Origin of the sequence: Kitasatospora sp. NPDC004614, from assembly GCF_042873675.1 — a bacterium.
In the GTDB taxonomy this organism is placed as follows: Bacteria; Actinomycetota; Actinomycetes; order Streptomycetales; family Streptomycetaceae; genus Kitasatospora.
In genome coordinates, this window is record NZ_JBIALR010000011.1 from 1 (window position 1) to 56,238 (window position 56,238).

The following is a 56,238-nucleotide window of genomic DNA, read 5'->3' on the forward strand; positions in this document are numbered from 1 at the left end:
GTGGAAGGCCTCGTACTGGGTGTACTTGGTCTTTCGCCCGGTGCGGCGAGAGTGCGTGCCAGGCGTTGTGGGGCAGGCGGGGGTTTGAAGACAGGTCCTAGGCCAGCACCTCGCGGAGGGTGCGCTCGCCGACGCCGCGCATCAGCGGGTTGTCCGCCGAGTGGGAGAGGAACACCAGCGCCAGCGCGAGCGCCCACCCGCGGGCCCGCTCCCAGGTGGCGTCCTCGGCCCGGCCGTACGCCTGTCGGAAACCGTCTCGCTCTTCCTCGGTGAACAGCATCCACGCCACCGACAGGTCGGTCGCGGGATCGCCGCCGGTGAGGTCGCCGAAGTCGATCACGGCGCTGATCCGGCCCTGGTGGACCAGGATGTTGGCCGGATGCAGGTCCCCGTGCAGCCACAGCGGCGGCCCGTCCCACACGGGCACGGCCGCGGCGGCCTCCCAGATCGCCAACGCGGCGGCGCGGTCGGCCGGTTCGAGGTGCGCCAGCGCGGCCCGGACGCCCTCGGCGCGCCCGGCCAGCGGGATCCCGCGGAACGCGTTGACTGGCGCCTCCGGCGGCGCCGGGGTGTGCAGCGCGGCGAGAAAACCGCCGAGCGCGGTCGCGGCCTCCCAAGGGGCATCGAACTCCGCCGGCGCCGCGATCCGCCCGGGCAGGAACGGCACCACGCTCCAGGACCACGGGTACTCGTCCGTCGGCCGCCCGACCCGCACCGGCGCGGGCACGGGCAGCGGCAGCCGTCCGGCCAACTCCGGCAGCCAGCGCTGCTCGTGCGCGACCAGCCCGGCCGCCGCCGCGCGCCGCGGCAGCCGAACGAGGAGGTCCTCGCCGAGCCGGCACACCAGGTTGTCCCACCCGTTGGCCAGCACCTCGACCGGCAGCCCCGCCAGCTCGGGGTGCTGCGCGTCGAGCAGCCGGCGCACCAGCTCGACGGAGACGGAGACCTCGGCGGCGGGCATGCGGTGAGCTGTCACACCGGAAACCCTACGGCGGCGGCTCGAGCTGTCAGCAGCCCGCCAGGACGTTGGTCAGGGCCGTCTTCTCGGCGGTGTCGACGGACAGGCCGTAGTAGTACTTCACCTGCACCCAGGCGCGGACATAGGTGCAGCGGTAGGAGGTGACGGGCGGCAGCCACTCGGCCGGGTCCTTGTCGCCCTTGGAGCGGTTGGTGCTGGCGCTGACGGCGACGAGCTGGGGGCGGGTGACGTCGTTGGCGAAGGCCTGGCGCTGGGCGGTGGTCCAGGCGGAGGCGCCGGAGTCCCAGGCCTCGGCGAGCGGGACGACGTGGTCGATGTCCAGGCCGGAGGCCGAGGTTATGGTGACGCCGTCGTACGGGGAGACCCAGGTGCCGGAGGTGGCGGCGCAGCTCGCGTCGGTGACCACGTTGGAGCCGTCGCGCTTGAGGACCGTCTCGCGGGTGTTGCAGGTGCCGGAGATGGTGATCCAGGTGGGGAAGAGGTCGCGGCTGTAGCCGGTGCGGTCCTCGGCCTTGACGGTGAGTTGGGCCAGGTAGCCGCGAGCGGTGGCGGCGGAGACCGGGGTGGGCAGCGCGGCTTGGGCGGTGCCGGCGTTGACCGTGAGGACACCGGTGGCGAGGGCCGCGGTGGCGGCGAGGGTGGCGAAGCGGCTGAGGAAACGATTCGTCACGGCGGGGAGCTCCTGAACTCGGCGGGGTGTGGTGCCGAGTCAGCGTGGCAGCCCGCGGTCTATGCGGGTAGATGCTCCGTCGTGAAGATTGCATTACCGTCTGATGGCCATATCAGCGGCTGATGTGAAGGTTCATCATCAACGGCCGGACGCACCCCTGCCGGGCCAACTCACCGCCCGCGCACGGCCGGACCGGTTCACCGCCCGCGCGCGGCCGGGCCAACTCACCGCCCGCGCACGGCCCGACCGCTCACCGCCCGCGCGCGGCCGGCCAGCGGTCGAGCGGGAGCGGGCCCCGGGAGCGGATGGTGCGGATCGCGAAGGTGGAACGGGCGTCCCGGATCGGACCGATCGCCAGGATCTCGTCCAGCAGCACCAGTTCGTAGGTGGCCAGGTCCGGCACGGCGATCTCCACCAGGAAGTCCGCCTCCCCGGAGACCACATGGCACGCCACCACGGCCGGAATCTCGGTCAGCGCCTGCTCGATCTGCCGCGAGGTCTCCCGCGAGTGCTGGTCGACCCGCAGCGAGACGAACACCGTCAGCCCCAACCCGACGCGCTCCCGGTCGAGTTCCGCCCGGTACCCGGCGATCACCCCGTCCGTTTCCAGCGCCTTCGTGCGGCGCAGCGCGGAGGACGGGGAGAGCCGGACGGCCTCGGCGAGATCGACGTTGGCGGTGCGGCCGTGGCGCTGGAGGTGCTCCAGGATGGCACGGTCGATGCGGTCGTACTGCTGGCTCGGCATGCCGTGCACCCTAATCGTCTTCACGCGGCAGATCCTGCCGTTTCGAGCACTCCGCACGGCGAAATTCGCCAGCGCGTGCCGCGCGATCGGGGCCACAATCGCCGCATGTCCGAGAAGACCACCGAAAGCCGTCACTCCCACCTGTCCACCGCCGCCGCGTCCGCGCTGTACATCGGGGCCCTGCTGGGCCCTAGCCTGCTGCTCCTCCCGGGGCTGGCCGCCCGCGCCGCCGGCCCCGCCTCACTACTGGTCTGGCTGGCCCTGCTGGTGCTGTCCGGGTTGATAGCCGTCGTGTTCTGCGCCCTCGGCACGCAGGTCGGTTCGACCGGCGGCGTCGCCGGGTACACCGCCGCCGGCCTCGGCGAACGAGCGGGCCGGGCGGCCGCCTGGTGCTTCCTCGCCGGCGTGGTGGCGGGCGCGCCGGTGGTCTCCCTGATCGGCGGCAGCTACGCGGCGGCGGCGCTCGGCATGGGCGAGTCGGCGGCGGTACCGGCGGCGCTCGTACTGCTCGGACTGGTGCTGACGGTCCGACTGGTCGGGGTGCGCACCGGCGCGAAGCTCCAACTGGTGCTGGTGGCCGCCCTGGTGGCCCTGGTGCTCTTCGCCATGCTCGGCTCCGCACCGCACGCCCGGGCCGCCAACTGGACGCCGTTCCTGCCGCACGGCTGGGCGGGCGTGGCCCGCGCCGCACCGCCGCTGATGTTCGCCTTCGTCGGCTGGGAGGCCGCCGCCTCGCTCACCACCCGCCTGCGCGACCCGCGCCGACAGCTCCGCCTGGTGGTACTGATCGCCTTCGTGGTGACGTCCCTGCTCTGCCTCGGCCTGGGCGCAGCCACCGTCGGGGTACTCGGCCCGGACGCGGGCGGCGCCGTCCCGCTTGCCGACCTGATGCGCGCCGCGATCGGCGACAGCGGCCGAATCCTCGCCGTCGGCGCGGCACTTGTCCTCACCCTCGCCGCCACCAACACCTACCTGACCGGCGCCGCCGAACTCACCGACGCCCTCCTCCCGCCCACCCCCACCCCCAGCCGCCGCGGCTCCTACGCCGTGGTCGCGACCACCGCCCTGACCGGCGGCCCGCTGATCGCCCTGGTCGGCTCGGGCGTCCTGTCGACCGACCAACTGGTGGCCGTACCGACCGCGCTCTTCCTCTCCGTCTACCTGACCTGCACGGCCTCCGCGATCCGAATCCTCAACGGACTCCCCCGACTTGCCGCCATGGTCTGCTGCCCCGCCGTCCTCGCCCTGGTCCTCGGCACCGGCTGGCCGGTCCTCGCCGTCGCCGCGGTCGCCCTCCTGGCAGCAACCCTCCCGGGGCGCGGTTCGATCTCCGCTACGCAGGACGCCCACCGGAACGAGCCCGAACTCACGGAAGGGAACGTGGTCCTGGCCTCGCACAACAGCCACTGAACCAACGGTGACGGCCACGCACACACCGCGCGGCCGTCCCACCCTCTCGGCGCCGCACCCACCTCCACACCTCGCCTGCCTGCTCACCCACTTACTAAGGGCTGTCCCGCTACTCCCACGGACCGGCAGCCGAGAGGTGTCGGTGGAGCCTGAGACACTCTGGTCCGTGCTGATCAAGGGATACGACTACGGGCCGCTGGTTGCGGGTGAGCGGCTGCTTGAGCGCGCCGGGTTCTGGTCCAATCACCTGCTGGCCATGTGCCGATTCACCTCGGGTGGGACCCGGCCGGAACCCGAGTGGTTCGGGGACGACGGCGCGGACACGGACGCCCTGGCCGAGGTCCTCCTGGACGACCAAGCCTGGCCGGCGTTTCGCATCCCGTTCCAAGGCGGTCACAGCGCTGTCGTCGTCTATCGGAACCTCATTGGTGACTCCGGGATCGACTACGTACTGACCCAAGCGGATTGGCCTCGGACGGAGGACCTGTCCAGCTTTGACGGCGACTGGTACGGCCCGGGCCTGTCCTGGCGCGACATCGTGAACATCGCAAAAACGCCGGACCTGACTGCACCCGGCGTCCATGACACCGCGGCCAGGCTCCTGCTTCTGCTGCCGCTGCTCGCCGACGACTATCTGCCGCCGGCAGCGCCCGCTCGGGTGAGCGCCGCTCTCACAGCCGTCGGAGCACCCGAGGACTCTGCCCAGGACACGGCTGACCATCTCCTTCGGAACAGGCGGCCTGCAGCCAGTCGCCGTGGTGGTGCCGGCTCCCCTCTGAGCGGCGGCAGCCACCGACACACTGAGCCGGACTCGGATGAGTCGGCCGTGTTGTGGACACTCAACCTGACTCGATCCCAGAGCGATGCTCTCGCCGACGCCCTGGGAAGTAGGCCTCGGCCGGGGCCAGCGTCTTGAGTGCCGCGAGCTGGCTCCAGGAGCAGTGATCACGGCTGGGATGATCTCGCCATGGCTGGTGTGATCACGGCGTCGGAACCGTCATGGATAGCCCCCTTCACGGGGCTGAGCCCGCGCGACTTCCGCAAGCTCATGGCAGTGCTCCGCCGAGAGGGCGCTGACACCGTGCGGCCGGGCCGGCCTTGGAGTCTTCCGCTGGAGGACCGGGTCCTTCTGGTCGCGGCCTACTGGCGGACCAACCTGACGCTGCGGCAGCTCGCACCACTGTTCGGCGTGTCCAAGTCGGCGGCCGACCACATCATCGACCACGTCGGCCCCCTCCTTGCGCTCAGGCCCCGGCGGCGGTTCCACAAGGACACCGTGCTGATCGTCGATGGCACCCTCGTCCCCACCCGCGACCACACCATCGCGGAGAAGTCGAAGAACTACAGCTACTCCACCAACCATCAGGTCGTCGTCGACGCCCACACCCGCCTGGTCGTCGCGGTGGGCACCCCCGTCCCGGGCAACCGCAACGACTGCAAGGCCTGGGTCGAGTCCGGCGCCAAGGCTGCTATCGGCCGGACCATCACCATCGCCGACGGCGGCTATCCCGGGACCGGTCTCGTGATCCCGCACCGCCGGCCCAAGGACGGCGAGCTCACCGAATGGCAGATCGAGCACAACCGCGACCACAAGCGGGTCCGGGCCCGCGTCGAGCACGTCTTCGCCCGGATGAAGACATGGAAGATCCTTCGCGACTGCCGTCTCAAGGGCGATGGCGTCCACTACGCCATGCTCGGCATCGCCCGCCTTCACAACCTCATCCAGGCCACGTAGACAGATCCCGCCGACGGGCGGATCACACCATCCGGACCCGTCCGAGATCAATTACGGGACGGCCCTTAGCCGTTGCTCTATCGAGCTTGGTGATCGTGCGTTCGAGTCTGCCGACTCGGTCGGGTGATCCTCTGGTCGGCAGGGCGTGAAAGTGGGGCCTCCCGCACAGCTCGTGGGTGTCGAATCCAGCCGAGCAACAGGAGGCCCCCGGTGTCGCAGTCTTCCGTGTCCGCGCCGTTGCCGTCCAACTCCGCACCTCTGTCGTGCGATTGCCTCGCTCACCGGTTCGGGAACGCCGGGGACCGGCGGCACAGGCGTCCGAGGTACCCCTAGGACATGACCGACGCGGAGTGGGCCGTCGTGCGCGACGCGATGCCCGTGCCCGCCTGGCTGGAGGGCCGGGGCGGGCAGCCGGAGGGCGACTGCCACCGGCAACTGGTCGGCGCGGTGCGCTACCTGGTCGCGGGCGGCATCGCCTGGAGGGCGGTGCCCGCGGACTTCCCCGTATGGGACCGCGTCTACGCGTTCTTCCGGCGCTGGCGGGACAAGGGCCTGGTCGCCGAGTTCCACGACCGGCGGGCCGTGATCCGGAGCCGGTCGCCGGGATCATCGACGCGCAGTCGGTGAAAGGATCACCCGGACCGCCGCGCGGCATCATCTCCGACATGTCCCTTCCCTGGCCGGTCGCGGTCAGGAACCGTCGTTGGTGGAGTGGAGAACGGCCTCAGCGATCTCGCGCACGCGATCCCGGGTGATGCCGGCCCTCTGTTCGACGGTGAGGGGATGGTCAGTCGGTTCGAGCTCGATGAGGGGACGCTGACCGATGGGCTTGGTGTGGAGGTTGGTCTTCAGGTTGACGGTGCTGGGCGCATAGATGGGAAGTACGGCTTCTCGGATTCACGCCCTGAAATGTCCCAGAGGTCTGCGGCGCGATGGCACCGTCCAAGCGCGCGGTGACGTGGCTGCGGAAGAACCGGGTACTGCTGCCGGGCGTCTCGGTACGGCAGGTGTCCGAAGCGCGTACGGCGGCCGAGCGGCGCCTGTACGAGGCGGCGGCCCGCGCGAACTGCCGGGCCGGTCCAGGCCGGGGCTGCCGAGGGCGAGCACGCCGTTCCAGCAGACCAAAGGGGCTTATCTGATCGCACATGCAGCTTCAAGCCCGCGCCGTCGGCCGCTTCGGCCTTCGTTCCGGCCATTCAGGTTGCTGCGGGGGTGACAGGTTGCCCCAAACTGCCGACAGTGGCAGGTGTCCGGAGGCCCTCGGGAGCTTGCCGGGCAGACCCAGTGTCATCAGTGATATCACCTACGACAAATGGGGCTCTTATGCGGAATTCGTTCACTCTCCGCGGTCGCGGCAAAGCACTGACTGTGCTGTGTACCGGCGCGGTGCTCGGTGGGCTGGCCATGACCCAGCCCGCTCAGGCAGCATCAGCCGAGACCTGTCGGACGCTGAGCGCGACGGTCAACAACTCGGCCGGGCAGGCCGGCGGACACGTCCAGGGGACCTTCTGCATCAACACCAGCACGTACAGCGCGTATCTGCACTCCGGCTACTACAACTACGTGGAGGACTACCAGGCGGACGGGGTGGCCGCACGCGCCTACGTTTCACATGGCGGGTTCACCAATGGCCCGCTCGGCACGGACAGCACCTCCACCTCAGGGGGCACACAGCTGGACGCCTGGGATTCGACCGGTTCGGGCTCTTCGCTGAGGCTGTATGTCTGCCTCGGCACCGCATTCCCCGGTAGTGCCGGAGCCCGATGCGCCTCCAGCAGCATGTCCGCATAACCCCGCCGCGGCGTGCGGCCCCTCCTTCCGGGATCGGCGAGGGGCCCAGGACCCCCGGGAACGGCGCGGGGCCGCCACAGACTCGGTGGCAGCCCCGTGCGCGTTGCTCACAACACCCCGGGGCCGAGACGCCCCGACGCGGGGACTCCAGCGCCATGCGGTTTGCCTCGCAAAGACGGCGAACGAGCACCTCGGCTTCATTGCGGACCAGGGCCCGTCGGCCCAGGTCAGCGAAGAAGCGGCCGCACAATGGACCCCGCTCCCGCGATGCCGTCGAAACCTTGAGCACCGCGGCTTCCCACCGGCCCGGACGGGATTCGTGTCAGAAGTCCGGTCTAGGTTTGGCCCGTGAATCACAGCACCTCCAAGGCCGGGGCGCCCCGCGAGCCTGGCTTGCCGCCCTACCAAGCAGTCCTGGCGGAGACTGATTGGGGTTCGCTCGAGACGGCTTTCGGGAACGGCGAGTGCCTTCCCGAAGTCCTGGCGCGGTTGCTGGAGCCTGATCCCAAGGTGCAGGTCACCGCGCTGTCGGAACTGAGTGAGCTGGTCGGCCATCAGAACACCATCTACGAGGCCACCGCCCCCGTCGCCATGTATGTCGCCGGCATCCTCGCCCACCCGGCGGCCATGACCCTCCGGCCGTATCGCAAGGTCCCCGTCCGCGCGACCTTGTTGAACTGGTTGGCCTCCACGGCCTACGACGCCTCCGACGAGATTGTCGACCGCATCGAGCAGTACTCCCCTGGCTTCCTCACCCCCGGCCCCACGCTGGCGGCCTTCCGGGACCTGCGCCCGATGCTCTATCGAGCCGTCGCGCCCTTCCTGCAGGACAGTCACGAGGACGTGCGCGAAGCCGCCGGCCTCGCCGCGCTCGTACTCGCCGAACACCCCGCGCTCGCCCAGCACCGCGATCACCTCGCCGTGCACGCGCGCCGCATCCTGGACACCGGCAGCAGCGCCCCTGACCGGCGCGTTGCCTGGAAGGCGCTCGAAGCATGGGGCCACGACGTCACCGACATTGAACCTCTTCGGGAGGAGCCCTGGGACTGCGGGCCACACAGCGACGGATGCGGCGATCTCGAACCTCCCTTCTGACGGACAGGCGGACGGTCCACCGGCCCAAAGATGTGCGGCCGCCGCCCAACCCCCGCGCCTCCCCGGCTGCTATAATTCCGAACGTCAACTGAGCCTTCTCGGCGCGGATTCCGATCCGCCGGGGAGGCTTTTTTCATGCCCGGAGCCGGCCCACGCCGCCCCGGCTGCCGCGTTCACCCCTTCCCAACTGCCAAGGGAGACCCCTGCCATGAACCCACGACCGACCACCGCACCCGCCATCTCCACCACCTCCAGCACCTGGCGACTCGGCGACCGAACCGTCAACCGCCTCGGTTTCGGCGCGATGCGTCTGACCGGCACCGCGCCGTTCCACCACGGCGTGCCGCGCGACCGTGAGCGGTCGATCGGTGTGCTCCGGCGGGCGGTCGAGCTGGGGGTGAATCACATCGACACCGCCGCGTTCTACTTCTCGGCGACGCGCTCCGCCAACGAGTTGATCAACCGGGCGCTGGCGCCCTACCCGGACGAGTTGGTCATCAGCACAAAGGTGTGGCCGGGCCGCGACCCGTCCGGCGCGTGGTGGTGGGCCTCCCCGGAGCAGCTGCGCGGCCAGGTCGAGGAGAACCTGCGTCAACTCGGCCGCGACCACCTGGATGTGGTGAACCTGCGGGTGCCGCCGAGCCGCCGGACCGGTTCGATCGGCGAGCATTTCGGTGCCCTGGCCGAGCTGCGCGACGCCGGGCTGGTTCGTCACCTCGGCGTCTCCCACGTCACCGCTGAGCAACTGGCCGAGGCGCGGGCCATCGCGCCGGTGGTCTGCGTGCAGAACCCGTTCGGGATCGGCGCGCCCCACGAGGACCGGGCACTGCTGCGGCTCTGCGGCCAACTCGGCATCGCCTTCGTGCCGTTCTTCACGATCGCCGGTGCGAGGCACGAGTCGGGCCCGGCCGCCGAGGAGCACGAGGAGGTACGCGCCGTCGCCCGCGCGCACGGCGTGTCCGTCGCCCAGGTCCGGCTCGCCTGGACCTTGCAGCAGGGGCCGCACGTGCTGGCGATCCCCGGAACCGGCGACCCGGACCACCTCACGGAGAACATGGCGTCCGGCGCCCTGCAACTCTCGGCCGACCAACTCGAACTCCTCAACTCCATTAATCCAGAGTCGAACTGACGGACCGTCATCGCTCGGGCATTCCGCCCGGAACGGGGAGTGGTTCACCGCCCCGTGGGGTTTGGGCGGGGTCGGGCAGTGCCAGGGTCTCGACAGCCGGAGGATCTGGCCATGGACCCTGCCCCGGGCACGTTCCCGCCGCCCGCCCCGCCGCTCCCCTACCTGCCGTGGCCACCACCACACCCATATCCGCACCCGCCCCCCTGGCACTGCCCGACCCCGAGCCCAAGCCCCACGCCCAGCCCCACACCCTCACCGACACCAACGCCAACACCACCTCCCACCCCCACGGAGACGACGGCCGCCCCGGCACCGCACGCGCCGACGCCCCGTCAGTCCCCGCACGCCAAACCGAAGCCGGCCTCGCACGCACCGACCCCGGCCCCGGCCGCTGTCGACGCTCCCCCGCCGGCCGCCGTCCAGCCGCGTCCGACCCTCACGCCGTCGACCGCGGTCGCCGCGCCACCGCCGGCGGCCGCGCCGGCCGCCCCGGCGGCGATCGAGCCGTCGGTGTGGGCGACCGTGCTGATGCTCACCGTCCTGCTGCCGGCGGCGCTCGCCGCGTTGGCCGGGCAGCATCTCGCGTTCTCCAGGAGGAACCGTTGAATCCCTCTCCGCTGCTCGGCGCGCTGGCCGCGATGACGCTGGCCGTCGGCTCCCTCGTGATCGCGCACCGGCTCCGCCCGCGGACGCCGGAGGGCGAGACGCCTCCGGACCCGCACCCGGCGCTGGGCGCGATCGGCTCCGGACTGCTCTCCGGGTTCACCCTGCTGACGGGGTTCCTGATCGCCACCGGGTGGGCTGCCCACAGCACCGGCATCGTCCCGCCGGACGGTCTGTACCTGGCGGACCTGGCGGCGGGCGGCGCGGTGCTGCTGTACCCGTCGCTGGCGGGTCTGCCGTTCACGCCCCGGTACGTGACGGCGGTGTGCCTGTTCGGCCTGCTGGTCGGCTACGTGATGGTGACGGCCGTCCAACTCCGGCCCTGAGCAGGGGAATCCCGCCCCGCCGGGCCCAGGGGGCGGGAGGGCCGGCGGGGCGGAACGGGCTCACGCGGTGGTGCAGGCGGCGCCGTTCAGGGTGAAGGCGCTCGGAGCGGTGTTGCCGCTGCCGTAGGTGGCCTGGAGCCCGAAGGCGGTGGACGCGCCGGCCGCCAGGGTGCCGTTGTAGCCCAGGTCGGTGGCGGTCACGGCGGCCCCGCTCTGGGTGACGGTGGCGTTCCAGGCGCTGGTGACCTTCTGGTCGCCCGGGAACGTCCAACCGAGCGTCCAGCCGGAGATGGTGGCGGTGCCGGTGTTCTTCACGGTGATGTCGGCGGTGAAGCCCCCGCTCCACGAGTTGGCCCGGTACGCGACCGAGCACGACGCCCCACCACTCGGCGGCTGCGACGTCGGCGGCTGCGACGTAGGCGGCTGGGAGCTGGGCGACGGACCGCTCGGGTCGGCCGCGTTCACCGCCAACTGGTAGGCGATGTCGGGCACGAAGGTACCGGCGGCGGCCGCGCAGCCGTCCGCCTCGCCCGGGGGCTTGACCCACAGGAAGGCGTCGACCGCGCCGTCCCCCGTGCTGGCCGTCGGGTAGTTGCCGATGGCGCGGCCGGACGGATCGCACCAGGTGCTGCCGGCCGGGCCGTTGCCGTTGCGGCTGGTGTCGATGACGGCGTGCAGGTTGCCGGGGTTGCCGAGCGCGGCGAGCACGTTGTGGGCGAAGGTGCTCTCCCCGGCCGTGGTGTTGAAGTTCGAGACGTTGGTGAAGAACCCGTCGGCGTTGAGCACGCCCGCGCCGCGCAGCCGGTTGGCCTGTTCGGCGGCGGAGTTCCAGGTGGAGTGCCCGCCGTCCAGGTACACCTTGGCGGCGGGGCTGGCGGCGTGGATGGTGGAGACGGCGCGCGCCAGCGAAGCGAAGCGGTCGTTCTGCTGCTGGGCGGTGAGGCAGGTGGTGAGCGCGATCGAGTCCGGTTCGAGGATCACCACGGAGCGCGAACTGCCCAGGCCCGCCGCGAACTTGCCGACCCAGGCGTCGTACGAGGCGAGGTCGGGCGCGCCGCCGGCGGACGCGCCGCCGCAGTCCCGGTTGGGGATGGCGTAGGCGACCAGTACGGGGGTCTGGCCGGCCTGCTCGGCGGCGGCGGTGACGGCGCGGACATCGGAAGTGACAGTCGTGGGGCGGTAGTTGCTGAACCAGATGCCCTGCGGCTGGCTGGCGACCCGCTTGGAGATCACCGGCGTACGGGAGTCGCCGGGGTTGGTGGCCACCCACTTGACGGCCTGGGACGCCGGGTCCCGGTAGAACTGGGTACCGGCGGGCAGACTGCCCTGCGCGGCAGCGTCGGCGCCGCTCTGCACGCCGGCCACCAGCCCGAACGCGGTGGCCGTGGCGGCCAGCGCGAGCGCGGCGGCACGGCGGGTGGGACGAGGGACGGTGCGGCGGGTGGGGCGAGGGACGGTGCGGTCGGGGATGTGCACGATGTCCTCCGGGGTGCTTGCCGGGGCAGGAGCGTGGGAGCGCTCCCGCAACGCGTCCGGCCGATGGTAGCCCCTCCAGGCGGGCCCGGCACCTCCCGAACTCCTTTTCCAGAAGCGCCTGTTGGCGCCTCCGCACCTGCTCCCACCTGCACCCGCGCCGGCCGTTCGGGGCCGCCGTGGAGAGCCCCGTCCGCGTGTAAGTTTCCCGGCCCGGACGTCGCGTACCGTTGGTCCGCGACGTACGAAGACCTGGGGAGGGCGACGATGCCCATGGTGGGGCGGGCGGTCTGGAACTCGGCGCTGGCGGCGCTGATCGCACCCGCAAACGCCGCTCCCCCGCCCGCGGTTGACACTCCCGACAGCCCGATGCCACTTGCGGTGGGGACTTGATCGGCCCTGGCCCCGGGGATCCTCGGCAGCCAGGCGGCCCATGTGCCGTTGGCCTTCGACAGCGAGCCGGTGCCCCCGGTGGGTGAATACGTGTACGCCGTGGACTATGGCACCTCGGGCTCGCTGAGGAGCGCCCACTCACCCACCGGCTTGCCGCCAGGGGAACGGAGCGAGGTCCGGCTCGACCCAGCCGGTCCTGGCCGGGTCGCTTGCCAGCGTCGAGGACCGGTAGAAGCGGGTGAGCAGCTTCTTGTCGAGCAGCGCGGGGTACTGGCCGGCGAAGGCGTCGAAGTCGGCCGTGTCCGCCTGCCCGGCGTGGTGGCCCACCAGTTCCACCCAGGCCCGACTGACGGTGGCGTTGTACTTCTGCGGGGCCCCCGCGTAACGGGCGGCGCGCCGGATGCCGTCGCTGACCAGGTCGACCGCCGTACTGGTGCCGTGGCGTCGGACGGCCAGCCAGGTCAGTTGGACGTGCTGGCGGTGCCCGAACCGCTCGGCGGTCGCCATCACCTCCCCCATCAGCTCGGCGAACGGCGAGGACTCCTTCTCTGTGCCGTTCGCGCCGGGGCCGGAGTGCGGACCGTGGTGGTGCGTGGTCATGAGCCCTCCTTGGCCAGCGCGTCCAGGACGGCGTGGAAGCCGGCGACTGCTTCGGCGGGCAGGCCGTCCAGCGCGCGATTCTCGATGCCGGTCAGGGTCCGGGTGATGACGACGGCCGCCGCGCGCCCGGAGTCGGTCAGCTCGATGAGCACCGAGCGGCGGTCGCCGGCGCGCGTGCCTCGGGTGATGTGGCCGCGGCGTTCCAGCCGATCCAGCACACCGGTGAGCGTCGTGGGGCGGGTGCCGACCGCGGCCCCCAACTGGGAGACGGTACGGCCCTGGCCGTCGGCGAGGTTGGCCAGTGCGTTGATCTCGGAGGCGGTCAGGTCGAGGTCGACGAGTTCGGTGGCGATCAGGTGCAAGGTGGCATGGGTCGCACGCTGCAAGGCCAGCAGCGCGGACCGACCCGGTGATACGGATTCGGACTTCACGGTTTCGGATAGTACGATATCGGAATACTTGACGGCAAGACGCTCCGATGCGATCTGCACGCCTTCGTCGCGGCATCCGCCGCCAGGGTGGCGGCCTCCGGCGCGGTGATCTCCCCGGTGGAGGTGTCGACCTGCCCGGCGGCCTCCTCCAGCACCACCTGCAGCGCAGCCGCGCGCTTCGGGCCGGCCCGCTCCACCTTCGGCGGGGTCTTCAACCTCGCCTTCGCACTCTCCCGCTCCAGCCGCGCCTGCCGCCCTTCGGCCGCGGCGCGGACCGCCTCAGCTCATCGGGCGGAGCATGTCGGAGAGCCTGGACAGATGCGCGCGATCCCGCTCCGTGTCCCAGCCGAATTCCGCCGCTCTTGCACCCCGCAGCTCGTCCACGACGGCCAGGAGCCACCCGGCGACCTCCGCGCGCTTCGGCTGGTCGAGGGTGGAGAAATCGACGCCGATCGAGCTCGCATACCGCTGGTACTCGTCGCGAACCGCAGGTGCGAGGCGCTCCATGGCCAGCTCACAAATGGTGTGCCAGCCGTACGAATTGGTGAACCAGTCCTCGCCGTCTTCCGACGTCACGATCGCGGACATCGCCGCCCTCCCCGGACGATCGCTCCATTCAGCACCCCGGCGGTCAGGAGTCGGCGCCTTTCCGGAACCGCTTCGCGAGCACCGGGTCCGACTCCCACCACAGGCCGTTCCCGTCACTCGCCTCCGCACCGGCCGCGGCCTCGCGCAGGGGGCGGAGTTCGGGCTCGCCCTCGGCGCGCACCCGGAACATCAGGCCGGGGACCAGGAAGAACACCGCGCCGAGCACGAGGAGGGACGCCGCCGCGAAGACCGGGGGAACGGCGGTTCCGGCCAGGACGGGCAGGAGGAGTGCGACGCGGAGTCCGGTCCCTCGGGCGGTGACCAGGAAGTCCCGGTCTTCCGCCACCTCCACGGTCACCGTGTTGGAGCTGGTGCGGTCCTTCCCCGTGACCTGCACCTGGTGGGTGCCGACCGTCGCCGGGAACCGCGCGCTCTCCCCCTGCCGGACCTGGCCGACCTTGGCCCCGTCGACGACGACGATGAAGTTTCCCGCCCGGCCGATCCCCGGCTGCTCCGCGCGCACCACGATGGTCCCGGTCATCAGCCAGCCCCCCCCCCTCGTTCTGATGATCATGTGTGAAACCGCGCCAGAGGATAGCGCCCGGCCGGCACGGGCAACAACTGCCCGGCCGGCCAGGGACGTTCACACCCGCGTCCCTACACTGCACGCCATGACCGACGCATCCACCACCGCGGGCCTCGGCCCCATTCTCGACCGGATCGCCGCCGGCCTGGGGCTGTCGCTGCCCGAGCCGGAGAGGTTCAGCCACCTCTACGCCAACTTCCACGACGCGGAGACCGGCGACCGGGCGTCGATCCGCGACTGGACGCCGGGCGCGGGGCCGACCGTCTCGCTGGCCCGCGCGAACATCATGCTCGCCAACGGACACGCCCCGGACCTCGCGGCGGCGGTGCCTGCGGTCGTGGCCTGGCTGGCGGGCGCCGAGCTGGCGGCGGTGCGGGAGATCGCACCGTTCCTGGTCGTCCACGACTGGGCGTTCGCGCACGAGCGCGAGCCGCTGGACGCGACGGAGCTGGCCTGGCAGCAGCGGATGGGCCGGTTCGACACCCAGCCTCCCCACTACCAACCGCCGGGCTACCGGGCGATGTTCGAGGCGGCGTTCGCCGAGCCGCGACTGCGCCGGCTGACACCGGTGACCAGTCATTTCACGCTGTGGTTCTCCGTCACGGAGTACCCGCATCAGCGGGTCGGGCAGACGGCCATCGAGCCCCTGCGCGACGGTACCTTCCTGGTCCGCGACGCGGGCCCGGCCGCCACCGCCGAGGAGGCCGTCGCGCTCGCGGTGGCGACCCTGCCGCCGGGGTACTGACGAAAGATCAGAGCAGGCCGTCCCACAGCTGCTCGACGATGACGGCCCACCAGTTCTCGGGGTCGCCGAACACCGTGCCGTCGAGCGCGGCCAGTTCACGCTGGAAGGCGTCCACGGCGAGGCCGGCGGCCTGCGGGTCGAGGCCGCGCAGGGCGGGGTGGCGGGTGGCGAGCAGGGACAGGCAGCGCAGGTACGCGGCGAGGTCGGTGTTGAGGTAGCGGCCGGTGCCGGTGTCGGGGTCAACGGCCCAGATCCGGCCGATGCCCGCTCCGGTGCCGGTGCCGCCGTCGCCGCACTGGACGGCGATCAGTGCGTGGCCGTCGTCGCCGAGGACCAGGTAGTCGGCGAGCAGGGAACGGGTCCGCTCGGGGACGCGGGCGCCCCGGCCGGTCGCGGCGAGGTGGTCGGCGACGGAGGGCAGCCCGGGCAGGTGGCGGAAGAACGACGGGACCTCGGTGGGCAGTCCGGCCTCGGCCAACGTGGCCGCGGTGGCAGCGGGGGCGGGGCCGGCGACGCGGTGGATCCGCTCGGCGCCGAACTGCGCGTCCAGCCGGGCGCCGAGTTCGCGGTCGCTCTCAACAGCCGCCGCGGGCACGGCGCGGGGGAAGGGGATCCGGTTGGGACGCGGCGGCGCGGGGCGCCCGGCCCGGCGGAAGGTGTCCTCGGTGGCGTCGGTGAGCTCGCGGACGCCGGCGGCCCGGCGGTCGTAGCGCGGACCGTAGGCGTGGCCGAAGTCGAAGGTGGCGTTGGGGAGTTCGGCGAGCAGCACGGGGGCGCAGTAGCCGCCGGGCAGTTCGCAGGGCCGCAGGTCGGTGTAGACGGACAGCACGTCCTCGGGGCGGACGCCCTGCTGCTGGAGGGTGCGCCAGGCGCGGACCTCGGGGTGGCCGGCGCCGGGGGTGGAGAGCTGGAACAGGCTCTGCTCCTCGCCGGCGGCGTCCCGGTAGGTGAGGACGACGGAGGTGCCGGGGCCGACCACCGGCGGGCGGGACGGGTCGTAGCTGCCCGCGCCGAGCTTGTCGCGGTAGAGCTGGACAACCTCGTCGACGGGCACCGACGGCCAGTGGGTGAGTTCGCCGGTCTCCCGGTCGACGACGGCGCAGGCGGTGCCGATCTCGGCGGGGGCGCGGCGTTCGCCGACGGGCCGGTCGGGTTCGGCGTCGGGGATCGGCCAGAGCACCCAGCCGAGGTCGAACTCGTGCACGCCGATCCGGTGCCACTGGTCCTCGGGCCGGGCACCGTTGATCCACTGGTGGGCCGCCTCGATGGCCTGCTCACGGGTCGTCACGCGGTCGTTCTCCTTCGGAGCCGGTTGGTCGGTGTTCACAGTAGTGGACGAGTGCCGGTCACCGACCGGCCGGTCGCAGGGCGGCGATGCCGTGCGCGTCGGCGATCAGCAGCAGGCCGTCGGGGGTGAGGTCGGCGCCGGCCAGTGGTGCGGCGGACAGGAACGCGGCGATCGGCCCGATGGCGCTGCCGTCGGCGGGGTCGCGCTGCCAGAGCCGGACGTAGTCGCCCCCGATGCTGAGCGCGAGGGTGCCGGCGGCGCGCTGGTCGTCGTCGGGGCGGGCGAGTTGCCCGGGGTCGGTGTGGTCGATCTCGCCGGTACGGGCGTCGTAGGCCGTCAACTCGGGCTGATGGCCGGGTCGGTGGGCGACCAGCAGGTGGTTGCCGTCGGGGCGGACGGCGGCGGTGACGGCGCCGACGCCGGTGAGCGGCCGGGCCCACAGGGTGTGCCAGGGCACGTCCAGGCCGGTGGTGTCGACGCCGGGGAGGCCGTCCTGGCGGGCGGCGTGGTCGAGCAGTGCGGCGCGCAGTTCGACGTCGAGTTCCTGGCGGGTGAACAGCGGGGCGAGGCGCAGCCAGGTGCGGCCGAGCGGTGGCAGCGCGGCAGCGTCGAGGCGGTCGACGGCGGCGCGCAGCCGGTGCTGTTCGGCGTGCAGCAGGAAGCCGGGGTCGGTGAGGAGTTGGTCGAGCAGGCCGCCGTGCAGGGCGTGTCCGGCGAGTTGTTCGCGGACGTAGCGGGGGGCGTCGGCCCAGCGCTGCGGCCGGTCGCCGTCGAGGGTGGCGAGCAGGGCGGTGGCGATCCGGCGGTGGACTTCGCGGGCGGTGCGGCCGAGGCGTTCGCGGATTTCGTCGGCGACGGCGGGGTGGACGATGCGGGCGCCGGGTCTGCCGTTGTCGGTGGTGGCGAGGTCGAAGAACGGGAGCAGCAGGTCTCGGCCGGCGGCGAGGGCGGGGCCGAGGTCCTTGCCGGCGACGGCGGACGCGACGGGCGCCCACAGCTCGAACGGCAGGGGTTCGCCGGGTCCGGCGAGGGCGAGCGGGGCGAGCAGGCGGCGCAGGGTCAGTTCGTCGGCGCCGCAGCGTTCGGCGTGCAGGTCGAGGGCGTCGCCGGCGCTGCGGGGCAGGGGCAGCGGGCCGGTGGGGTGGGCCTGGACGGACCAGCCGGCCAGCCGGACCACCAGCGGGCTGTCGGCGACGGCGGCCAGCTGGCGGGCCACGACGGGGTCGGGGACGGCGAGTTCGGCCTGCCGGAGCAGGGCGTCGGGGTCGCGCCACGGGTCCTGGTCGAGGTCGAGGATCCGCACCTGGCCGTCGGGGACGTCCTCGGCGAGCCGGGCGGCCTCGGTGCGGGGCAGGTCGGCGAGCAGGCGGACGCCGGGGTTGAGGGCGAGCGGCAGCAGCACCTCGCTGGTGACCTTGGCGGGCTCGTCGGTGCCGGTCAGCGTGCCGGCCCGGTCGATGTCGGCGAGGACCACGGTCTGCGGCTGCTGGGGGGTGCCGATTCCGGCGAGCACGGCGGGCAGCTGGTCCGCTCGGTCGGTGCCGGGGGCGAACCGGTCGGCGAGCAGCCAGCGCAGTTGGACGGCCTTCAGGCCGGTGGCGTCGAGGACGGGGGGTGCGGGCTGGTCGGCGGGCGGGACGGTGGACGGGTCGAGGGCGTCGGTGTCGATGAGGGCGCGGTGTGCGGGGTCGCAGAGCATCAGGAAGGCGGTGAGCAGCCGGGTGCGGCCGCTGCCGCTGTCGCCGGTGATCAGCACCGTGCGCGGCGCGTCGGCCGTGCCGGACCGCCAGGCCGCCAGGGTGCGCAGCGCTGCCGCCCGGCCGCCGAGGTGCGGGTGGGGCTGGTGGGCGACGGTGGTGTCGGTCACGTCGGTCTCTCCGGTCGGGGGAGTGGGCGGCGGGGAGTCAGGCCCAGGTGTCGGGTTCGAGGACGTACTGCCAGCTGTCGGTGGCGGCGGCGTCGGGGTCGATTCCGGCGAGGCGGGTGCGGAGTTCGGAGAGCAGGTCGTAGCTGTCGGCCTCGGTGGGCCAGTAGGCCGTCAGGTACTGGGTCTGGACGGCGACCATGGTGAGGAAGTGCTCCAGGGTGGTGCCGATCAGCGGCTCGCTGGGGCTGGTCGTGTCGGGCCAGTGCGCGGGCATCGTGCGGAGCACCCGGCCGTTGCTGCCGTCGAGCACCAGGTCGGCAGCGATCCAGCCGCCGAGCAGGTAGCACGGTCCGCCGCCGTCCGGGCGGTTGCGGGCGGGCAGCCCGTCGCCGGGGGTGAGCCAGTAGCCGGTGGGGCTGTCGACGGCGGGCAGGCCGACGGTGGCAAGCAGTTCGCGGGTCGGCCGGTGGGTGATGCCGTCCGGGACGGGGTCGATCCGGTGCAACTGCCCGGCGCCGAAGGCCTGTTCCAGCAGCTGCCGCAGGTCGGGCGTGTCGGCGGGGTCGTAGGGGCGGGGCAGCTGGCGGCCGAACGAGCCGACCGGCGCCACCAGTCGGTGCTCGGGCGCGTCGCGCAGCAGCGTGACGTCCGGCCGGACGGCGTAGGCGCCGCGCACCCCGGCCAGCACCAGCAGGTCGCCGACGGAGCCGACGGCATCCGCGTCGGGGTGGTGGAACAGTCCGAGCGGCGCACCGTCCGGACCGTCCAGGATCTCGGCGTAGCCGACCTTCTGACGTACCGTCAACTGGGCCTCGCCCGGCTCGAGTTCGTCGCCGTCGTCCGGGACCGACTCCCCCGTGGACGCGTCCCGGAGGAAGCGGTTCTCCTCCTCGTCCTCGATGACGGCGATGGGCCTGCCGCCCAGTTCGGCGGCCTGCACCAGGTCGATCTCCTCGGTGTGCCAGGGCTCGGTGCGGGGGGTGAACGCGCCGATCGGGCTCCACCGGGACCACACGGTGCGGAAGGTCAGCGGTTCGGGGCAGGCCGCGGCGAGCGCCTCGGCCCGGTCGAACTGCCCGCGGGTGTGGGCGTCGTGGGCGAGCCGGGCGATCCACTCGCCGTGCGGCGCGCCGGCCAGGCCGTAACCGACGAGGTAGCGCAGGGCGGCGGCGGGGGTGCCGTAGCGGAACGCGCCGTCGGCGTACGCGGTGCGCAGGGCCTCGGTCAGCGCGTCCTGCGGGACGTGCGCGAGGGCGCGGGCGTCGTCGAGCAGTTCGTCGAAGCGTCCGGCGGCGGCGGCGTGGCCGGGCAGCGAACGCGCCGCCCACGGCTCGGTCAGGTCGGCGGCCGACAGCTGCTCCGTCATCCGGGAGTGGAACGCGGCGGCCTCGACCGGGGCGTAACGCAGTTCCTCGACCAGGGCGGGACGGTCGAACCCGACCGTGCCGTCCGCCTCCCGCACCAGCGGCTCGGCGGCGAGCGTCAGCAGGTCGGCCTCGGTCACCAGGACGTCGGCGGCCCGGCACAGCTCGGCCCAGCCGGCCACCGGCACGCGGCGCAGCTGGGCGTTGGCCAGCGCCCGCAACGCGGACAGGGTCTGCGGCGGGACGGCGGCGGTCAGCGCCGCCAGTTCCTCCGGGCCCGTGCCGCCGGGAAGTCGGAGCACGTCCAGCCAGTACCCGGTGGGCTCGGTGGCGGGCGGTTCGGGGGGCTGCGACTGTTCGACGACCAGTTGCAGCCGACCCTCCTGCGCGGGGATGGCGAGCTCGGCGACCACCGCCCGGGCCTGGTCGGCCGCGCCGCCGGCCGCCGAGCCCGCCAGCTGGGTGTTGGCGAGCAGCACGGTGCGGGGCGTCCAGTCGCGGCGCAGCGCCCGCTTCAGTTCGTCCAGGCTGCCGAAGGTGCGCTCCAACACGCCGGTGCGGTCGATCAGTTCCTGCACCACGGAGTCGGCGCTGCGCCCGGCGAAGTCGATCAGGAGCGCCGCCGGGAACGCCTCGGCGATCCCGGCGAGCACCGCGCTCTTCCCGCTGCCGGCCGGGCCGGTCACGTGGAGCCGGCCCCGGCTGCCGTCCTGCAGTCGCTCGGTGGCGGCGGTGATCGCCGCCGTCACCGCCGTCTCGTCGCGCCCGGTCATCCGGCCACTCCCTTGCTCACTCGCTCATGTTCGTTCAGTGCTGCGGCCCGGCCGGAGCTGGGGGCTGACGGTGCTGCTCCATCCCCATCCAGGCCCGGCCCACCTTTGCCACGTGGTCGCCGAAGTCCCGGTCCATCTGCTGCTTGGCCGGGCCGGCCACGTCGGCACCCGCGTCCTTCTGATGCCGGTACCCGGTCGCATAGTAGACCGGCACGCCCGTCTGATCACGCGACAGATAGCCCGAGCAGTCCGCGTGACCTGGGCCGATGCCGCACGGCTCGCGCTCGGTGTAGAGGCTGAGCACCTCCGGTTGGTCCTTCTGGTCACGGGTGGCCTTCAGGTGGTCCATCCAGCCGCCGAGGTGCGTCTCGGAGTGCAGCGGCGTGATCCCGGCCCGCGGCTTGCTGGGCGGAACCGAGCTGTCCACCACGAAACTGACCTGCCGCGTCTTGGGGTCGTACACCTCGATCACCGCGTAGTTGCGCCCGGTGAGGTCCGGCCGGTGCACGGCCTGGTTGACCGCGGCCTGGATGCTGCGCGTCCCGAACGCCTGCTTGATGTCCGCACGGAGCTGCTGGTAGTCCGGCGACTGCTTCAGCCCCGCCTCGCCCTTGGACGTGCTGTGGTCGACGCCGCCGCGGCTCGCGGTGTCCGCCTCGCCCGGGCGGGAGCCGGCCACCCGCGGGTCGGCGTTGTACGGGTGGGCCATCGACTCGGGGCTGGCGCCCACACCGTGGTTCTGGTGGAACGCGTCGCTCATACGGCCCATGGCGGCGACCGCCGCGCCCTGCTCGCCCGGGTTCATGTCCTTGAACCCGGGCAGCTTGGCCTCCAGATCGGCCCGGGTGAACGTCTTCGGGCCGGCCTGCGCGTCGCCCTTGCTCTCGTCCAGCACCTTGGCGAGATCGCCGCTGGCCGCCCACTCGTTCAGCTTGTTGTAGACGCCGTTCCGGTCGATCTGGCGGACGTCGTTGGTCTCCCGCAGCCGAACCTGGGCGTCGTCCGGCGGGAGGTTGCTGTGCGTCTGGTTCTTGTCCTGCTTCGGGCCGAGATTCTCGTCGGAGCGGGCCGCTTCGTGGATCGGGTGGTCGGGGTCGTTCGCCCGCCGCTCGTCGATGACCTGCTTGTCGGTCTTGGGCGTGTCGTTGTGGTGCGACGGTCCGGCCTCGGCGTTCCCGTCCCCGCTGTGCTTCGGCTTCTTGGTGGGCGCGCCGCCCTCGGGGTCGTCCTCCGCCTTGTTCTTCTTGCCCGCCGGGTCTTCCGGACGCCGGTCGGGGGTGCCTTGGTCCTTGGCGCTGTGGTCCTTGGCGTTGTGGTCCTGGGTGCTGTGGTCTCCGGTCGGGTGGCGGTCGGGGTCGAGGGTGATCGCGAACACGCCGTGGTCACCGTTGTAAAGCGGCTTGTCACTGCGCTGGCCGGTCTGGTTGTCCAGGTAGGTGATCTTCCCGTCGTGGTTGACGACGTTCCACGCGTGGGCCCGCCCGTTGGCGTCCTGCGTGATGATCACCGCCTGCGAGCCGTGCCCGTCCCCGCGCAACTGGTCCTCGACCCGACGGAACGCCGCGTCCCCGTTGCCCATGTCCCGGAACGGCGCCCCGAGTTGACCCTCAGCCCGGTCCCGGCCGCCCCGCTCCCCCTCCGGCCCACCGTCGCGCCGCGGCGCGGCCGCCGTCGGATTCCCGCTGTACGTGTCGGCCGTCGACAGCGCCACATCGAGGCAGTTGTTGTCCCGCCCCGGCGCCCGGTGCCCGTCCCCGTTGACCGCCCCCGGCCAGTCCCCGTTCGGATCCGGATGCCGCTGCGGCGTCCCGTCCGGATTCCGCGGCACCCGGCTCTCCAGATCCACCTGATGCTGCGGATCCGGCCGGTCCAGCCCACCCGGCGTGTCGTACGGCCGACTGTCCGCGAGCGCCTCCGGCCGGTGCGCATGGCCGTCCGCGACCGGACCGTCGTGGTGCGAGGCGTCGGCGGAGTGCGAGGGGTCGGCGGTGGACGCGTCCGAGTGCGAACTCCCCGCCTCGGGGTGGTCAGCGCTCGGACGGTCGGTGTCGGGGCGGGCCGCGTCCTGGTGATCGGCGTCGTGACGATCGGCGTCGGGGTGCGTCGAGTCCGGGCGCGCGGAATCGGGGCGAGCACCGTCTGGACGCGCCGTGTCGGGGTGGCCCGCGTCGGGACGCGCCGTGTCGGGGTGGCCCGCGTCGGGACGCGCCGTGTCGGGGTGGCCCGCGTCGGGACGCGCCGTGTCAGGGCGCGAACCGTCCGGACGACCGGCGTCAGGACGACCGGCATCCGGGCGAGTTGAGTCGGGACGGCCCGCGTCAGGACGCGCGGAATCCGGGCGACCCGCGTCCGGCCGCGCACCGTCGGGGCGCGAAGCGTCCGGACGGCCGGTGTCAGGACGGCTCGCGTCAGGGCGGGTTGAGTCCGGACGGTCCGTGTCAGGACGTCCACCTTCGGGACGCGCCGCATCCGGGCGCCCGGCATCCGGCCGCGCACCGTCGGGGCGCGAAGCGTCCGGACGGCCGGTGTCAGGACGGCTCGCGTCAGGGCGGGTTGAGTCCGGGCGGCCGGTGTTCGGACGCCCGCTATCGGGACGCGTCGCGTCGGGACGCGCCGCATCCGGCCGCGTGGTGTCCGGGCGACCTGCATCGGGGCGCCCGCCTTCGGGGCTCACCGGGCCGAACCGGCCCGCGTCCGGGCGCCCACCCTCGGGGCTCACCGGGCCCAGCCGGCCCACGTCCGGGCGTCCGCCGCCGGAGCGAGCCGTGTCGGCCGCCGGGCGCGGCGTGAATGTGGAGTTGCCGTTGTGCTGTTGCCCCTGGTGGGCCGAGCCCTGACTCGGCACCGTCGGCGCGGAACCGGGTCCGGACGTCGCTCGGCCCGCACCCGCACCGGACGGAGCGCCGCCACCCGGCATCGCGCCACCGCCCATCGGCATGCCGCCACCCGGCACACCGGCCCCACCCGCAGGGCCGACACTCGTGCCGTCCGGGCCGGTCGTCGGAATACCGCCAACACCCGGCCGCTGGTCGGGACCGGCGTGGGGCGGCGTCGCCGTGGCGGTGGCACCGAGACCGGCCACGTCCAGACGCGGCGGCACCTGACCGGTGTGCGCGCCGGAGTCGGAGTCACCGTTCCGCTGGTCGCCGCCCCGGAACGGCGGCGCACCCCCGGCCGAAACGGGGCCCCCGACTGGCGGGCGCGAGTCGGCTCCGTGCGACGGACCCGACGACGAGTCACCCCCACGCGCCGGCTCGTGCCCGAAGCTGTCGCCCACCCCCGGCTGCGGGTGCACCGTGAAGCCCGGCTTGTGACTGGCGTCGCCGAAGTCAGTGGCGGCGCCGCCGTGGTACTGGACGCTCATCTGGTCCTGGACGATCTTGACCCCGTTGGAGTCCTTGACGACGTCGCCGTTCAACGAATGCTCGTCGAAGTCCAGCTTGTACTTGTGGTCGGGCCCGGGAGTCGGACCGTCATGCCCGCCCGGACGCCCACCATCGGTACCGGTCTGCGACGCACCAGCGTGCGACGGCCCGTGATGCTCAGGCCCACGCCCCGCGCCATCGTGCCCAGCCGGCCGACCCGCATCAACATCCGGCCGATGCGACGAACCATCATGCCCCTCCGGACGACCCACATCCGGCCCAGCCCCACGCGACGAACCGTCATGCCCCACCGGACGCCCAGCATCCGACTCCGACCGATGCGGCACACCATCCGTACCCGTCGGCGACGCACCAGCGTGCGACGGCCCGTGATGCTCAGACCCACGCCCCGCACCGTCATGCCCAGCCGGCCGACCCGCATCAACATCCGGCCGATGCCCCGAACCATCATGCCCCGCCGGACGACCCACATCCGGCCCAGCCCCACGCGACGAACCATCGTGCCCCACCGGACGCCCAGCATCCGACTCCGACCGATGCGGCACACCGTCATGCCCAGCCGGACGCCCACCGTCAGCCCCGGTCCTCGGCCCCCCGCCGTCCGCACCGGTCCGCGTGGAGCCGTCGTGTGACGACGGGCCGGACGGGCCGGACGGGCCGGACGCGCCGGACGGGCCGGACGCGCCGGACGCGCCGGCGGCGGCCTCGTGGCTGGGGGGCTGGTGGTCGGTGCCGAGGCGGGTGCCGAAGGGGTCGAGCGCCGGGCCGTGGTCGGCGCGTGGCGGACGGGGCGGCGCGGGCTGGTTCCCGCTGTTCGGCGCGTGGTGGTCCGACCCGCTGCCCGCCGAATCGGCGGAGCCGGACGAACTAGGCGTCGGACCGTTGCCGTTCCCACCGTGCTGCGAAGGCCCGCCGCTGGACGAACTCCCGCCCCCGGAGGACGAGTTCACGTGCGGACCACCCGACGGCACCGGCCCGGCCCCGTGCCCGGGAGACGACGCCCCGGCGCCCGAACCCGAATCCCCTCCCGAACGGTCACTCCCGGAGCGGTCGCCCCCACCCGAAGAGGAGTCCCCCGAGCCGTGCCCGCCCGAAAACGAATCCCCATGCCCGGCCGCATGGTCGATGCCGCTGCGGACGTGGCCGCCGGCCCGCGAACCGACGCCGTCGCGGAGGGCCTCGGTGAAGGTCTGGCCGGAGTTCTTGACGGAGTCGACGAAGTCCTCGGCGCCGCGCTTGGCCGTCCGCCCCAGGTCGTACCCGTTCTGCGCACCGAAGTTCTGGTTCACGGTCTGCGCGATCAGGTCGCTGATCATGCCCTGGATCGCCGAGACCGCCGGCTCCTTCAGCGTCTCCATGATCGCTTCCATCAGCGCCTGCCGAAGCTCCTTCAGCAACCGCCGCACAATCATCTTCGTCGCCGTCGTCGCCCCGACCGCGCCCAGCTCCGACAGACCCAGCGTGAACGGCGCAGCCGCCTGAGCGGCGATCAACTCCACGGCCAGCGCCACCAGTTGAGCGATCACGGCCACCTTGCACGTGACCACGATCACCGCCGCCGCGTCGAACGCCACAGCGATCAGCCGCGCCGCCGACGCCGCGTCCGCGAGATACCCGTCCGAACCGCCGCCGGAGAACTTCTCCCAGGTCTTGCCGAACGCGTCGATGCTGTCACCCGAGTTGCTCGACAGCACACCGTTCGCCGCGCTCGCACCCCGGTAGTGGAGCTCCTCCACCTGGTCCGCGAAGTCCCGCCAGACCTGCGCCGACTCCCGGAGCTTGTCCTCGTCCGCGGTCGGCCAGTCGAAGCCGAGCATCTCCAGGACCCACTCGACACTGCTCGGCAACATCAGCGACACTTCGCCAAACCCCCTGGACCTCACACGAACGAACGGACGGACCAACAGACGGACGGGCCGTCAACCGGCGCGAGGGCGCCGGAACGGACGCGGCGCCGGGCATCGGGCCCGCCGCGTCGAGAGCGGCCGGGTCAGTAGACCCTCGGCCGGTACAGCGCCCGGATCTGGCCGCCGACTTCGCCCTCGCGGGCTTCCAGGGTGTGGATGTTGCTCTCGTTCTGGCTCTCGGTGGCCTCGTGGCTGTCGGCCATGCTCTGCAGCTTGCCGCCGATCTCGCCGATCCGGGTGCCGAGGGAGTCCATCGACTCCTTCATGCCGTCGCGCAGGCCCTCGTAGACGATGCCGAACTTTTCGCCGAGGTCGTCGTCGCCCCAGGGGGGCGTGTCGCCCTGTTCGAGCGATTCGAGCCGGCCGGAGAGGGTCTGGAGGGCGGCGAGGAAGTCCTGACCGACGGCGGACATGTTCCTGCCCTCGATCCGGAGACTTGCCGAATCGACCACGATCTGCTGAGACATGCCCGCCCCCGACTTGCACCGCCGGGGTCGCTCGTCATGCTGGCCCCGTGAGTTCGGGACCCTCGGGCCGGCTTCCGGCGGCCGGGGGTCCGCTTTGGTGCCTGCAATCATAGGACCCAAATCATTTGCCAAGCCATGCCGCCTGCCGACTGTGCAAAAGCTTGTCACCACTCCTCCACCGCCCGACCGGTGGCCCGCGCTCCCCCGATCACCCCGCGGGGGCCCACCGGCCTTGACCGGCCCGGGAGTTCCGCCGACGGAGTTTCCGACCGTCCCTCATGACAGAGGCCCACAAAGGCCCCGCCACCAACCAACAATTCCCCCACAACTTCGTCACATGACGCCGACTCAGGCCGCGGCCCCGCCCGCACTCCCGTCGCGGCCCGCGTCGATGGGGAGGTCGGCGAGCCGCCACTCCAGCATCCCGTCGTCCAGCCGGATCGCCCGCCGCCCGCGCGCGGTGAGCAGCCGGACGGCGTCGTAGGCGAGGGCGCAGTACGCGCCGCGGCAGTAGACGACGACCTCGGCGTCCTCGGGGAGTTCGCCGATCCGCGCGACGAGTTCCTCGACGGGGATGGAGAGCGCGCCGGGGATGTGCCCGGCGGTGTACTCCTCGACGGGGCGGACGTCGAGGGCGACGGCCCGGCCGTCGGCGATCCGGGTCAGCAGGTCCTCGCGGGAGACGGCGTCCGGCTCGCCCGGGTCTTCGGGGCCGAGGTACGCGGTGCGGGCGGGGGCGACGGCGGCCTGGTGGCGTTCGGCCACCCGGCGCAGCAGGTCGAGGAGTTGGGCGACGTCCCCGCCGGCCAGGCGGTAGTGGATGCGGACGCCGTCGCGGCGGGTGGCGACCAGGCCGGTCTGCTTGAGCGTCTGGAGGTGCGCGGAGGCGGTGGTGAGGTTGAGGCCGGCGGCTTTGGCCAGTGCGTCGACGGTGCGTTCGCCCTGGGCCAGCAGGTCGAGCAGTTCGAGCCGTTTGCCGCTGGAGAGGGCTTTCCCGGTGGCGGCGAACGCCTCGTAGAGCTCGGTTTTCGCGGCCCGGTCCGCCATGGCTGCGGCCCCTTTCTCGGTAATTCTATGGAATAAGGGTACTCCCCACACTCCCCACCCCGCTCGATCCGCCGAGCCCGGGCCGACGCGCAGTGGACACGGGCAGGGCGCCGCACGGCCCCGGGAGTACGGTCCTGCACCAGTCCCAGACCCGGAGCACGCTCCCGGGTGCGGTTTCGTCCTCTGCGCGGACGGATTGACGACTCGTCAGATGGTCCTCTTGAAGGGCGCCGCGAAGAGCTCCGGCGCCTACCCAGGGGGCTTTCCCATGAACACACACGCACCGCAGCACCACCGTCCGAACCGCCGTCCGAACCGCCTCCGCGGCCGCCGGCACGGGGTGGCGGCGACCGTGACCGCCGTGGCCGCCGCCGTGGTGGCCGGCGTCCTGGCACCGTCCGCGGCCACCGCCGCACCGCGCCCGGACTCCGTGCAGCAGCGCCTCGACGCGCTGGTGAAGGACGACGGGATGCCCGCCGCCCTCGCCACCGTCAAGGGCCGCGACGGCCGCACCCGCACCTACACCGCCGGTGTCGGCGACCTGGCCACCAAGGCCAAGGTCCCGGTGGACGGGCAGGTCCGGATCGCCAGCAACACCAAGATGTTCACCGCCGTCGTCGTCCTGCAGCTCGTCGCCGAGGGCAAGATCGGCCTGGACGCGAGCGTGGACACCTACCTGCCGGGCCTGGTGCGCGGCGACGGCTTCGACGGCCGGAACATCACCGTCCGCCAGCTGCTCCAGCACACCAGCGGCCTGCCCGAGTACATGAACACCGGGGGCATAATCAGCGACCCCAAGCGGTACGTCGAACCGCGCGAACTCCTCGACGCCGCGCTGGCCCAGAAGGCCCACTTCGCGCCCGGCACCCAGTGGGAGTACAACAACACCAACTACCTGCTGGCGGGCCTGATCGTCCAGAAGGTCACCGGACGCCCGATCGGCGAGGAGATCACCAAGCGCGTCGTCGAGCGGATCGGCCTGCGTCACACCTACTTCCCGCTCGCCGGGGACATGACGATCCACGAGGCGCACCCCAAGGGCTACCTGCGCGGCGAGGACGGGTCGCTGACCGACTACACGGAGCTGGACCCGTCCTGGGGCTGGGCGGCCGGCGCGATGGTCTCGACCAACACCGATCTCACCCGGTTCTACGAGGCACTGCTCGGCGGCCGTCTGCTGCCCGCGGCCCAGCTCGCCCAGATGCGCACCACCGTCCCCGCCGAGCTGCTCGGCGCCGGAGTCCGCTACGGCCTCGGCCTGATCAGCCGCCCGCTCTCCTGCGGCGGGGTCTCCTGGGGGCACGGCGGGGCGATCCCGGGCTACGAGACCTTCGGCGGCATCACCGACGACGGCCGCGCCGCGAGCATCGCCGTGACCGCGTTCCCGGGCAACGGCGACGCCGGTGCGCACGCCGAGCAGGCGGTGGACGAGGCGCTCTGCCGCTGACCTTCCCCGGGCGGCCCGCGCCGGTTCTCGGCGCGGGCCGCCCCTCCGCCCTTCCTCTTCCCACCCGTGGAGTCCCGATGAACGAACACACCCCGCAGCGCACCGCGCGCCGCACCCGCATGGTGCGGTACGCCACGACGGCCACGGCCGCCGCCGGGCTCGCGCTGACCGCTCTCGCCCCGACCGCGGCCACCGCCGCACCGCGCCCGGACGTCGTGCAGCAGCGCCTCGACGCGCTGGTGAAGGACCACGGGATGCCCGCCGCCCTCGCCACCGTCAAGGGGCGCGACGGCCGCAGCCGCACCTACACCGCCGGTGTCGGCGACCTGGTCACCGGGTCCAAGGTCCCGGTCGACGGGCAGATCCGGGCCGGCAGCAACACCAAGGCGTTCACCGCCGTCGTCGTCCTGCAACTGGTCGCCGAGGGCAAGGTCGGCCTCGACACGGACGTCGACACCTACCTGCCGCGTCTCCTGCGCGGCGACGGCATCGACGGCCGGAACATCACGGTCCGCCAGCTGCTCCAGCACACCAGCGGCCTGCCCGACTACCTGGACGCCCCCGCGCTGGCCGACTTCGTCCCCATCCAGTACCGCTACTTCGAGCCGCGCGAACTCCTCGACGGGGCACTGGCCCAGAAGGCGCTGTTCGCCCCCGGGACCGACTGGATGTACAGCAACACCAACTACCTGGTGGCCGGCCTGCTGATCCAGAAGGTCACCGGCCGCCCCTACGGCGAGGAGGTCACCAAGCGCGTCATCGACCGGATCGGCCTGCGCCACACCTACGTCCCGGCCACCGGCGAGACCGCCCTCCGCGAGCCCCACCCGCACGCCTACCTGGCCGCCGAACCGGGCGCGCCGCGGTTCGACTACACCGAGATGGACTCGTCGATGGCCTGGTCCGCGGGGGCGGTCGTGTCCACCGACACCGACCTCAACACCTTCTACAGCGCACTCCTGACGGGCCGCCTGCTGCCCGCCGACCAGCTCGCCCAGATGCGCACCACGGTCCCCGCCGAGCTCTTGGGCCCCGGCGTCCGCTACGGCCTCGGGATCCAGAGCAGGCCACTGACCTGCGGCGGCCTCGCCTGGGGCCATGGCGGCACCTCCGCGGCCCACAAGAACCGGGGCGGCGTCACGGAGGACGGCCGCGCCGTCAGCATCACCGTCACCACCGTCCCGGACGCACCCACCGCCAAGCACATGACGGACGCGGTCGACGCGGCCCTCTGCCGCTGACTCCCGCAGGCCCTGTTCGCCCTCGATGCGACGGCTTCCTCACGACTCGGCGCCGCGGCACCGCCGTTCACCCGCTTGAGGACCCGGTACGGCGGCTGCGTGACGTCGACCCCGGCCAAGGCATCACGCAGGTGCCGGGTGAGGGCCGCGTGGGCCAGGCCGGACCTGCTCCGATCATGTCCCGCCCCGCCGAGGCGAGTTGACTGCACCGCCCGCCCGCCCACGTCGCGAACGTGCCGAAGACGTCCGTCGGTTGATCCGGCGGTCCTCCCACACACCGCAGGGCCGGAAGGCTGTCCTCGCAGCCTCCCGGCCCTGCCGTCCGCCCGCTACAGCTGGCCCACCGTGCCGAGCCGGGTCTGGGTCGGGAGTTTGGCCGCTCTGCCCTTTGCCCAGTGGAACAGGGCGATCGCCACCGTCAGGGCGATCGCCACGGACTGGGGCAGGGAGCCCGCCGAGCCGCTGCGCAGGGCTGCCGAGAACGGGACGGCCAGCATGGGGACCGCGACGGCGGGGCCGGCGGCGTGCCAGGCGGCGAAGAAGGCGAGGCCGCTGCTTCCGCCGCCCGAGGCCGCGGAGCGGTAGAGCAGGTCCTGGCGGGCGGCGCCGCGGCAGGCGTTGACCAGGCCGGCGGCGACCAGGGGCGGGACGGCGACGAGGGTCAGCCAGGCGGTCGGGCCGCCGCCGAGGGCGAGCACGGTCGCGCAGCCGGCTGCGGCGAGGGCGAGGCCGAGGGCGGTGGGCACCACGGCGTGGCGCAGCATGAGGCCGGCGAAGGGGTACGGGGACCAGGAGGCGCGGCGGACGTCGTCGGTCTCGATCCGGGCGGGCTCGAGGAGTTGGGCGACGGCCAGGTAGTCGAAGGCGAGGGCGACGGCGGTCACGGCCCAGGACAGGACGCCCCGGGTGTCGTGGGCGAGGACGGCGCAGAACACGGCGGGGACGGTGAGCAGGACGGCGCGTCCGAGCCGGGCGGGTGCGCGGAGCAGGGAGAGGGTGTCGCGCCAGTACAGGATCAGCCAGGGCTGCCGGGGTGCGGGCAGTCGGACCCGGAGCTGTCGTCCGCTGCCGGACGCGTTGGTGACGGCGAGCCGCGCGGCGCGGAGTTCGACCGTCTGCAGCGCGGCCAGCACCCCGGCCGCGGTGCGGGCGCGTTCGCGCAGCAGGGGCAGCGGGAGGGTGGCGGCGGCCCGGTCGGCGAGCACCAGGCAGGCGACGGTCGGCAGGACCAGCAGGGCGGCGGCGATCGCGCCTCCGGGGACGGCGGCGGGTGTCGGGGCCAGCGCGGCGAGCGCGGCCCAGCCCCACGGGCCGGACCACAGTTCCACGCGTTCGAGCCAGTGGACGGGGTGGCCGGCGACCGCCAGCGCGCTCTGTGCCGCGAGTGCCAGGATCAGCACGGTCACCACGGGGGTCAGCCGGCGTACCCAGGTGGCGGCCCGGGGGCTGCTCTGCACCAGCAGGCCGGCGCAGACGCCGAGCAGCGGCAGGCAGGCCCCGCCGGCCAGGCACCAGCCGAGGGCGGCGGGCAGGCCGACGCGCACGGTCAGGCCGAGTGCCACCATGCCGCCGACGGCGATCACCAGCCCGGGGAAGAGGGCGAGCCCGCAGGAGAGCCAGAACCAGGGCCGCAGCACCGGCCGGGGTCGGACGGGGTGGGCGAGCAGCCAGTCGGTGGTGGCGCGCGGGGGTACGACCGGCCCGCGCCAGAGTCCGTCGCGGACGGCGATCAGCAGGGTCGCGAGCCCGGCGGCGGCGATTCCGCTGGGCATGGCGGCGAGCAGGTCGGGTCCGTGCGCGGTGTAGTCGGCGCCCAGCGAGGCGTGGAGGAAGAGGCCGAAGCTGGGGATGCCGCCCCAGATCACCAGGATGAGTACGGTGCAGTAGAGCGCGAAGGCGGCTTGCTTGGCCCGGTTGCGCCGGTGCGGTGCGCGCAGGGCGCGCAGCAGTGCGAGTGCTTCCTCGGTCCAGTCGTCGTCCGCCGTCCACTCACTGACGGAGTCGGCCTCGGCGCCGCTCACCGGGCGTCCGCCGATGCGGCGAGGACGGTCTCGGGTGCGCCCTGCCGGACGATCCGCCCGTCCTCCAGCATCACCACCCGGTCGGCGACCTCGAGTGCGAGGTCGGTGTGGTGGGTGACCAGCAACACCGCTACGCCGTCGGCGAGTTCGGCCTTCAGGAGTTCGGCGAGCCGCCGTCGTGCCTCGGGGTCGAGGCGCTGTTCGGGTTCGTCGAGCAGCAGCAGGTCGCGGGGGCGGACGAGTGCGCAGGCCAGCAGCAGGGCCTGCATCTGGCCGGAGGAGAGGGCGGAGGGCAGCGCGTCGGCCCGTTCGGTGAGCGACCGGTTCTCGAGGACCTGCGCGACCCAGTCGGCGGCGTCGGCGACGCCGTGGGCGACGGCGACCAGCAGGAGGTGTTCGCGCACCGTGAGGTCGGGGTAGCAGGCGACGGTGTCGCCGACGACGGCGACCCGGGCGCGTATCCGGGGGTCGTTCTCGTTCATCGCCAGGCCGTCGAACCGGACGGTTCCCGCGGTGGGCAGGTCACGGCCGGCGGCCACCCGCAGCAGCGTCGACTTTCCGGACCCGTTGTGGCCGACCAGTGCGACGCACTCTCCGGCCGCGAGGTCGAGGTCGACGGGGTGGAGCACTTCCCGGTCGCCGTACGACCGGCTCACCCCGGTCAGCTGCAGCAGCGCCTTTCGCGCGGTGGCGCGCGGTGCGGCGGACTTCTTGGCCATGTGGACGACGCCTCTCGACAAGTGGATCGCCCACAGTATGGCCCGCTTCCGCCGCACCGCGTTCCGGTCGCCCCGCGCGGGGCCCGTCAGGCGGTCAGTGCTTCGCGCAGGGTCGAGGCCTTGAGGCCGAAGGTGTCGCGGATGTCACTGTCGTCCACCTGGAACGGACGGTCGGACATGTAGCTCATCTCGATGAACTCCCGCCACAGCGGCTCGCCGAGCGACAGCAGGGTCATCTCCCGTTCGGTGAGCGACTCCAGGCGCGGTTCGGGTGCTCCGTGCAGTTCGGCGAGGGCGCCGGCGGCCCGGCGCAGGGTGGTGGTGATGACGGGCGCGTTCCAGGCCCGGCCCCAGGCCCGCTCGTCGCGGGCGACCGCGACCAGTGCCGTGGCGACGTCCTCGGTGTAGGAGAACGAGTGCACCGCGTCGGGGTTGCCGTGGACAAGGGCCAGCTCGCCCGCCCGGACGCGGGGGGCGACGAGCAGCGTGAACGCCGAGACGGCGCCGGGGCCGAGGTACTGGCCGGCCCGGACTTCGGTGGCGCGCAGCCGCCCTTCCCGGTGGGCCTGTTCGGCCTGCCGCCACAGTTCGGCCCGTACCCGGCCCTTGCGGGTGTGCGGGGCCAGCGGGGTGCGTTCGGTGATCGGGGCGGTGGTCTGCTGGTAGCCGTAGAGGTTGCCGAGCATCACGTAGTCGGCGCCGGCCCGTTCGGTCGCGGCGAGGATCGACGTGAACAGTGGCGGCATGGTCTCCGGCCAGGTGTGGTAGGCGGTCATGGCGGCGTTGAAGACGGTGCCCGCGCCGGTCAGGGCCTCGGCGAGTTCGCCGGTGCGGCCCGCGTCGAGGGCGATCCGCTCGATGCCGGGGTGGTCGGGGCCGCCGCCGCTGCGGGTGATCAGGCGGACGTGCTGCCCGCTGTCGGCGAGCTGCCTGGCGGTCGCGATCCCGGTCGCGCCTGCTCCGATGACGACAGATTCGGTCATGATTCCGGCTCCGATCTTCTTCAAGAACCAACGGTGGAACGCCCTTTGAGGGGGGCGTGGTGCGCGGGGGCCCGGCCGCGGGCTCTACTCTGCCGCGGGTCGGGGGCGTAGGGTCAGTGGCCTGATAGCCACGACCTCCAAGGATTCAGCCATGCACCGTGTCGCCGTCCTGGCCGTCCCGCCGGTCAAGCCCTTCGACCTGTCGATGCCGTCGGTGCTGCTCGGGGCCGCCGAGTCCGGCGGACGGCCCGGCTACGAGGTGACGGTGTGCACGGCCACGCCCGGGATCCTCCCCGCCTCGGGTGGCATCGACGTGGTGGTCGGGCGCGGGCTGGAGGTGGTGGCGGCGGCGGACACGGTGATCGTGCCGTCGACCGCGAGTCGGTACGACGCGGAGCCGGCCGCGCTGGACGCCCTGCGCGAGGCGGCGGCCGCGGGCAAGCGCATCGCCTCGATCTGCAGCGGCGCCTTCGTCCTCGCCCAGGCGGGGCTGCTGGACGGCCGCAGCGCCACCACCCACTGGGCACTGGCCGAGGAACTGCAACGTGCCTTCCCCGCGGTGCGGGTGGACGCGAACCGGCTGTTCGCCGAGGACGGGCGGATCGTCACGGGCGCGGGCTCGGCCGCCGGGCTGGACCTGTGCCTGCACCTGATCGGCTCCGACTACGGCGCCGGCGCGGCCAACGCGGCGGCCCGGGCCGCCGTCGTCACGCCGGTGCGCCACGGCGGGCAGGCGCAGTTCGTGCAGACCCCGCTGCCGGCCGCGACCGGCTCGCCGCTGGACGCGGCCCGCAGCTGGGCGCTGCAACACCTGGACCGGCCGATTTCGCTGCCCGAGCTCGCCGACCGGGCCCGGGTCAGCGTACGGACGCTGACCCGCCGCTTCACCGCCGAGACGGGTGTCACGCCGTTCCAATGGCTGCTCCAGCAGCGGCTGTTGCGGGCGCGCGAGCTGCTGGAGACCACCGAGCTCACCGTCGACCAGGTGGCCGGCCGCAGTGGCCTCGGCTCCGGCGAGTCCCTCCGCCAGCACCTGAACCGGCAGCTCGGCATGACCCCGGCCGCCTATCGCAGCGCCTTCGCCCACCGCCCGGCGGCGAACGCGAGTTGATCCGGCAGCGAGCGTGGGTTGGGACTCAGACGGCCCGGTCGAGGACCAGCTCGTGCTCGACCGACGACTCGTCACCGGGGACGGGAACGGACTGCCCGCTGCGGGTGAAGCCGATCTTCCGGTAGAAGGCCTCGGCACGCTCGTTGTCCTGGTGCACGTACAGCCGGACGCGGGAGACCTTGGGATCGTCGAGCCCGTCGGCGTAGGCGATCGCTGCGTCGAACAGGGCGCGGGCCAGGCCGCTGCCGCGCTGTTCCGGGCGGACGAACACGCCGACCAGGTGGGCCTGGTCGGCCTCGATCTGCCCGCCGAGGACATCCTGCCGGCCGGCGCGTTCGACCAGTACCGTGACCGCCCCGTCCAGCCCGCCGTCCGCCCGCTCGGCGACGAACTGGCGGGCGAGCAGCTCGCCGCCGCCCGCCGCGCGGTCCTGCCAGAACTCGTCCGGCCTGGCAGCGGCGGCTTCGTACGTATCCAGGAAGGCGATGTTCGCGACCGGGTCGCGCAGCGCGTCCAGCCGGAGGTGTTTGACGCTCCGCCAGTCCTCGGCGGTGGTGGCTCGTATCACGTGGTTCATGCACGAGATCTTCGGCGAGCCGCGGGAACGCGGGCAACCGCATTACCGCCCCGACGGGGGCTCACCCGGGCTCCGGCAGGTCCATCGTGGCGACGTCCTGGCCGAGTCGGAGCATCCGGTCGAGGATCCAGCCGCGGCCCAGCAGGGCGTTGCGCACCCGCAGTCCGGCGGCGGTGCGCGGGGCGAGGAAGGGGCCGGTGCGGTCGCCGCCGCGCTGGCAGCGCTCGGCGTAGGGGCGCACCGCCCGCTCGTAGCGGGTGAACGCGGTGCGGAAGTCGCCGTCGGCGCGGGCGAGTTCGGTGGCGAGGACGTACGCGGCGACCAGCGCCGTGCCGGTGCCCATGCCGCCGATGGTGGCGCCGCAGGCGGCGTCGCCGAGCAGCGCGATCCGGCCGTTGGACCAACGGGGCACGTCGGCGCGGCTGATCGAGTCGAAGTACAGGTCCTCGGCCTCGCGCAGGGTGTCCAGCAGGTGCGGGACGGGGCGGCCGAGGTCGGCGAAACGTTGCTGCAGAAGGGACTTCAGGGCGCCCGTGTCGTGCCGGTCGTGGTCGAGCCGCGGCGAGGCGAACAGCAGGAAGGCACCGGCCCGCGCCGGGTCGCGGGGGTCGGCTCCGGCGGCGGCGAGCCGGCCGGGGGTGTTGATGCCGGTGCTGCCGGCGGGCAGGCCGAGGGTGTTGGGAAACCCCCAGGTGGCGGCGTAGTAGCCGAGGTGGCGGACGTAGTCCTGTTCGGGTCCGAAGGCGAGGGCACGGATCCGGGAGTGCAGCCCGTCGGCGCCGATCACCAGGTCGAAGCGGCGCTCGGGGCCGTACCGGAAGGCGACCCGGACGCCGCCGTCGTCCTGCTGGAGTGCGGTGACGGTGTCGCCGAACAGGTACTCGGTGGTGGATTCGCTGTGCCGGTACAGGAGTTGGGCGAGTTCGCCGCGCGGGATCTCGATCTCGCCGCCGGCGAAGTCGGCGGGCAGCCGGAGCCGGACGCGGCCGTGCCGGTCGGTGAAGGTCATCGGGCTGCCGCCGGTGTCGAGCTTGCGGAGCTCGTCCAGCACGCCCATCCGCCGCAGCACCGCCAGGTGGGTGGGTCCGCGGAAGTCGACGGCCTGGCCACCGGGCCGCAACGCGGGGGCGAGTTCGACCACCGTGGGCCGGTGGCCGTACCGGCCGAGCCAGTGGGCGAGCGCCGGCCCGCCGATGCCGGCGCCGGAGATCAGGATCTGCATGGTGTTTCCCCCTCGGAAGGCAGGTCCGACGGGCCCTCCCCGGGCCCGGAGCAAAAAGTGTGTCTCGCGGACACTGTTTGCTGCTGTGTACGGTAGACGCAATTTCTGGCCGGACGCAAGGCCGGCCCGGCACCGGGGAGGGCCCGTGAACGACCAGGCGGAGCAGGACGCGGCGGTACGGCTGCTGTGGGGCCCGCCGGCCCGGCCGACCCGGGGGCCCAAGCCGGCCCTCAGCCTGGAGTCGATCGCCCGGGCCGGGATCGAGATCGCGGACGCCGAGGGCCTGGCGGCGGTGTCCATGCAGCGGGTGGCGGGGCTGCTGGCGTACACCAAGATGTCGCTGTACCGGTACGTGCCGGGCAAGGCCGAACTGATCGCCCTGATGGTCGAGTACACGGTCGGCGAGCCCCCGCCGCCGAGCGCGGCCCCCTGGCGGGACCAGCTCACCGACTGGGCGCACCGGATGGCGGCCCTGTTCGCCGCCCACCCGTGGGTGCTGGACGCGCTGTCCGCCGGCCCCCGGCTCACCGGCCCACGCGAACTGGCCTGGCTGGAACGGGTGGTGGCGGCGCTGGACGGCCACGGGCTGAGCGGCGCGGAGCGGATGGACGCGGCCGTGCTGCTGGTCGGCCACGTACGGGCGATCGCCGCCCAGCATCGGCAGTCCCGGGAGGGTTCGCCGGAGGCGGAGCTGCTGCGCGCGCTCGGCGGGCTGGTCGCGGCCCACGCGGACCGCTACCCGGCCCTCGCGTCCGCCATGGCCGAGCCGGGCGAGGGCCGCGACAACGCCTTCGACTTCGGCATCGAGCGGATCCTGGACGGCCTGGCCGCCCTCATCGACCGCCGGGCCCAGCACCCCTGACGGGCCCAGCACCCCTGACGGGCCTTGTCACCTCGAGGGCGGCCAACCGGAGCATCAGATCCGACGATCACACCAGCGCTGGTGATGCGGGGTCAGGGATGCGGACGGCGCGGCCCGGCGCGGTGCCGACCGCGCCGGGCGGGGGCCCTGGTGGCGCTGACGGCGCCGGCCAGGACGAGGGGGGTGAGCAGCAGAACCATGGTCAGGTGCATACAGTGCCTCCGGGTGGTCCGGTTACTGCTGGTTGCCGTTCCCGTGCCGGGCCCGGACATATGGGCCGCCGGCGCGGGATCACCCGCCCGGACCGCGTCGCGATCCGGATCTCCCCCGGTCGGTCGTCGCCCAGGAGTGGATCTTCCCGGGCCGACGATCCGTCAATCTGCTTCGCGGGGGCGCTCGGGCAGCACGATGGGCGCGCCCCCGCGCGGGTGCGCCAGCACCTCGACGGGGTGCCGGTAGACCCGGCTGAGCAGTGCGGCGTCCAGGATCTCGCCGGTCGGGCCGACGGCGACGGCGCGTCCGGCGTCCAGCAGGGCGATCCGGTCGGCGTGCGCGGCGGCCAGCGTGAGGTCGTGCAGCACCACGATCACGCCCCGGCCCGCTTCCGCGCGCTCCCGGGCGATCCGCAGGACCAGTTCCTGATGGCGGAGGTCGAGCGCGGCGGTGGGTTCGTCGAGCAGCAGCAGCGGGGTGTCCTGGGCGAGGATCCGGGCCAGCGCGACCCTGGCCCGCTCGCCGCCGGAGAGCGCGGTGAAGGGGCGGGCGGCCAGGTGGGCGCAGTCGGTGGCGGCCATCGCCTCGGCCACCACCTGCTCGTCCTCGCCCGCGGCGGGCGTGCCCACCCAGGGCGCGCGGCCCATCCGGACCACCTCCCCGGCCGCGAACGGGAACGACACCTCGTGGTGCTGCGGCAACAGAGCACGGCGGCGGGCGAGTTCGGCCGGCCGGTACCCGGCGAGCGGACGGCCGTCCAGCCGCACCTCGCCGCTGCTCGGCCCGCGGTCCCCGGCCAGCACCGACAGCAGGGTGGACTTCCCGGCGCCGTTCGGGCCGAGCAGCGCGAGGATCTCGCCCCGGCGCACCGTCAGCCGCACGTCCGTCAGCAGCGGACGGCCGCCGACCTCGCAGCCGATTCCCTCTGCGTGCAGAAGCTCCGTCATGCCCAGCCTCCCTGGCGGCGTCGGGTGCGGCGCAGCAGCCAGAAGAAGAACGGGCTCCCGATGAGTGCGGTGAGGACGCCGAGCGGGAGTTCGGCGGGCGCGGCCAGGGTGCGGGCGGCCAGGTCACCAACGACCAGCACGAGGGCGCCGCCCACGGCGGAGGCCGGCAGCAGGAAGCGGTGGCCCGGCCCGGCGAGCATCCGCAGCAGGTGCGGGACGACCAGGCCGACGAACCCGATGATGCCGCTGACGGCGACGGCGGCAGCGGTGAGCAGCGCGACCACGGTGATCAGCACGATCCGCATCCGCTCGACGTCCACGCCGAGGTGGCGGGCGGGCCGTTCGCCGAGGGCGAGCAGGTCGAGGCGGCGGGCGTAGCGCGGGGCGACGGCGAGTCCGAGGGCGGCGAACGGCAGAACGGCGAGCACCTTGCTCCAGCTCGCCTGGGAGAGCGAGCCGAGCTGCCAGAACGTCACCTGGCTGATCGCGGCGGCGTCGGCGGTGAACAGCAGCAGGCCGATCAGCGCGCCGCAGAACGCGTTGACGGCGACGCCGGTGAGCAGCAGGGTGACCACCTCGGTGCGGCCGCCGCTGCGGGACATCGCGTAGACGGCGCCGACGGTGAGCAGTCCGGCGGCGAACGCGGCGGCGGTGACGGTCCAGCTGCCGAGGGCGTCCAGGCCGAGCACGATGCAGGCGACGGCGCCGACCGCGCCGCCGGAGGAGACGCCGATCACGGCTGGTTCGGCGAGCGGGTTGCCGAACACGCCCTGCATCAGCGCGCCCGCGCAGCCGAGCGCGGCGCCGACCAGCAGGGCGAGCACCACCCGGGGCAGCCGGACGTTCCACAGCACCGATTCGGGGACCCGCTCCAGCGGGTGGCCGCCGAGGTGGGCGCGGTGGGCGAGCGAGGCGAGGATGTCGCCGAGCGGGATCCGGTACGCGCCGGTGCCGGCGGCGAGCAGCGCGCAGGCCAGCAGGGCGACGCCGAGGGCGGCCAGCAGCAGCGGCTTCCTGTCGCGAGCTGCCTTTCCTGTCAGCGCAGTTGAAGGACTTTCCAGCGTCGCGGTCACTTGCCCTCCCGGTGCAGCTGGGCGGCGATCTCCCGCAGCACCTGCGGGGTGCGCGGCCCGTAGGACAGCAGGCGCCCGTCGTCCACGGCGACGATCCGGTGGTCGAGTCCGGCGGGGGTCTGGGCGACGCCGGGGAGTTTCAGCAGCCCCTCTGCGCCTCCCACCGATTCGAGCCCTTTGCTCATCACCAGGATCGCGTCGGGTGCGGCCTTGACCAGGGCTTCGCTGGTGAGCGGGGTGAAGTCGCCGGTGAGGTGGGCGGCGGTGCCGGCGTCCTCGCCGCCGGCGGCCTCGATCAGGGAGGGCGCGCCAGAGTCGGGGCCGCCCAGCAGGAACACCGAGGCGCTGCCGCGCAGGTACAGGAACGCCACCTTGGGCCGGGCCCCGCCGGTCGCCGGGATCTGTGCCTGCACCTCGGAAATCTGCTGTGCGGTACGGGACTTGAGCTCCGCTCCGGCCTCGGGGACGCCGAGCGCGGCGGCGACCCGGTCGATCCGGGAGCCGATGTCGTCGAGCTTCTTCGCGTCGTCCAACACGATCACCGGGACGCCGGCGGCGCGGATCTGTTCGACGGCCTCGGCGGGGCCGGTGCTTCGGTCAGCGAGCACCACGGTGGGGCGCAGCGAGAGCACGCCTTCGGCGGAGACCTCGTGCGCCTGGGTGATCACCGGCAGCCGGGCGGCCTGTTCGAAGGTGGTGGACACGTCCCGGGCCACCGTGTTCGGGCCGAGTCCGAGGCTGAAGACCAGTTCGGCGAGGCTCCCGTTCAGCGGGATGATCCGCTCGGCGCTGCCGACCGTCACCTGGCGGCCGTCGGCGCACGGCACGGTGACGGGCAGTCGGGGCGTCGGCGTGCCGGGCAGCGCCTCGATCCGGTCAGGGTTCGCGGCGCCGGCCGTCTTCGGTGCGGTACCGGCCGCCTTCGGCGCGGCGGCGGGTTCGCCGGTGGCGCAGGCGCTCGCGCCGAGCAGCAGGGCGAGGACGCCGAGGGCGGCTCCCGCACGGGCGCGCAGGCTTCGTGGACTTCGGGTGGTGCTCAACCTCGGGCCTTTCCAGGTGCGTTGACGTCCCGACGGAGCCGACCGAGGGGTCGAGGGCGGAACACTTGACCCATATATTAGGTTAGCCTTACCTCACTTCAACACCCCCCTCCCCTAGGAGTGATCCGCCATGCCCGTCTCCGGACGGCCCCCCGCTCCCCGCAGCCGCCCGCGCGCCGCCCTCACCCTGCCGCTGGCCCTGCTGCTGACGCTCCTCTGCCTCCCCGGGCGGGCCGCCGCGGCCGACGCGACCGTCTCCGGCGGACGACTGGACTGGGGGATCAAGGCGAGCTTCCTCACCTACGTCACCGGCCCGGTGGCGAACGGCAAATGGGCCCTGACCGGCGGCGCGTCCACCGTCGGCGGCTCGGCGTTCCGCTTCCACTCCGCGACCGGCAGCTACGACCCGGGAACGGGCCGGCTGGCCGCCGCCTTCCAGGGCGGCGTCCGCTTCACCGGCCACCAGGAGAACGGCGGCAACGCGCTCGACCTGAGCATCTCCCGGCTCACCGTCAGATCCACCGAGGACGGCAGCGCCGCACTGTACGCCGACGTCAGCTCCAAGTCCCGCCAGACCGGCCGGACTTCGTCCACCGAACAGGCCCGGCTCGCCGACCTCTCACTGTCCGGGGTCTCGCTCAAGGGCGCGTCCGGCACCGTCACGCTCAGCCAGGTGCCCGCCACCCTCACCTCGGCCGGCGCCAACGCCTTCGGCGGCTTCTACCCGGCAGGCACGGCACTCGACCCGCTCACCCTCTCCGTCACCCTCAAGTCCGCCGCGCCGTCCACACCCCCCGCCGCACCGTCCTCCTCCGCTCCTTCCGGCTCCGCTCCTTCCGGCTCCGCCCCGCCCGCCGCCACCTCCTTCAGCAACGGCGCACTCGACTGGGGGGTCCGCCGGACCTTCCGCGACTACGTCACCGGCTCGATCGCCCAAGGGAGTTGGCAGCTCACCGACGGCGCGGCGGACGGCGGAGCGTTCTTCCGCTGGACGCCCGGCCACGGCGCCTGGGACGCCGCCACCAACACCCTGGACGCGTCCTTCACCGGCGCCGTCCACTTCACCGGCCTGCGCCAGGGCGACACCCTCGGCCTCGACCTGACCTTCGCCAACCCCCGCCTGACCGTGACGGACGGTCAGGGCCGGCTGCTCGCCGACGTCAACGGCCGCACCCCCGACGGCTCCACCCGCACCTCCCCCGCCACCGAACTCGCCACCTTCCCCGCGGCCGAACTCAAGGCCGAGAACGGCCTGCTCACCGCCACCGACCTCCCCCTCACCCTGACCACCCCCGGCGCCCAGGCCTTCGGCTCGCTCTACCCGGCGGGCACCGAACTCGACCCGCTGACCTTCGCCGTCGCCCTCGACCCGGCGGCCGCCCTTCCCCCGCTCCCCGACCTCGGCAGCCCCGCCCCGAGCCCCAGCGCCAGCCCCAACTTGGTTGCCGCCCACACCGACAACGGCTTGTCCACCACCACGCTCGCCCTCCTCGGCACCCTCCTCGGCACCCTGCTCGCCGCCGCCGCGGCCACCGCGCTCGTCGTCCACCGACGCCGCCCCTGACCACCTCTCCCCCCTTCTGCCCCTTCCTCCTGGAGTCCTTCACCCATGTCCCGGACCGCCACGTCCCACCGCAACCGCACCCGCCTGGCCGCCCTCGCCGCCGTCACCACCGGCCTCGGCCTGACCGCCTTCGGCCTGCCCGGCCTCGCGTTCGGCGCCGGCGCCCCCACCGCCGTCACCTACGACACCGGCTCGCTCGACTGGGGCGTCAAGGCCAGCTTCCGCAACTACGTCACCGGCCCGGCGGGCGGCGGCAGCGTCGAACTGACCGGCGGCGCAACCGTCAACACGGACGGCTCGTACCACTTCAACCTCGCCTCCGCCGGCTACGACACGACAACCCACTCGCTGAACGCGGCCTTCGACGGCGGGGTCCGCTTCCTCGCCCACGGCGGCGCGCTCGACGTCGCCATCAGCGACCTGCGAATCACCACCAGCGGCAGCACCGGCACCCTCACCGCCGACACCGCCTCCAAGGAGACCGTCGGCGCCCCCACCCCGACGCTCCGCCAGGACGTCCCGCTGGCCACCTTCACCGTCGCCCGCGACACCACCAACGGCACCGCCACCCCCGCCAAGCTCACGGCGGAGGGCGCCAAGGCCTTCGCCGGCTTCTACCAGGCCGGTACCGAACTGGACCCGCTGTCCATCGTCCTGAAGCAGTCCACCACTTCGCCGTCCCCGACCCCGACCCCGACCCCGACCACCGAGCCGTCCACTCAGCCCACCCCCCAGCCCTCGACCGAACCGACCACCGAGCCGACCACCGAGCCGTCGGCCCAGCCCAGCACCTCCCCCTCTCCCTCCACCTCCGCCAGCCCCTCCCCCTCGACCTCCGCCTCCCCCTCGACCTCCGCCTCCACCCCGGCGAGCAACGAACTGGCAGTCGTCGACGGCCGTTTGGAGTGGGGCGTCAAGGAAGGCTTCCGCAGCTACGTGACGGGGCCGATCGCCGGCGGCAAGGTGCAGTTCGACGACGGCGCGAACGACTACCGCTTCGGGTCGGCCACCGGCAGTTACCGCACCGACAACCACGCGCTGACGGCCGACTTCGCGGGCTCGGTCCGCTTCCTCGGCCACCAGGCGGCCGACGGCCACTACGAGTTGGACACCCGGCTCTCCAAGCTGGGCCTCCGGGTGGACGCCGACGGCGCGTACCTGGTCGCCGACGTCTCCGCCGCCACTCGCGGGGGCGGCTCGCCGGTCTCCCTCCGCGCGGTGCGCCTCGCCCAACTCGACCTCTCCAAGGCCGACTTCAAGCCCGTCAACGGCGTGGTGACGCTCCGTCAGGTCCCGGCCAAGCTCACCGCCGACGGCGTCCCGGCGTTCGGCACCTACCGCGCGGGCGAGGCCCTTGACGCGCTGACCGTCACCCTCTCCTTCGACCGCAACGCCACCCTCCCGACCCCGGGCACCGCCCCGACCACCGACACCACCGGCACCACCGGCACCGGCGCGACCCTCACCAGCACCGACAGCCCCAGCGGCGAACTCGCCTTCACCGGCGGCGGCACCGGCTCCATGCCGCTGCTCGCCACCGCCGCCGGCCTGGTCCTGCTGGGCGGCGCCACCACCGTCCTGGTCCGCCGCCGCACCACCGGCTGACCGATCCCGGCACCGGGCCCGGACGGGAGTCGAGGCTCCCGCCCGGGCCCGACCCGTTGCGGTGACACCGGCGAACGCTCGAAACGTCACCGTTCGACCCGGACTCGCCCAGAGGCCGAAGCCACTTGAACCCCGAATTCGAACAGCACCATCATCGGACGTGGTCCACCTCCGCAAGCAGCCAACTCGGCCCACAGGAGTGCCACTTGACCGACCACACCGCAGCCCACCTGCCCGGGCCCCGCGCTACGACGGCTACCAGAAGCCACGAACCACATCGCGCTCTTCGGCTCGTGTAGTCAGGGCCGGTCGCGGTTCGTGATACGGGTCCGTCTCACCGCTTTCACCGAAACCTCGGCGGTCGCGGTTCAGGACCCGGGCGAGGCGGTGGCGGTTCCGCTCGAACCCAGGTGGGATTCCCGGTCGCACCGTCGGCGGGCGGCGCGACCGGGCCGCGGCTCAGCTAACCGGGCCGAAGATCTCGGTGCGGTCGAAATCGGCGTCCATGCCGTCCAGCACCGCTCCCAGTTACTTCTCCTCGTACTTGAAGTGCGTCTCCATGACCGCCTCGATCCCGTCCAGGTGGCGGTGTGCCACCTCCGGGTCGGTCGAGTCGGCCACCGCCTTCTGCAATCCACCGATGAGGTGCTCGATCATGTTGTGGTCCTGAGTCAGCTTCGCGACCACTGGCGCCAGGTCGGGTCGCGCCCGTACCAGTTCCGGGAACAGCGAACCGTCCTCGGCGCGATGGTGGCCGGACAGGGCAGCGCAGAACCCGTGGCAGAACAACAGCAGGTCGGTGGCGGCGTCGGCGGGGTCGCCGCCGTCCAGTCCCGCCCGCGCCAGCGCCAACGCATTGCGCAGCTTGCCGTGCACCCGCTGCAGTTCCCCGCCCCAGGCGGTGATGCGGTCAGTCGGCAAGAACGCCCTCCCGTCGCAGCCAGGCCGCGCAGGCGGTCGTCCAGGACGCGGTGTGCGGCTCGCGCGCAATGAACTTATGCGGCTCGCCGCCGTATTCCGCGCCATCAGCCAGACCGATGCCGTGGCTGCCGCCCGGGTAGACGTGCAACTCCACCGGTACCGCGGCCGCCGCCAGCGCCCGGGTCCACTCCAGGGCGTTGGGCAGGCCCGGCGGGTCCTGAGCGGTGGCCCATACGAAGGTCGGACACACCGACGCGTCCGCATGCTTGGCCGGGGACAGCTCGTCCTTGATGGGCAGCAGGTCGCCGAGCAGGTTCTCGACCACTGACGGCGGCAGCAGGTCGAGGTCGGCCAGCGCATAGGCCAGGATCGCGAAGTCCGGTCGGGGCGGGTCGGCGACGCCCTCCTCGATGGACAGGACCCGGCCGGTCATGAGCAGGCCGGCGAGTTGGCCGCCCGCGCTTGATCCGATGACGCCGACCCGGCCGACGTCGAGGCCGTGGTCGCCGTTGCGGATGTGGTCCAACCCGGCCCGGGCGTCTTCGAGCGGGGCCGGAAAACGGTCCGGCAGCAGCCGGTAGGACAGGACGAAGGCATGGATGCCGAGGTCGGACAGCCAGCGCGCGTAGCCTTCGCCCTCGTGCGGTGGAAGTTCCCGGAAGCCGCCGCCGGGCAGGACGAGGACGGCGGGCCGGGGGCCGAAGAACCGGTCCTCGGCGGGGTAAAGCGTGATCTTCTGTGAAATTGGGGCGGGAATGGCCGGAGCCACCTTTCGGTACAACGCCTCCATGCCTGACGATCCATCCGCCACCGGCACGCGACGCTGCCTGAAACTATAACCTTCAAGGCCAGAAGGGCAGTTGCGTCGCGCTGCCGCAATGGCGTCAGGATGAGCACGCAGTCTCCGAGGACCGCGAGTCGGCGTCATCGCCTCACACTGCGTTCTCGGCAACGTCAAGCGCGCCTTGTGCATGCCGCCTTCTCAGGCAGCCGCGCGGCGGCCCCTCCGGCTGGGATGCTGGTTACTCGTAACCGGAGACTCGCCGAGACCAACGACGGCCTCGTCGCCGCCCGAGCGAGCCTCCGACGCATGATCCGAATCGAGAACTCGTAGCAGCTGTCCGGTCCTGGACCTGCCGCGTGACCAGCGTCCTGACCTGGCTGATCAGCCCACCACCAGCACGTGATCGCACCTGCTCCGCGGGGACGCGCATCAGGTGCGGGAGATGTGAGACTTGACTCTCACACTATGTGAGAGGAAGCTCTCACGTCATGGATTCTGGTAATCGTCTGGGCGATATCGAGATCACTGATCCGCAGGCGATGCGGGCGCTGGCGCACCCAGTGCGGCTGGCGATCCTCGAACGCCTGCAGCGGCACGGGCCAGCGACGGCGACGCAACTCGCGCCCGATGTGGGAGCAACCCCGTCAGTGACCAGCTGGCATCTGCGGCATCTGGCGAGCTTCGGGCTGGTCCGCGATGCCGAGCCCGGCCCGGACCGTCGCCAGAGGCGGTGGGAGGCGGTAGCTCGGGGCTTCCGGTTCGAGGCGCCGGAGGATCCGGACGATGAGGAGGGCTGGTCGGCTGCGCGGGTCCTGTCCCGGGAGATGTTCCTCCGCTCGGGCGGCCTGCCGAACCGGTGGGCTGCCGAGGTCGAACCCAAGCTCGAACCGGTGTGGCGGCGGCTTGCAGGCCTGGCCAACACCCGTGTCGTCGTCTCCACCGACGAACTCGCCGCGATTGAGGACGCGATCGAGCGCATTCTCGCCCCCTACGTGATGCGCGACGAGGCCGCGCGGCCGGCCGACGCCCGTGGCGTCAGGCTGCTGCGTTACGCCCTGCCCGAGGGCGCCGAGGATCAGACCGGCGGGACGCCATGAGCGCGGCGGTCCAGTCCTTACCCGTATCGCTGTGGCGTGATCGACGGTTCCGTCGTTTCTGGGCAGGTCAGTCGATCTCGCAGTTCGGCGACCGGATCACCGAACTGGCCCTGCCACTGATCGCGGTGGGGGCGCTGCACGCTTCGGCCAATCAGGTGGCGTTGCTGACCGCGCTCATCTGGACCCCGAACCTGCTCGCGATCGTCCTCGGCGCCTGGGTCGACCACCGCGTCCACAAGCGGCGCCTGATGGTTCTCGCCGACCTGGTGCGGGCGGCGGTGCTGCTCTCTCTCCCCGCCGCCTGTCTCATCGGGGCAGTGACGCTCGGCCAGTTGTATGTCGTGGCCTTGCTGACGGGCGCGGCTGGGGTGCTGTTCAACACTGCCTATCCACCGTTCTTCGCCCACTTGGTGCCACGCTCCTCCTACGTCGACGCGAACAGCAAGCTCAGCGCCAGCCGTTCAGCGTCGTACGTCGCCGGACCGGCTATCGGTGGTGCTCTGATCCAGGCGTTGACCGCTCCTGTCGCCGTCGTCGTCGACGCCCTGACGTTTCTGGCGTCTGCGGTTCTGGTCGGTCGGGTTTCGATCGACGAACCGCCAGCCCCCCATGACCAAGCGGCATCCTCGCTGCTGCGGCGTGCCAGGGAGGGACTGGTCTTCGTCGTCCGTCACCCGGTGCTGCGGGCGAGCCTCGGGTGCGCGGCGACTGTCAACTTCTTCACCTTCGTCGCGGGCAGCGGGCTGATCGTGCTGTTTGCCAGCCGAAACCTAGGACTGACCGCGGGAGCGATCGGCATGGCGTTCGGGATCGGCGCCACCGGCTCGCTCCTTGGCGCGGTAATCGCCCCGAAGATCTCTCGAAGACTCGGCGTTGGCCGCAGCATTGTTGTGGGCGCCGTGCTGTTCCCGGCACCGATCGCCATCGCCGCTGCTGCGAGCGGCCCCCTATGGGCTCGCGCCGGAACCTTGGCGGTGGCCGAATTCCTCTCCGGAGTCGGCGTCATGCTGTTCGACGTCAACCTCAACTCCCTCCAGGCGGACGTGATTCCCGACGGCATGCGCAGTCGAGTCGCCGGTGCGTACAGCACGATCAATTACGGCTTACGCCCTGTGGGCGCCGTCGTCGGCGGTCTCCTCGCTACCCTCGTCGACCTCCGGGTGACCCTGCTCATCGGGGCCGTGGGCGGAGCGCTGTCCCTGCTATGGCTGCTGCCCTCGCCGATACCACGCATCCACTCCCTGACTCCCGACAATCCGGTAGCTCCAGACAGCGACACGGACGCGCGACCATTGCCTTGCTGATCACCGCAGAACCACCCGGGTTCATGCCAACGCTTCCCAGACCCGACTGCCCGAAAATCGCTGTCACCATCACCGTCCTGGTCTCCCACCGCCTCGGCCCCGCCACCGCCTGCGACCGGGTGTTCGTGTTCGACGAGGGCCGGATCGTCGAAGGCGGCAGCCACCGGGAGCTGATGGAACTCGGCGGCGCCTACGCGAAGATGTTCGACATCCAGGCCGCCGCCTACCGCACCCCTGCGCCCCCCGCAGCCGCAAGCTCCGGGCGGTGAGACCGGGCCCGACTCGCCTGCCCGGTCGTCAGGCCTGGTGCGGATGCCCCTCGGCGGGTGCTTTGGTCCTACGAGGCCCCGTCCGGGGCCTGGCGTTCCGCGGCGAGGACGGCGAGTTCGCGCAGGTGGACGAAGTACTCGCGGGCCTCGGCGTCCTCGCCGAGCGCGGGGAGGATGCGGTGGACGGCGGCGATGCCGTTCCGAAGGGCCTCGCGGCGACGGTGGTCGAGCGGGCCGGTCAGGGCGGAGGACACGCAGCCGGCCAGGTGACTGTCGAGCAGGACCAGGTCTTCGCCGTCGGGGGCCTGCCGGTAGCAGCTGCGCGGGAACGGCAGGGCGAGGAAGTCCTGCCACAACTGGTTCAGCCGGTCGGGGTGCGTGTCGCTCATGGCGTCGATGATGCCCGAACGAACGGCGCCGGTGTCACCCCGTCCCGGCCTGCGGAAGAACGCCCATCGAACAGCGAGCTTTTGACGACCCGTCAGGCCACCGGCGCGTGCCGCCGGCCGAGCTCCGCGAATATCTCGCCGTTGAGCGTGAACGCGCGCTTGCACTCCTCGGCGACCCGCCCGCGCTCCGCCTCGTCCATCAGCTCGCCCGCGGCGTCCAGCTTGGCGCGGTAGTCGCGCTTGAACGCGGCGGGGTTGTCGATCTCCTCGAAGACGTAGAACCGGACGCCGTCGCCCTTGCGCGCGAAGCCCCAGGTGCGTTCGGCGACGCCGCGGATGATCTGACCGCCCGACAGGTCGCCGAGGTAGCGGGTGTAGTGGTGGGCGAGGTAGCCGGCCGGCCAGTCGGCCGCGAGGGTGTGGATCCGCTCGGCGCAGGCGGTGGTGGCGAGCAGCGGGGCGAGGGTGTCGCGCCAGTCGGGGCCGGCCAGGTGGTCGAGGTCGCGTTCGATGGCGGCGGTGCGCAGCAGGGCCCGGTCGAGGAGCGGCCCGGCCACGGGGTGGTCGGCGAGATCGGCCAGGTGCGCCTCCAACGCACGGTAGACGTAAAGGAGTTGGCCGGTGAGGTCGGTGTAGGCCTCGATGCCGAGCCGTCCGCCGAGCAGGTCGCTCATGAAGGAGGACTGTTCGGCCGCCTCGTGCTCCTCCGCGCTGGCGGTGCGGAGCTCGGTGGAGAACGGGACGGGCAGCAGGGTGGGGCTGGGCATGGGGCAGGGCCTCCAGAGATCGAATTCCCCCGACGACATAGGTGAGCCTAACCTAAGTTGCGCCGTTGCCGACACCCTGTCGGCAAACCTTCCCGAAGCATCAAACCGCTCGCCCCCGACGCGTTTCAGCACGACCCGCTCCCCGGCCCGCCGTCGACCAGTTACGCGATGCAAGGCCCCGGCAGCGACGTGCCCCGCCTGCTGGAGCAGGCCCGCACTGGCGACGAACGGAACTCGCACCTGGCGCTCGTCGCGCCCTGGCACAGCCTGCTGCACCACGACACCGGTTGCGCGGCCGGCGCCCTGGCCGTTCCCTTCCTGATCCGCATCGCCGTCGGGCACCCTTTCCACCGTGCCGCGTTTCTGGCGCTCGTCGCGGGCCTGGCCCGCCGCCAGCACCTCGGCGACGGCGGCCGCACCGGCCTGCTGCGTGCTGCCCGCGCCGACGACCAGCCGATCTTCGAACCGTCCGGCTACCTGGCGAACCGGTCGGTCCAGGCTGCTCGCGAAGCCCTGGCGGCAGACGCCGAACTGCTGGTGCCGCTGCTCGGCGATCCCGACCCGGAGGTCCGGCAGCACGCCGCCTACGCCCTGGCTGCGGCCCTGGGCAGGTCCGAGCCGGTCATGCCTCCACTTCACCAGCCGCCTGGACTGAACAGCCCCTCGGGCCGAACTCCCGACGCCGGCGGTCGGGGCGGCGATCGAGACCCGCGGCCGGGGCGGCGATCGAGACCCGCGGCCGGGGCGGCGATCGAGACCCGGCGGCGGGAGCGGCCGCGCACCCGGACGACGGACGTTCGGCCACGGCGTCCCCGGGTGCAGCGCCCCCGACCGGCAACTAACCGACGACCTGGACCCTGTCGGCCTGGAGCCCCTTCTGCCCCTGGACCGCCTCGAAGGTGACCTTCTGCCCCTCCGCCAGAGACTTGAAGCCCTGACTCTCGATTGCCCTGAAGTGCACGAACAGGTCCGCCGATCCGTCCTCGGGCGAGATGAACCCGTAGCCCTTCTCGTCGTTGAACCACTTGACGGTGCCGTTCTGGCGCTCGGCCATGTCTCCTCCTGTAATGGTGCGGCTACTGTCTGCAGCTATGGCGTGATCATTCCACAGGGCGCTGCCGAACGAGAGTTGATCGACGGAGGCCGGTTCACCCGAGCCGCCGGACCTTCCGGCGGACCTGGTGGACACAGCGCGAAAACCTCTACCGGCAGCCGGGAGGGGCAGGGTTGAATGCATGCCATGGACGCTTCATTCGATGCCCTCCTCGACGAGGCGGCTGGCGCCCCGGTCGACGGCTGGGACTTCTCCTGGCTGGACGGCCGGGCGACCGAGCAGCGCCCCTCCTGGGGCTACCAGCGACTGCTGGGCGAGCGGCTCTCCGCCGCCACCGCCGCGCTCGACCTGCAGACCGGCGGCGGCGAGGTGCTGGCGGGTGCCGGGCCGAAGAACTTCCCGCCCACCCTGGCCGCCACCGAGGGCTGGCCGCCGAACGCGGCCCGGGCCACCCGCCTGCTGCACCCGCTCGGCGCCGCCCTGGTGACCCACCAGCAGGGCACCCAACTGCCGTTCTGCGACGGCGCGTTCGACCTGGTGACGAGTCGCCACCCGATCACGGTGCAGTGGCCGGAGATCGCCCGCGTCCTCACCCCCGGCGGCAGCTACTTCGCGCAGCACGTCGGCGGCCGCTCCAACGTGGAGCTGACCGCGTACTTCCTCGGCCCGTTCGAGGTGGGCGACTCGCGCGAGCCGGAGGTGGAGTCGGCGCAGGCCCGGGCGGCGGGGCTGGAGATCGTGCAGTGCCGCAACGAGCGGCTGCGGCTGGAGTTCTTCGACGTCGGCGCCGTGGTCTGGTTCCTGCGCAAGGTGGTCTGGGCGGTGCCGGACTTCACCGTCGAGCGCTACCGCGAGCGCCTGCGCGAGCTGCACGACCACATCGCGCGTGAGGGCGCGTTCGTCTCCACCACCTCCCGCACCCTGATCGAGGCCCGCAAACCCGCCACCTGACGCCCACCGCCTCAGCGTGCGAGCCACCGCACAGGGTGCCCGGCCGGTCCCCTGGTCAGCCAGCTGCCGTCGCCGAGCGGCTGCAGGTCGTAGGCATGCTCACCGTGGGTGGTCAACTCGCCGAGGACCCGGCCGTCGTGGGCATCGACGCGGTAGGTCCGGAACCACTCCTGCTCGTCCTCGGTCTCGCCGGCCAGGACGAGCAGGAGGGTGTCCGCGTCGAGGTACCCGCCGCTCCACTCGACGACGGCCTCCGGCTCGGCGTCGTCGCCGAAGTCGCCCAGGGCGAGGGTGAGTTGCACCTCGCCGCCGGGGAGCGCGAGCACGGTGGCGTCCTCCTGCCCGTGATCGACCGTCAGCAGGTGGCGGCCGTCGGGCGACATGCCGATCGGGCAACGGTCGTCCCACGGCAGGTGCTCGACCCGGAGGCCGGCCTCGGTCAGTGTGCCCCGGTACACGGTGGTGCCGTCCTGGCCCTCGCCGACGTCGAGCAGCATCGCCCCGCTCGCCCGGTCCGCCCACTGCTCGCCGCCCTGACCGACCGTCTCCAACTCGGCCCGCCCGAGCAGCGCGCCGGTCGCGGCGTCCAGCACCGTCCAGAGGTCGGCCTCGCCACGCCCGGCCATCACGTCCGGCTGGTAGACCCAGACGCTCCGCCCGTCCGGCGCCAGTGCGCAGTTCGGCGCGTGACTCCACGACCTGCCCTGCTCCGGCGCGAACCCGAAGCGCCACACCTGCTGTCCGTCCGCCGCCACGCACACCACGCCGTCCGCCGTGACGTAGTACGCCTGGGCGAGGTCGGCCGGCACCGCCGGGCTCACCACCTCGTCCCCGGCCACCGGCCGGAAGACGGCGACGGGCGCCAGTTCGCCCACCGCGCTGCTGGAGGGCCGGTAGGCGCATATCCGGCCGTCCACCAGGCGCGTGACGACGGGGTGGTGGTGCGGGGAGTCGTTCATGCCGGGGACGTTAGCGGGCGCCCGTGACACACCCCGCGCTCCCCGTCGTTCGACGGGGTCACGGCGCACGCCCTTCCGTCCGGAGAATGATCTTCCATTCCGGTCTCTCCTCCCGGCGAGTGATGCCGTGGGGTCGCCGGAGCCGTGAGGCTGTCGGGCGACGAACCCCCCTTCTGATCTGAGCGTCTGTCGAAGGAGACTCGTGTGAAGAATTACCGATCCGCGCTGCGGCTGGCCGCGTCCTTGCTGGCGGGTGCGTCGGTGTTCGCCCTGGCGCCCACGGCCGGGGCAGCCACCGCGGGCCGCCCGGTCCCGCCGCGGGCCGCGCTCCAGCAGGGGCTGGACGCGCTGACCGTGCGGGCGGGTGCGACCGGCGCGGTCGCCGAGGTGCGCGACCACGGGCGGGCGGTGTGGCGCGGAACGTCGGGCGTCGCCGACCTGACCACGCAGCAACCCGCGCCGGTGGACGGGGAGTTCCGGGCGGGCAGCGTCACCAAGACGTTCGTCGCCACCGTCGTGCTCCAGCTCTCGGCGGAGCGCCGGGTGGGCCTGGACGACCCGATCGAGCGCTACCTGCCGGGCATGATCCCGAACGGCGCGAACATCACCGTCCGCCAGGTGCTGAACCACACCGCGGGCCTGTTCGACTTCCTGGAGGACCCGAAGTTCGCGTACGAGTCGGACGACGCGCTGCGTCAACTCCTCGCCGTGGACCGGTGGAAGACCCTCGCCCCCCGCGACCTGATCGCGATCGGCGTCTCGCACCCGCCGTACTTCCCGCCCGGCCAGGGCTGGCACTACTCCAACACCGACTACCTGGTGCTGGGCGAACTGGTGCGGCAGGTCACCGGCAACGACTGGCGGACGGAGGTCAACCACCGGGTGCTCCAGCCGCTGGGCCTGCGCCACACCTTCCTGCCGGGCACCTCGACCACCGTCCCGGGGCCGCACAGCCACGGCTACCTGGCGCTGCCCGACGGGCCGGCCGACATCACCGAGCTGAACCCGTCGATGGCGGGCGCGGCCGGCGAGATCATCTCCACCACGGACGACCTGGCCCGCTTCAACGCGGCGCTGCTCGGCGGCCGGCTGCTGGCCCCCGCGCAGCTCGCCGAGATGACCACCACGGTGGCGGCGGACGAGCAGCCCCCGACCCGTTACGGCCTGGGCCTGATGCAGCTGCGGACCTCCTGCGGCGAGGTCTGGGGCCACCCGGGCGGCATCCACGGCTACGTCACCTACGTGTTCGGCGACCGCTCCGGCACCCGCCAGATCGCCATCTCGGCGAACCCCTACGACCCGCAGAAGGGCGCCGAACTGACCCCGGCCGTCCTGAGCCTGATCGACCTCACCTTCTGCGGCCCGAAGTCCTGACCCGCCCGACCGCCCCACTCCCCACCCGAGCGGGGCGGTCCCCCGGCCCGCCACGATGCCCCTGGCTCAGTAGAGGCCCTCGGGGGACGAACTGGCGATCTGGAGGGGGCGGATGTTGGCGACGCCGTCGGTGGGCCAGTGGTCGGTCGGGTGACGGAGGGCCTGGTCGCGTTCCAGGATGTTGGGGAGGAAGAGGTCCTCGTGGAGGACGGTGAGCCGTACCTGGCCGACCGTGCCGGGGGCGACCGTGGTCATGGGGTCGGCCTTGTCGACCACCGCCATGGTGACCTGCGGGTAGTTCGGGACGTAGCTGATCAGTTCGCCGTCCCGCTCGATGTCCAGCAAGGCCGCGTTGCCGAAGGTGTTGCCGTAGGTCAGCCCGCAGATCCCGCCCTGCAGGGCGGCGGTGAAGGTCCGGTACATGTCGGCGCTGATCTGGGTGCCGCTCAGGCGGACGCCGTCGAGGGCGGCGACCAGTTCGGGCCGGTGCTGGCGGAGGGCCTGGAAGAGGGCCGGGGTGGTGTTGACGTAGTGGACCCGGCCCGGCGCGAGGACGTCGGCGATCTGCTCCAGCAGGTGGGTGGTGTAGTCGCCGACCTCGGCCATGCGTCCCGCCCGGATCAGGCGCTTCACCCATCGGGGGTCCATGTCCACGGCGTACACCTGGCCGGCGTGGAGTTCGGAGACCTCGTGGACGCCGTTGCCGATCAGGTGCGGTCCGGTGGGGGTGGCCTGCAGCCAGGTGCGGCCTGGCTGGAAGCCCTCCCGGACGAAGGACCAGCGGCGCCAGAGCGCCCGGTGCCGCAGCATGTCGGGGGTGTAGAACGCCCGGCAGGGGGTGCCGGTGGTGCCGCCGGTGTCCCAGACCCGGCCGACGAGCGGCCTGGGCACCGACAGCGGGACGAGGTCCGCGGGGTCCTGCGTGCGCAGCCGGTCGAGCGGGAACGGGCCGAAGGCCACGAGCTGGTCGTAGCGGGTGATGTCGCGTGGGTCGAAGTCCAGCTCGGGGGCCTGCCCGAGCCAGTAGGGGCTTCCGGTCACCGGGTCGAAGTGCCGCCGGACCACGGTGCGGGTCCACTCGTCGAGGTCGGTGTCCAGCCATCGCGCGATCTGGGTGTCCGGGTCGGCGCCGGTGAGGGCGGTCACGACAGGGCCGGGGCGCCGGAGAGGTCGATGCCGAGCTCGTAGGCGGTGGTCAGGGCCTGCTCGACGTGCTCGGGCCGCTCGATGTGCACCACCGGGAAGGGGAACGCGAGGATGCCCTCGGGAATCGAGGGTCCCATCACCAGCCCGAGCTGTACGCCCTGCTCCTTCATCCCGGTGTAGACGTCGACCAGGCTGATCGGGTCGGTGGAGTTGCGCTGGAAGAGGTCCCTGACGTCGGCGCCGGTGCGCAGGACCTTGGGCTCCAGGCAGGACAGCAGCGGGATCTCGGGGGCGCTGAAGGGGATCGCGTCGATCCGCGGGGCCATGAAGTCGCGGTAGGGCCGGCGCAGCGGGGTGTGGACGGCGATGGTGCGGCCGGGGAGCGGGACGACCGTTCCCGGCGGGACCTCGGCGGCGAGCGCGCCGAGTGCTTCGGCGTGGCCGGCGAGCATCATGATGCGCTTGGTGCCGTCGGCCGTGGGGCCGAAGTCGCCCGCCAGGTAGACGCCGGGGACGTTCTCGCCGGGGTGGGAGGGGGCGCCGTCGTCGAGGGAGCCGAAGGCGATGGCTATGCCCTGCCGCGGGTCCTCGGCGGGCGGTTCGGGGGTGTCGCGGGATCCGGCCAGCATCTCGAACAGTTCCCGTCGCCCCAGCGATCCGGCGAGGCAGCTGGCGGTCATCGCGCCGAGGCTGAGGCCGCCGATGGCCGCGGGGCGCAGGTTGAACGAGGCGAGCACGTCGTGCACGCCGATCGCGAGGGCGGCTTCGCGGACCGTGCCGACGCTCTGGCGCTCCTCCTGGGCGGTCGGGAGGTCCTCCTCCAGGATCTGTCCGACCGTCAGTCCGGTCCACGCGGAGACTTGCTCGTACCAGTCCCGCACGACCTCGTAGGTCCGGTAGAGCTCCAGGCCGTGCGGCTCGGTCCCGACGCCGCCGCCGAACAGGTACCCCAGACTCATGACAGCTCCTGTGAATGGTGTGAAAGGAGGGAACGGTGGTGCGGATCGGGCGTGGTGTGACAGAAGTGAACCCGACCGCACAATGCCGCAGAATCCGGCGTCCGACCGGACGCTCGGTAACCGGTCTCGCGACGCGATATCGAGACGATATCCGAATCTGGGAAAATCTCCGGCAGCACAG

At 72.7% G+C, this 56,238-nt stretch carries 53 protein-coding genes; 20 read left to right on the top strand and 33 right to left on the bottom strand.

Annotation, left to right across the window (positions count from 1 at the left end):
• Positions 1-97: 97 nt before the first annotated feature.
• The 3 genes from ACFYST_RS22340 to ACFYST_RS22350 form a co-directional block, all read right to left on the bottom strand.
• The gene (locus ACFYST_RS22340) at positions 98-976 is read right to left on the bottom strand and encodes an aminoglycoside phosphotransferase family protein (RefSeq protein WP_387864809.1); all 879 of its coding nucleotides are present in this window, start codon (positions 974-976) and stop codon (positions 98-100) included.
• A gap of 31 nt (positions 977-1,007) precedes the next feature.
• Positions 1,008-1,649, bottom strand: coding sequence for an HNH endonuclease family protein (locus ACFYST_RS22345; protein WP_387864811.1), 642 nt, complete (start codon positions 1,647-1,649; stop codon positions 1,008-1,010).
• Between the two features lie 250 nt (positions 1,650-1,899).
• Positions 1,900-2,394, bottom strand: coding sequence for an Lrp/AsnC family transcriptional regulator (locus tag ACFYST_RS22350; protein ID WP_387864814.1), 495 nt, complete (start codon positions 2,392-2,394; stop codon positions 1,900-1,902).
• A 105-nt stretch (positions 2,395-2,499) separates the two neighbouring features.
• Between ACFYST_RS22350 and ACFYST_RS22355 the strand changes: the two genes are divergently transcribed.
• From ACFYST_RS22355 to ACFYST_RS22370, 4 genes are all read left to right on the top strand, one after another.
• Entirely contained in the window at positions 2,500-3,804 is a 1,305-nt protein-coding gene (locus tag ACFYST_RS22355; protein WP_387864816.1) for an APC family permease, read from the top strand.
• 166 nt (positions 3,805-3,970) lie between these two features.
• A complete protein-coding gene (locus ACFYST_RS22360) occupies positions 3,971-4,720 on the top strand; it encodes a hypothetical protein (RefSeq protein WP_387864819.1) in 750 nt (249 codons plus the stop codon).
• Between the two features lie 51 nt (positions 4,721-4,771).
• Positions 4,772-5,539 (top strand): transposase, encoded by a 768-nt coding sequence (locus ACFYST_RS22365; protein WP_387864821.1) that lies wholly within the window; start codon positions 4,772-4,774, stop codon positions 5,537-5,539.
• A 336-nt stretch (positions 5,540-5,875) separates the two neighbouring features.
• Positions 5,876-6,166 carry a transposase gene (locus ACFYST_RS22370; protein ID WP_387641728.1) on the top strand — a complete coding sequence of 97 codons (291 nt, stop codon included), beginning with the start codon at positions 5,876-5,878 and terminating at the stop codon, positions 6,164-6,166.
• Between the two features lie 63 nt (positions 6,167-6,229).
• Here ACFYST_RS22370 and ACFYST_RS22375 read toward each other — a convergent pair whose 3' ends face one another.
• Positions 6,230-6,436 (bottom strand): DUF2199 domain-containing protein, encoded by a 207-nt coding sequence (locus tag ACFYST_RS22375; protein ID WP_387865119.1) that lies wholly within the window; start codon positions 6,434-6,436, stop codon positions 6,230-6,232.
• Positions 6,437-6,862: 426 nt separating this feature from the next.
• Between ACFYST_RS22375 and ACFYST_RS22380 the strand changes: the two genes are divergently transcribed.
• The 3 genes from ACFYST_RS22380 to ACFYST_RS22390 all read left to right on the top strand — a co-directional run bounded on the left by ACFYST_RS22380 (position 6,863) and on the right by ACFYST_RS22390 (position 9,554).
• Positions 6,863-7,330 carry a hypothetical protein gene (locus ACFYST_RS22380; RefSeq protein ID WP_387641726.1) on the top strand — a complete coding sequence of 156 codons (468 nt, stop codon included), beginning with the start codon at positions 6,863-6,865 and terminating at the stop codon, positions 7,328-7,330.
• 348 nt (positions 7,331-7,678) lie between these two features.
• Complete coding sequence (locus tag ACFYST_RS22385; RefSeq protein WP_387641723.1) at positions 7,679-8,425, top strand: hypothetical protein; 747 nt, start codon at positions 7,679-7,681, stop codon at positions 8,423-8,425.
• 208 nt (positions 8,426-8,633) lie between these two features.
• A complete protein-coding gene (locus ACFYST_RS22390) occupies positions 8,634-9,554 on the top strand; it encodes an aldo/keto reductase (protein ID WP_387864823.1) in 921 nt (306 codons plus the stop codon).
• Positions 9,555-9,886: 332 nt separating this feature from the next.
• On the opposite strand, the gene ACFYST_RS22395 is transcribed toward ACFYST_RS22390, so the two are convergent.
• Positions 9,887-10,090: a hypothetical protein gene (locus ACFYST_RS22395; protein WP_387864824.1), complete on the bottom strand. Its 204-nt coding sequence runs from the start codon at positions 10,088-10,090 to the stop codon at positions 9,887-9,889.
• 66 nt (positions 10,091-10,156) lie between these two features.
• Between ACFYST_RS22395 and ACFYST_RS22400 the strand changes: the two genes are divergently transcribed.
• On the top strand, positions 10,157-10,543 hold the full coding sequence (locus ACFYST_RS22400; protein WP_387641715.1) for a hypothetical protein: 387 nt from the start codon (positions 10,157-10,159) through the stop codon (positions 10,541-10,543).
• Between the two features lie 60 nt (positions 10,544-10,603).
• On the opposite strand, the gene ACFYST_RS22405 is transcribed toward ACFYST_RS22400, so the two are convergent.
• From ACFYST_RS22405 to ACFYST_RS22430, 6 genes are all read right to left on the bottom strand, one after another.
• Positions 10,604-12,019, bottom strand: coding sequence for a glycoside hydrolase family 6 protein (locus ACFYST_RS22405; RefSeq protein ID WP_387864826.1), 1,416 nt, complete (start codon positions 12,017-12,019; stop codon positions 10,604-10,606).
• Positions 12,020-12,547: 528 nt separating this feature from the next.
• On the bottom strand, positions 12,548-13,009 hold the full coding sequence (locus ACFYST_RS22410) for a hypothetical protein (protein ID WP_387864829.1): 462 nt from the start codon (positions 13,007-13,009) through the stop codon (positions 12,548-12,550).
• Entirely contained in the window at positions 13,006-13,395 is a 390-nt protein-coding gene (locus tag ACFYST_RS22415) for a MarR family winged helix-turn-helix transcriptional regulator (protein WP_387641704.1), read from the bottom strand. The genes ACFYST_RS22410 and ACFYST_RS22415 overlap by 4 nt, the downstream gene beginning before the upstream one ends.
• Before the next feature lie 41 nt (positions 13,396-13,436).
• A complete protein-coding gene (locus ACFYST_RS22420; protein ID WP_387864832.1) occupies positions 13,437-13,655 on the bottom strand; it encodes a hypothetical protein in 219 nt (72 codons plus the stop codon).
• Between the two features lie 64 nt (positions 13,656-13,719).
• A complete protein-coding gene (locus ACFYST_RS22425; RefSeq protein WP_387864834.1) occupies positions 13,720-14,028 on the bottom strand; it encodes a hypothetical protein in 309 nt (102 codons plus the stop codon).
• 43 nt (positions 14,029-14,071) lie between these two features.
• A complete protein-coding gene (locus tag ACFYST_RS22430; protein ID WP_387864837.1) occupies positions 14,072-14,569 on the bottom strand; it encodes a hypothetical protein in 498 nt (165 codons plus the stop codon).
• 130 nt (positions 14,570-14,699) lie between these two features.
• Between ACFYST_RS22430 and ACFYST_RS22435 the strand changes: the two genes are divergently transcribed.
• Complete coding sequence (locus ACFYST_RS22435) at positions 14,700-15,359, top strand: DUF6193 family natural product biosynthesis protein (protein WP_387641696.1); 660 nt, start codon at positions 14,700-14,702, stop codon at positions 15,357-15,359.
• 7 nt (positions 15,360-15,366) lie between these two features.
• Here the strand turns inward: ACFYST_RS22435 and ACFYST_RS22440 are convergent, their stop codons facing one another.
• The 6 genes from ACFYST_RS22440 to ACFYST_RS22465 all read right to left on the bottom strand — a co-directional run bounded on the left by ACFYST_RS22440 (position 15,367) and on the right by ACFYST_RS22465 (position 27,458).
• A complete protein-coding gene (locus ACFYST_RS22440) occupies positions 15,367-16,647 on the bottom strand; it encodes an SUKH-4 family immunity protein (protein ID WP_387641693.1) in 1,281 nt (426 codons plus the stop codon).
• A gap of 58 nt (positions 16,648-16,705) precedes the next feature.
• Complete coding sequence (locus tag ACFYST_RS22445; RefSeq protein WP_387641691.1) at positions 16,706-18,514, bottom strand: ATP-binding protein; 1,809 nt, start codon at positions 18,512-18,514, stop codon at positions 16,706-16,708.
• A gap of 37 nt (positions 18,515-18,551) precedes the next feature.
• Positions 18,552-20,651 (bottom strand): SUKH-4 family immunity protein, encoded by a 2,100-nt coding sequence (locus ACFYST_RS22450; protein ID WP_387641689.1) that lies wholly within the window; start codon positions 20,649-20,651, stop codon positions 18,552-18,554.
• A gap of 34 nt (positions 20,652-20,685) precedes the next feature.
• A complete protein-coding gene (locus ACFYST_RS22455; protein ID WP_387865121.1) occupies positions 20,686-25,887 on the bottom strand; it encodes a toxin glutamine deamidase domain-containing protein in 5,202 nt (1,733 codons plus the stop codon).
• A 140-nt stretch (positions 25,888-26,027) separates the two neighbouring features.
• On the bottom strand, positions 26,028-26,411 hold the full coding sequence (locus ACFYST_RS22460) for a WXG100 family type VII secretion target (protein WP_387641686.1): 384 nt from the start codon (positions 26,409-26,411) through the stop codon (positions 26,028-26,030).
• Between the two features lie 348 nt (positions 26,412-26,759).
• Positions 26,760-27,458, bottom strand: a complete 699-nt coding sequence (locus ACFYST_RS22465) for an ArsR/SmtB family transcription factor (protein WP_387641684.1) — start codon at positions 27,456-27,458, stop codon at positions 26,760-26,762.
• 268 nt (positions 27,459-27,726) lie between these two features.
• On the opposite strand from ACFYST_RS22465, the gene ACFYST_RS22470 reads away from it, so the two are divergent.
• Both ACFYST_RS22470 and ACFYST_RS22475 read left to right on the top strand, forming a co-directional pair.
• Positions 27,727-28,905 carry a serine hydrolase domain-containing protein gene (locus tag ACFYST_RS22470; protein ID WP_387864839.1) on the top strand — a complete coding sequence of 393 codons (1,179 nt, stop codon included), beginning with the start codon at positions 27,727-27,729 and terminating at the stop codon, positions 28,903-28,905.
• 77 nt (positions 28,906-28,982) lie between these two features.
• On the top strand, positions 28,983-30,146 hold the full coding sequence (locus ACFYST_RS22475) for a serine hydrolase domain-containing protein (RefSeq protein WP_387864841.1): 1,164 nt from the start codon (positions 28,983-28,985) through the stop codon (positions 30,144-30,146).
• A 329-nt stretch (positions 30,147-30,475) separates the two neighbouring features.
• Here the strand turns inward: ACFYST_RS22475 and ACFYST_RS22480 are convergent, their stop codons facing one another.
• The 3 genes from ACFYST_RS22480 to ACFYST_RS22490 form a co-directional block, all read right to left on the bottom strand.
• A complete protein-coding gene (locus ACFYST_RS22480) occupies positions 30,476-32,167 on the bottom strand; it encodes a hypothetical protein (RefSeq protein WP_387864843.1) in 1,692 nt (563 codons plus the stop codon).
• Complete coding sequence (locus ACFYST_RS22485; protein ID WP_387641674.1) at positions 32,164-32,886, bottom strand: ABC transporter ATP-binding protein; 723 nt, start codon at positions 32,884-32,886, stop codon at positions 32,164-32,166. The genes ACFYST_RS22480 and ACFYST_RS22485 overlap by 4 nt, the downstream gene beginning before the upstream one ends.
• Positions 32,887-32,972: 86 nt before the next feature.
• Positions 32,973-33,869 carry an NAD-dependent epimerase/dehydratase family protein gene (locus tag ACFYST_RS22490; protein ID WP_387864845.1) on the bottom strand — a complete coding sequence of 299 codons (897 nt, stop codon included), beginning with the start codon at positions 33,867-33,869 and terminating at the stop codon, positions 32,973-32,975.
• A 151-nt stretch (positions 33,870-34,020) separates the two neighbouring features.
• On the opposite strand from ACFYST_RS22490, the gene ACFYST_RS22495 reads away from it, so the two are divergent.
• Positions 34,021-34,980, top strand: a complete 960-nt coding sequence (locus tag ACFYST_RS22495) for a GlxA family transcriptional regulator (RefSeq protein ID WP_387864847.1) — start codon at positions 34,021-34,023, stop codon at positions 34,978-34,980.
• A gap of 25 nt (positions 34,981-35,005) precedes the next feature.
• On the opposite strand, the gene ACFYST_RS22500 is transcribed toward ACFYST_RS22495, so the two are convergent.
• A complete protein-coding gene (locus ACFYST_RS22500; protein ID WP_387864849.1) occupies positions 35,006-35,557 on the bottom strand; it encodes a GNAT family N-acetyltransferase in 552 nt (183 codons plus the stop codon).
• Between the two features lie 61 nt (positions 35,558-35,618).
• Positions 35,619-36,779: an FAD-dependent monooxygenase gene (locus tag ACFYST_RS22505; RefSeq protein ID WP_387864852.1), complete on the bottom strand. Its 1,161-nt coding sequence runs from the start codon at positions 36,777-36,779 to the stop codon at positions 35,619-35,621.
• Positions 36,780-36,924: 145 nt separating this feature from the next.
• On the opposite strand from ACFYST_RS22505, the gene ACFYST_RS22510 reads away from it, so the two are divergent.
• Positions 36,925-37,641, top strand: a complete 717-nt coding sequence (locus ACFYST_RS22510) for a TetR/AcrR family transcriptional regulator (RefSeq protein ID WP_387641661.1) — start codon at positions 36,925-36,927, stop codon at positions 37,639-37,641.
• Between the two features lie 374 nt (positions 37,642-38,015).
• On the opposite strand, the gene ACFYST_RS22515 is transcribed toward ACFYST_RS22510, so the two are convergent.
• From ACFYST_RS22515 to ACFYST_RS22525, 3 genes are read right to left on the bottom strand one after another with little or no spacing between them, the layout of a single operon-like run.
• Positions 38,016-38,801 carry a heme ABC transporter ATP-binding protein gene (locus ACFYST_RS22515; protein WP_387641658.1) on the bottom strand — a complete coding sequence of 262 codons (786 nt, stop codon included), beginning with the start codon at positions 38,799-38,801 and terminating at the stop codon, positions 38,016-38,018.
• A complete protein-coding gene (locus tag ACFYST_RS22520; protein ID WP_387865123.1) occupies positions 38,798-39,862 on the bottom strand; it encodes a FecCD family ABC transporter permease in 1,065 nt (354 codons plus the stop codon). The genes ACFYST_RS22515 and ACFYST_RS22520 overlap by 4 nt, the downstream gene beginning before the upstream one ends.
• 8 nt (positions 39,863-39,870) lie before the next feature.
• Positions 39,871-40,914, bottom strand: a complete 1,044-nt coding sequence (locus tag ACFYST_RS22525; RefSeq protein ID WP_387864855.1) for a hemin ABC transporter substrate-binding protein — start codon at positions 40,912-40,914, stop codon at positions 39,871-39,873.
• A gap of 130 nt (positions 40,915-41,044) precedes the next feature.
• Here ACFYST_RS22525 and ACFYST_RS22530 point away from each other — a divergent pair, with 130 nt between their 5' ends.
• Together ACFYST_RS22530 and ACFYST_RS22535 are read left to right on the top strand one after the other, a co-directional pair.
• Positions 41,045-42,478 carry an HtaA domain-containing protein gene (locus ACFYST_RS22530; protein WP_387864858.1) on the top strand — a complete coding sequence of 478 codons (1,434 nt, stop codon included), beginning with the start codon at positions 41,045-41,047 and terminating at the stop codon, positions 42,476-42,478.
• A gap of 45 nt (positions 42,479-42,523) precedes the next feature.
• A complete protein-coding gene (locus ACFYST_RS22535) occupies positions 42,524-44,083 on the top strand; it encodes an HtaA domain-containing protein (protein ID WP_387864861.1) in 1,560 nt (519 codons plus the stop codon).
• Positions 44,084-44,611: 528 nt separating this feature from the next.
• Here the strand turns inward: ACFYST_RS22535 and ACFYST_RS22540 are convergent.
• A complete protein-coding gene (locus tag ACFYST_RS22540) occupies positions 44,612-45,004 on the bottom strand; it encodes a hemerythrin domain-containing protein (RefSeq protein ID WP_387864862.1) in 393 nt (130 codons plus the stop codon).
• Positions 44,994-45,794, bottom strand: a complete 801-nt coding sequence (locus ACFYST_RS22545) for an alpha/beta hydrolase (RefSeq protein WP_387864863.1) — start codon at positions 45,792-45,794, stop codon at positions 44,994-44,996. Before ACFYST_RS22545 ends, ACFYST_RS22540 begins: the two co-directional genes overlap by 11 nt.
• A 482-nt stretch (positions 45,795-46,276) precedes the next feature.
• Between ACFYST_RS22545 and ACFYST_RS22550 the strand changes: the two genes are divergently transcribed.
• Genes ACFYST_RS22550 through ACFYST_RS22560 form a run of 3 tightly spaced genes read left to right on the top strand, consistent with a single transcriptional unit; the run spans position 46,277 to position 48,458 of the window.
• Entirely contained in the window at positions 46,277-46,885 is a 609-nt protein-coding gene (locus ACFYST_RS22550) for an ArsR/SmtB family transcription factor (RefSeq protein ID WP_387864866.1), read from the top strand.
• Complete coding sequence (locus tag ACFYST_RS22555) at positions 46,882-48,189, top strand: MFS transporter (RefSeq protein WP_387864869.1); 1,308 nt, start codon at positions 46,882-46,884, stop codon at positions 48,187-48,189. Before ACFYST_RS22550 ends, ACFYST_RS22555 begins: the two co-directional genes overlap by 4 nt.
• 23 nt (positions 48,190-48,212) lie before the next feature.
• Positions 48,213-48,458, top strand: a complete 246-nt coding sequence (locus ACFYST_RS22560) for a hypothetical protein (RefSeq protein ID WP_387864871.1) — start codon at positions 48,213-48,215, stop codon at positions 48,456-48,458.
• A 68-nt stretch (positions 48,459-48,526) separates the two neighbouring features.
• On the opposite strand, the gene ACFYST_RS22565 is transcribed toward ACFYST_RS22560, so the two are convergent.
• The 3 genes from ACFYST_RS22565 to ACFYST_RS22575 form a co-directional block, all read right to left on the bottom strand.
• Positions 48,527-48,847 carry a hypothetical protein gene (locus tag ACFYST_RS22565; protein WP_387641647.1) on the bottom strand — a complete coding sequence of 107 codons (321 nt, stop codon included), beginning with the start codon at positions 48,845-48,847 and terminating at the stop codon, positions 48,527-48,529.
• A 92-nt stretch (positions 48,848-48,939) separates the two neighbouring features.
• The gene (locus ACFYST_RS22570; protein WP_387864873.1) at positions 48,940-49,614 is read right to left on the bottom strand and encodes a heme oxygenase (biliverdin-producing); all 675 of its coding nucleotides are present in this window, start codon (positions 49,612-49,614) and stop codon (positions 48,940-48,942) included.
• Between the two features lie 838 nt (positions 49,615-50,452).
• Positions 50,453-50,668, bottom strand: coding sequence for a cold-shock protein (locus ACFYST_RS22575; protein ID WP_387641639.1), 216 nt, complete (start codon positions 50,666-50,668; stop codon positions 50,453-50,455).
• Between the two features lie 186 nt (positions 50,669-50,854).
• Here ACFYST_RS22575 and ACFYST_RS22580 point away from each other — a divergent pair, with 186 nt between their 5' ends.
• On the top strand, positions 50,855-51,619 hold the full coding sequence (locus ACFYST_RS22580) for a methyltransferase domain-containing protein (RefSeq protein WP_387864875.1): 765 nt from the start codon (positions 50,855-50,857) through the stop codon (positions 51,617-51,619).
• Between the two features lie 11 nt (positions 51,620-51,630).
• On the opposite strand, the gene ACFYST_RS22585 is transcribed toward ACFYST_RS22580, so the two are convergent.
• A complete protein-coding gene (locus ACFYST_RS22585) occupies positions 51,631-52,578 on the bottom strand; it encodes a hypothetical protein (RefSeq protein ID WP_387864877.1) in 948 nt (315 codons plus the stop codon).
• Between the two features lie 204 nt (positions 52,579-52,782).
• Here ACFYST_RS22585 and ACFYST_RS22590 point away from each other — a divergent pair, with 204 nt between their 5' ends.
• Complete coding sequence (locus ACFYST_RS22590) at positions 52,783-53,952, top strand: serine hydrolase domain-containing protein (RefSeq protein ID WP_387864880.1); 1,170 nt, start codon at positions 52,783-52,785, stop codon at positions 53,950-53,952.
• Between the two features lie 66 nt (positions 53,953-54,018).
• On the opposite strand, the gene ACFYST_RS22595 is transcribed toward ACFYST_RS22590, so the two are convergent.
• Both ACFYST_RS22595 and ACFYST_RS22600 read right to left on the bottom strand, forming a co-directional pair.
• Positions 54,019-55,098, bottom strand: a complete 1,080-nt coding sequence (locus ACFYST_RS22595; RefSeq protein ID WP_387864882.1) for an arylcarboxylate reductase — start codon at positions 55,096-55,098, stop codon at positions 54,019-54,021.
• Complete coding sequence (locus ACFYST_RS22600) at positions 55,095-56,057, bottom strand: ACP S-malonyltransferase (protein WP_387864885.1); 963 nt, start codon at positions 56,055-56,057, stop codon at positions 55,095-55,097. Before ACFYST_RS22600 ends, ACFYST_RS22595 begins: the two co-directional genes overlap by 4 nt.
• Between the last annotated feature and the right edge of the window lie 181 nt (positions 56,058-56,238).

Coding starts and splice junctions, on each gene's coding strand:
- ACFYST_RS22460 (WP_387641686.1), bottom strand. CDS start 26,411: ATGTCTCAGCAGATCGTGGTCGATTCGGCAAGTCTCCGGATCGAGGGC.
- ACFYST_RS22580 (WP_387864875.1), top strand. CDS start 50,855: ATGGACGCTTCATTCGATGCCCTCCTCGACGAGGCGGCTGGCGCCCCG.
- ACFYST_RS22560 (WP_387864871.1), top strand. CDS start 48,213: ATGCCAACGCTTCCCAGACCCGACTGCCCGAAAATCGCTGTCACCATC.
- ACFYST_RS22575 (WP_387641639.1), bottom strand. CDS start 50,668: ATGGCCGAGCGCCAGAACGGCACCGTCAAGTGGTTCAACGACGAGAAG.
- ACFYST_RS22515 (WP_387641658.1), bottom strand. CDS start 38,801: ATGACGGAGCTTCTGCACGCAGAGGGAATCGGCTGCGAGGTCGGCGGC.
- ACFYST_RS22430 (WP_387864837.1), bottom strand. CDS start 14,569: ATGACCGGGACCATCGTGGTGCGCGCGGAGCAGCCGGGGATCGGCCGG.
- ACFYST_RS22465 (WP_387641684.1), bottom strand. CDS start 27,458: ATGGCGGACCGGGCCGCGAAAACCGAGCTCTACGAGGCGTTCGCCGCC.
- ACFYST_RS22390 (WP_387864823.1), top strand. CDS start 8,634: ATGAACCCACGACCGACCACCGCACCCGCCATCTCCACCACCTCCAGC.
- ACFYST_RS22455 (WP_387865121.1), bottom strand. CDS start 25,887: ATGTTGCCGAGCAGTGTCGAGTGGGTCCTGGAGATGCTCGGCTTCGAC.
- ACFYST_RS22550 (WP_387864866.1), top strand. CDS start 46,277: ATGGATTCTGGTAATCGTCTGGGCGATATCGAGATCACTGATCCGCAG.
- ACFYST_RS22545 (WP_387864863.1), bottom strand. CDS start 45,794: ATGGAGGCGTTGTACCGAAAGGTGGCTCCGGCCATTCCCGCCCCAATT.
- ACFYST_RS22355 (WP_387864816.1), top strand. CDS start 2,500: ATGTCCGAGAAGACCACCGAAAGCCGTCACTCCCACCTGTCCACCGCC.
- ACFYST_RS22450 (WP_387641689.1), bottom strand. CDS start 20,651: ATGACCGGGCGCGACGAGACGGCGGTGACGGCGGCGATCACCGCCGCC.
- ACFYST_RS22425 (WP_387864834.1), bottom strand. CDS start 14,028: ATGTCCGCGATCGTGACGTCGGAAGACGGCGAGGACTGGTTCACCAAT.
- ACFYST_RS22490 (WP_387864845.1), bottom strand. CDS start 33,869: ATGACCGAATCTGTCGTCATCGGAGCAGGCGCGACCGGGATCGCGACC.
- ACFYST_RS22435 (WP_387641696.1), top strand. CDS start 14,700: ATGACCGACGCATCCACCACCGCGGGCCTCGGCCCCATTCTCGACCGG.
- ACFYST_RS22470 (WP_387864839.1), top strand. CDS start 27,727: ATGAACACACACGCACCGCAGCACCACCGTCCGAACCGCCGTCCGAAC.
- ACFYST_RS22600 (WP_387864885.1), bottom strand. CDS start 56,057: ATGAGTCTGGGGTACCTGTTCGGCGGCGGCGTCGGGACCGAGCCGCAC.
- ACFYST_RS22365 (WP_387864821.1), top strand. CDS start 4,772: ATGGCTGGTGTGATCACGGCGTCGGAACCGTCATGGATAGCCCCCTTC.
- ACFYST_RS22350 (WP_387864814.1), bottom strand. CDS start 2,394: ATGCCGAGCCAGCAGTACGACCGCATCGACCGTGCCATCCTGGAGCAC.
- ACFYST_RS22565 (WP_387641647.1), bottom strand. CDS start 48,847: ATGAGCGACACGCACCCCGACCGGCTGAACCAGTTGTGGCAGGACTTC.
- ACFYST_RS22570 (WP_387864873.1), bottom strand. CDS start 49,614: ATGCCCAGCCCCACCCTGCTGCCCGTCCCGTTCTCCACCGAGCTCCGC.
- ACFYST_RS22485 (WP_387641674.1), bottom strand. CDS start 32,886: ATGGCCAAGAAGTCCGCCGCACCGCGCGCCACCGCGCGAAAGGCGCTG.
- ACFYST_RS22530 (WP_387864858.1), top strand. CDS start 41,045: ATGCCCGTCTCCGGACGGCCCCCCGCTCCCCGCAGCCGCCCGCGCGCC.
- ACFYST_RS22410 (WP_387864829.1), bottom strand. CDS start 13,009: ATGACCACGCACCACCACGGTCCGCACTCCGGCCCCGGCGCGAACGGC.
- ACFYST_RS22505 (WP_387864852.1), bottom strand. CDS start 36,779: ATGCAGATCCTGATCTCCGGCGCCGGCATCGGCGGGCCGGCGCTCGCC.
- ACFYST_RS22585 (WP_387864877.1), bottom strand. CDS start 52,578: ATGAACGACTCCCCGCACCACCACCCCGTCGTCACGCGCCTGGTGGAC.
- ACFYST_RS22500 (WP_387864849.1), bottom strand. CDS start 35,557: ATGAACCACGTGATACGAGCCACCACCGCCGAGGACTGGCGGAGCGTC.
- ACFYST_RS22535 (WP_387864861.1), top strand. CDS start 42,524: ATGTCCCGGACCGCCACGTCCCACCGCAACCGCACCCGCCTGGCCGCC.
- ACFYST_RS22370 (WP_387641728.1), top strand. CDS start 5,876: ATGACCGACGCGGAGTGGGCCGTCGTGCGCGACGCGATGCCCGTGCCC.
- ACFYST_RS22495 (WP_387864847.1), top strand. CDS start 34,021: ATGCACCGTGTCGCCGTCCTGGCCGTCCCGCCGGTCAAGCCCTTCGAC.
- ACFYST_RS22555 (WP_387864869.1), top strand. CDS start 46,882: ATGAGCGCGGCGGTCCAGTCCTTACCCGTATCGCTGTGGCGTGATCGA.
- ACFYST_RS22475 (WP_387864841.1), top strand. CDS start 28,983: ATGAACGAACACACCCCGCAGCGCACCGCGCGCCGCACCCGCATGGTG.
- ACFYST_RS22380 (WP_387641726.1), top strand. CDS start 6,863: ATGCGGAATTCGTTCACTCTCCGCGGTCGCGGCAAAGCACTGACTGTG.